The following is a 57671-nucleotide window of genomic DNA, read 5'->3' on the forward strand; positions in this document are numbered from 1 at the left end:
AGTTAAGCACCTATTAAGACTTCAAAATTAAAAATATTTTTAAAACAAGTCAATCAACAAGTGCCCACACAGATTGTCTGATACATTGTTAAAGAGCAAAAAACAACGACGCACTTGGAAACTTAAATACTTCACAACAGTGCGTCGTTGTGTGCGGTGCATTATAGGCGTTTTAAAACCCTTTGCAACCCCTTTTTAAGAAATTTTATTTGAACGCGCAAATTTTACTCATCATCTAATTTTCTATAACCTTTTAAACCGTTAGCCCTCAAAACTTCATTCAATTTTTTTAATAAAGCTTCTTTTTCTGCTTTAGTGAACATTTGGCTATTTTTATTAAGTAATGCTCCAACTAATTTCCAGTAGAAATCTAAAGTAGCACCACTTCCTGCTTTTTTTAATCGAACCATAGCATTCTCTGCGCCAATTTCCCTCAGCATTTTAACATCTAAAATACCAGCTTTAATTAGCGCTCTCTCATGCCTAATAGTCAAGTTAGCCAAATCTTTCAAACGGTTTAGTTTATTTAATGTACGCTTCAACTTCTGCTTTTGAATTTGTTTAATAGATAGAATTACTAGTTTTCTACATAATGCATTATCACCTATAACCTGATTAGATAAAGCATAATACTGAGAAAGAACAAAGCGTTTATTTACTTCATTTGTTGTAAAAGGCTCACAACCAAGCCTAATAAGATAAGATGCTAACTCTCCCTCCCCTCTCAAGTAGAGTTTCTTATTTTGCCAAATTGCAAACATCGTTTCTCCTTTATGAAATAACCCATATCCTGTAAAAAGGTTCCTGGAGGTAACATTTCCTACCAACTGATCTAACAGAGAGCAAACTACATCAATATGTTCGTCTTTTATATTCATATATATCTCCAAAATGAATAATTTGTTGAAAAAATCGGTAGAAGTACTTCTGCTTTTTTTATATCACGAACTTTTTTCATTACCTAAAAATAAATTTCAATTTTGTGAACCTGATCGCAAAATAAAATTTATTTTTAAAGAAACACTTAAATTACTATGAATAATCAATATAGTAAAAATCCTTCTTACAACATAAAATAGAGATAAAAGAAGCAAATTTATTTCTAACTATTTTTATTTATTTTATCTATAAATATTCAAAACTAATTCTGAACTGTTGTTCACATTTCTCATAAAATATAGAAATTTTTCTTGACCTGTACATCAATACAGATATAATCACAAAAAACTTGAACATTCAAACAGGAATTCACTTATGGCGACTCAAGAAGAAAAACAAAAAGCACTAGCTGCAGCATTAGGACAAATCGAAAAACAATTTGGTAAAGGCTCAATTATGAAGTTAGGCGATACCAAAACGTTAGATGTAGAATCTATTTCTACTGGATCACTTGGCTTAGATGTTGCACTGGGAATTGGTGGTCTACCTATGGGACGAATTGTAGAAATTTTCGGACCTGAATCATCTGGTAAAACAACATTAACTCTTTCCGTCATTGCTCAAGCGCAAAAAGCGGGAAAAACCTGTGCATTTATTGATGCAGAACACGCCCTTGATCCTATTTATGCAGCAAAACTTGGGGTGGATGTAAAAGAACTTTTTGTTTCTCAACCAGATAATGGTGAACAAGCACTTGAAATCTGCGATGCATTAGTTCGCTCTGGCGCAATTGATGTAATCATTGTTGACTCCGTTGCCGCACTGACACCCAAAGCTGAAATTGAAGGGGATATGGGTGATTCCCATATGGGGCTACAAGCTCGTTTAATGTCACAAGCTTTACGTAAACTTACTGGCCAAATTAAAAATGCAAACTGTTTAGTTGTATTTATTAACCAAATCCGAATGAAAATAGGTGTGATGTTTGGTAACCCTGAAACTACCACAGGCGGCAATGCATTAAAATTCTATTCTTCTGTTCGCTTAGATATTCGTCGCACAGGTTCTGTAAAAGATGGCGAAAATATCATTGGAAATGAAACCCGCGTAAAAGTAGTGAAAAACAAACTAGCAGCACCATTCCGTCAAGTAGATTTCCAAATTCTTTATGGTGAAGGTATTTCAAAAGCAGGGGAATTATTAGAACTTGGTGTAAAACACAAGCTTGTAGAGAAATCAGGTGCGTGGTATGCCTATAATGGAGAAAAAATTGGCCAAGGTAAAACTAACTCAATGAAATGGCTCAATGAAAATCCAGAAAAAGCAGATGAGTTAGAAGCTCGTTTACGCGCAGAATTAGTGGCTAATCCAGAACAAGCTTTAATGGCTGATATTGAACAATCTGAAAATAGTTCCGGATCAGAAAGTGATTTTGAATAAATCAAATCATTAACGCCAAAAGTGCGGTCATTTTTAACCGCACTTTATATCAACTCAATAAAAATAAAGGAATCATTCCTTGTCATCCCTTGCTTTTAATTACATAGTTAATCTTCTTTCTCGCAGAGAATATAGTGAATTCGAGCTCCGCAATAAAATGCAGGAAAAGAACTTTTCGGAAGAAGAAATTGATGATGCATTATCTTTATGCCAGGCAAAAAATTGGCAAAGTGATCGTCGTTTTTCAGAAAATTATCTAAATTCACGCGCACAAAAAGGTTATGGTGTAGGAAGAATTCGACAAGAATTACTCCAATTAAAAGGTGTGTCTTCTGATATTATTGATGAAGTTTTAATGGAATCAGAAATTAATTGGTATGAAATGGCTGAGAACTTGTTACGTAAAAAATTCCCAAATTACAACGAACAGCAAACGCCTAAAATGAAACAAAAAATTTGGCAATATATGCTATCACATGGATTTCGTAGCGATGAATTTGCTGATTTAATTGGGCAAAACCAAAGTGAATGGGATTAAGATAAAAGTTGAGAACAAATTTTATATATCCAAATGCCCAATACAGTCATAGCTAAACATCCGAATAAATGCATCATCAATACACAAAATCCATTTAACCACTTGTCATTAAAAAATAATTCCACAATTTCGGAAGAAAAAGAAGAAAATGTGGTTAGCGATCCTAAAAAACCGGTAATTAAAAATAACCGCCATTCAGAACTAATTTGTGGAAATTGCCAAAAAAGCCCAAGTAATACACCAATAATTAAACAACCAAGCAAATTAGCTATTAAAGTTCCAAAAGCAAATGAGGAAAATAAAGGATTAAATAACAATCCTATAGCCCAACGCAATGACGCACCTAATATTGCACCACAACTTATAAATAATAATGCCTGCATTAATAATCTAATCCAAATTGGGTTCGCAAATAACGAGCGACTGATTCTTCTTTATTTGAACCAATAACTTCTAACTCTGGACAAGCTTTTTTTAAACGAACATCTGCATCTTGCATGATGCAGCCCTTACCAGACCAAGAAAGCATTTCTACATCATTCATTCCATCACCAAAAGTAATACAGTCTTTTAACTCATACTCACGTGATTCGAGTAAATGTTTTAATGCATCCCCTTTTGAAACATTCTTATTCATTACTTCCAAACAAGCTAATGCTGAATAAACAATTGTCGTTACGTCACCAAACTTATCTCGTAAATAACTTTCTACTTCAACTAAATCCTCAGGAGTTTTACCAATAAAAAAGACTTTTTCTGTCCCACGTCCATGATGTTTGGAAAAATCGACAACGTTATAATCGAATCCAGATTCTTTATGGAACTGACGCATTGCAGGGATATCTTTGTTAGTAAACCAACCTTCATCTTGATAGCTATTCATGCATACTTTGGAAGTATCAAATGGCGTTTTGTAAAGCTCGAGAACTAAGTCTTCAGGCAAACTATTGCTATAAAGCAAATTACCCTGTAAATCCCGTACACGAGCACCATTTGATGTAATCATAACCGCACGTTCCGCACCAATTTTTCCAAGAATAGATGACACATCGGTATGGTTACGCCCCGTTGCCAAAATGATATCCACTCCGTTTTGCTCTAATGCTCTCAGCGTATCAATGGTAAGATCACCGACTAAATGTTCAGGAGTTAAAAGGGTGCCATCTAAATCAGACACCATTGCTCGAAAAGGTAAATTCATAAAAAACTCAAAAAATAATTTGCGGTTATCATATCACTAAATATACAAATTGCCCTTGTCTAAGATCAATGTATAAAAACCGTAATAAAAATAACCGCACTTTATTAAGGATTAAGGCATTAAATCAACTGATATATTTCCTTTCATTTGACAGCAACACGCTAAAACATAACCTTGTTTAATTTCATCTTCTGTCAGCGGTCCGTTTGAACTCACTTCATAATCCCCACTCACCACTAAAGTTTTACAAGAACCACAAATACCTTCTCTACAGGCGGCAATAATCGGTGCTTTATGTTCTTCCAAAGCAGCTAATAAGGTTTTTCCAACAGGTACAGAAAAAGTTTGAGGTACTGGATTAATAATAGAAAGCGTCACTTGTTTACTATTATCTAACATACAATTTTCTGCTGAAGAATGAAATTGCTCTAAAAAGAAACGCTCAGATGGAATACCAAGGGATTCTGTCATCGTACGTAAATCATTCATATAACTCTCTGGACCACAAGTCAGCACCGTATAATCAGCTATATTGGGTACAAGGTCAGATAACATTTGACTATTTAAACGTCCAGCTATAAAGCCATCATCCGCATCAACAGAAGCATTAATAAATAATTTTAACTGTGGAAATTGTTCTTTCAGCAATGTCCATTCTCGTTTAAAAATAACATCTTTAGGCGAATGGACACTATAGAATACAACCACATCTACACTCGGTTTATTTTTTAATAACCAGCGCGTCATAGACATGATTGGCGTAACGCCACATCCACCAGCCACAAGCAAATATCGATCACTTACAATACGGGTACAGGTAAATTTACCCATTGGATCGGATAGCCAAATTTGATCACCTTCTTTAATTTCGGATGTAATCCAATTAGAACCTACTCCATTTTTAATACGGCGAACGGTTAAAGTAACAAAACGGCTCATTCCTGGCGTAGATGATAGTGTATAAGCTCGCACAATATTTGGCGTATTACGAATACTTACTAAAGCGTACTGACCAGGCTCATAAGGGTAAAAATCTTGTGCTATTAATTCAATTGTATAGACATCATCAGTTTCCTGATGAATAGCATGTACCTGCATTTCGTTATAACACAACGGATTCTGATTATTTGACATAGAATTTTCTCTTTGAAGATAGAAAAAAGTGCGGTGGATTTTTAAAATGTTTATAAAACTAATACTACAAATTAAAAAATCGACCGCACTTTTCTATGAAATGTTATTTAGCTAAAGCTTCTGCCATATCTTGTTCAGGAGTGGTCAAACCGCGCAAACCGAATTTTTCATTTAATAATGCCATCACATTATCATTTAAAAATGCTGGAGCAGTCGGCCCTGTATAGATATTTTTTACACCTAACGCCAATAAGGTAAGCAAAATAACAATAGCTTTTTGCTCAAACCAAGAAAGCACTAGTGTTAATGGCAATTCATTAACGCCAATACCAAGTTTTTGTGAAAGATTTACAGCAAGCATTATCGCAGAATACGCATCATTACATTGCCCAACATCTAACAAGCGAGGTAACCCATCAATAGCACCAAAATCTAATTTATTAAAACGATATTTACCACAACCTAAAGTTAAAATCGCACAATCTTCCGGTACTTGACGAGCAAAATCAGTGTAATAGCTACGTTCACCTTTGCTACCATCACACCCGCCCACTAAGAAAACATGACGTAATTTTCCACCAGCAACAAGATTAATCACCGCATCTGAAGCATCTAATAAAGTTTGACGACCAAACCCAACGGTAATTTTGTGTTCTAATTCATCATAAGGGAATCCCGCCATTTCTTGTGCTTTCGCGATAACTTGACTGAAATCACGATCTTCAATGTGCGTTACACCAGGCCAGCCCACAATACTACGGGTATAAATACGATCTGCGTAATTACCAACATTAGGATCAATAATACAGTTAGAGGTCATAATTACAGGACCAGGGAATTTAGCAAATTCTTTCTGCTGATTTTGCCAACCACTTCCATAGTTACCAACTAAATGGTTGTATTTTTTCAATTCTGGGTAACCATGCGCAGGTAACATTTCACCATGAGTATAAATATTTATCCCTGTTCCTTCCGTTTGTTCTAAAAGTGCTTTTAAATCTTTTAAATCATGACCAGAAATTAAAATACATTTTCCTGCTACAGGCTTCACATTTACCGTTGCTGGAACAGGATGACCAAATGCTTCTGTTTCACCTGCATCTAATAAACTCATTACTTGAAAATTCATATTACCGATGCCAAGCGCCTTTTCTAACAATTCATTTAGATCGCTTGGATTTGTTCCTAGCCACGCCATAAACTCATGGAATTGACGATATACCTCATTATCAAATTTACCTAAAACATGGGCATGTTCCATATAAGCAGCCGCACCTTTTAAACCGTATAAACAAAGCATACGCACGCCATGTACTTCTTCCCCAATCAAAGTGCGGTCAGAATTTAGAGCAAAATTCGCTGCTTGTTTTGTTAAATCAGAAATCGTTGCACCTTCAAGCTGTAAATGAGCTAATGGATGGTTTATATCAATACTTGGATTTAGTGTACGGCAACGTTTCATTAAATTATCGCGATAAGCGATGGCTTGTTGCGCATATTCAACTATACGTTGAGAATCAAAGTTTACATTAGTCAAGGTAGAGAAAAATGCTTGTGCCGTAAAAGCATCAATTTCATTATCAATAATAGCTAAATCTCTCGCTTGAATAGCCCAAGCAGATAAGCTTTGCAGAGTTGCAATAAGAAGATCTTGTAAATCAGAAGTTTCCGCAGTTTTACCGCACATTCCTTGAGAGTAACTACAACCATTACCCATCGGAGTACGCATGGTTTGTTCACATTGTACACAGTACATAATTAAGTCCTTTTGTTAGAATAGAAAGTTTCGTTATAAACCCGATAAAATCACTCAGATTTATGAATAAAATGATAAAACCTTTTTTCTACTAGATACAAAAGGAAATTTTAATTAATTAGAACTTGTTTGATCTAGATTAAGCTAATACCAATCATAAATTGATTTTCTTGTTTAGAAAAACATAAATTCTAATAACACTAAAAACCTCGCAATAAAATTCAATATCTTTACATTACCAGATGAAATACGATAACAAATTTCATTTTATTTCTCTTATAATGCAACCGTTCGAACGACAAGCAGTATCTCGAATGATGTATGTTTATTCCCCAATGGATAGTCAAAACACAAGGAGATTATTATGGCTTTCAATATGAAAAATAGACATTTACTTAGTCTTGTTCATCACACAGAACGTGAAATTAAATATCTCTTAGATCTCTCCCGAGATTTGAAACGAGCCAAATATACAGGCACAGAACAACAAAAATTAAAAGGCAAAAATATAGCGCTCATCTTTGAAAAAACCTCCACTCGCACACGCTGTGCATTCGAAGTCGCCGCTCATGATCAAGGCGCACAAGTCACCTACATCGACCCGAACTCCTCTCAAATTGGCCACAAAGAAAGTATGAAAGATACCGCCCGCGTATTAGGCAGAATGTATGATGGCATTGAATATCGTGGCTTTAAACAAAGTATCGTTCAAGAACTTGCTGATTATGCTGGTGTGCCAGTATTCAATGGTTTAACCGATGAATTCCACCCAACACAAATGCTTGCCGACGTACTTACCATGATTGAACATTGCGACAAACCATTAAGCGAAATTAGATATGTATATATTGGGGATGCTCGCAATAACATGGGTAATTCACTTTTATTAATTGGTGCAAAATTAGGTATGGATGTTCGTATTTGTGGACCTAAAGCATTATTACCAGAAGCTAGTCTTGTGGAAATGTGCGAAAAATTTGCGAAAGAAAGTGGCGCTCGTATTACTGTAACTGAAGATATCGACAAAGCTGTGAAAGGTGTAGATTTTGTTCATACTGATGTGTGGGTTTCAATGGGTGAACCATTAGAAACTTGGGGCGAACGCATTAAATTATTACTTCCTTATCAAGTCACACCTGAATTAATGAAACGCACAGGTAATCCAAAAGTGAAATTTATGCACTGCTTACCTGCCTTCCATAACAGTGAAACCAAAGTTGGTCGTCAAATTGCTGAAAAATATCCTGAATTGGCTAATGGTATTGAAGTGACTGAAGATGTATTTGAATCTCCAATGAATATTGCATTTGAACAAGCTGAAAACCGTATGCACACAATTAAAGCAGTCATGGTGGCAAGTTTGGCATAAGGAGAGCGTATGAGAATAGTGATTGCATTAGGCGGTAATGCGTTATTACGACGCGGAGAGCCGCTGACAGCCGAAAATCAACGACAAAATGTTCGCATTGCTTGTGAGCAAATTGCTAAGGTTTGGCCAAATAATGAATTAGTAATTGCGCACGGTAATGGCCCACAAGTGGGTTTGCTCGCATTACAAGGTGCTGCCTATACTGATGTGCCAACCTATCCTTTAGATGTATTAGGTGCAGAATCAGTAGGAATGATTGGTTATATGATTCAACAAGAACTCGGTAATTTAGTTCCATTTGAAGTGCCATTTGCAACTTTATTATCTCAAGTAGAAGTTGATATCAACGACCCAGCTTTTAAAAATCCAACTAAACCAATTGGCCCTGTTTATACGAAAGAAGAAGCTGAACGTTTGGCAAAAGAAAAAAATTGGTCTATCGCACAAGATGGTGATAAATATCGTCGCGTTGTGCCAAGTCCATTACCAAAACGTATTTTTGAAATTCGTCCAGTCAAATGGTTACTTGAAAAAGGCAGTATCGTAATTTGCGCGGGTGGCGGTGGTATTCCGACCTATTATGATAAACACCATAATTTACAAGGTGTTGAAGCTGTTATCGACAAAGATTTATGTTCAGCTTTACTTGCAGAAAATCTTGACGCTGATTTATTTATCATCGCAACTGACGTTTCCGCAACTTTCGTAGATTGGGGTAAACCAACTCAAAAAGCAATTTCTGTCGCATCACCAGAAGCCATTTCAGAACTTGGTTTCGCTGCAGGTTCCATGGGGCCGAAAGTACAAGCCGCGATCAACTTTGCGAAACAAACAGGAAAAGATGCAGTAATAGGCTCTTTATCTGATATTGTGGATATTGTGAAAGGAAAAGCTGGTACTCGTATTACGAAAAAAGCTGAAGGTATATCCTATTATGCTTAAATAATAAAAGAACTTTGAGAAATCATTCTCAAAGTAAAAAGTGCGGTCGGTTTAACCGATGTTTTTACCAACCGCACTTTAAACGTTAAACATAAGGAGCTCGCTATGGATGCGTCCAAAAAGAAGAAAACGTTTAATTTCCCATCAGCGTTTACTATTTTATTTGCAATATTAATTCTCGCTGTTGGATTGACCTGGGTAATTCCATCCGGTTCATATTCAAAATTAACATATAACTCCACAGATAATGTTTTTGTCGTCAAAGCTTACGGCGTTGACGATAAAACTTATCCCGCCACAACAGACACTCTTGATAATCTCAATATCAAAATTAAACTCTCCAACTTCACCGAAGGCGTGATCAAAAAACCAATCGCAATTCCTGGTACCTATCAACGAGTAGAACAACACCACAAAGGCATTGAAGACATCACCAAAAGTATGGTGGAAGGAACTATCGAAGCCGTTGATGTCATGGTCTTTATTTTCGTGTTAGGTGGTATGATTGGTGTCATTAACCGTACTGGTTCTTTTAATGCTGGTTTGATGGCTCTGGCGAAGAAAACCAAAGGTAATGAGTTTTTTATTGTATTCAGCGTATCCGTCTTAATGGTGTTAGGCGGCACAACATGCGGTATTGAAGAAGAGGCCGTGGCATTCTATCCGATTCTGGTGCCTGTATTCCTGGCTCTAGGATATGATGCGATAGTCTGCGTAGGGGCTATATTCCTTGCTTCATCTATGGGGACCGCATTCTCTACAATTAACCCATTCTCCGTTGTTATCGCATCAAATGCAGCTGGTATTCAATTTACTGAAGGTATTGGTTTCCGTGCTCTAGGTTTAGCTTTAGGCGCAACTTGCGTAATCGCATATCTTTATTGGTACTGTAAAAAAATCAAAGCTGACCCAAGTTTTTCTTTCACTTACGACGATCGCGAAGAATTTCGCCAACGTTATATGAAGAACTTTGATCCAAATGCAACTATCGCATTCTCAGCTCGTCGCAAATTAATCTTAACGCTTTTCTGTATTGCATTCCCTATTATGATTTGGGGTGTAATGGTTGGCGGATGGTGGTTCCCTCAAATGGCTGCATCTTTCCTTGCCATTACTATCATCATTATGTTTATCAGTGGCTTGTCTGAAAAAGATATAGTGGAATCCTTCACTGAAGGTGCATCAGAATTAGTAGGCGTGTCCTTAATCATTGGTCTTGCTCGTGGCGTAAACTTAGTGCTCGAACAAGGTATGATTTCTGATACTATCCTTGATTATATGTCTAATGTGGTTAGCGGTATGCCGGGTAGCGTATTCATCTTAGGTCAATTAGTCGTATTTATTTTCCTAGGCTTAATCGTGCCGTCTTCTTCAGGCTTAGCCGTGCTTTCAATGCCAATAATGGCGCCACTTGCTGACTCAGTGGGTATTCCACGCGATATCGTGGTTTCCGCTTACAACTGGGGACAATATGCAATGCTATTCTTGGCACCAACAGGATTAGTATTAGTGACTCTCCAAATGTTGCATATTCCATTTGATAGATGGGTTAAATTCGTCATGCCAATGATTGGATGCTTATTATTAATCGGATCTATTTTACTGGTAGTACAAGTATCCTTATATAGCGTTTAATTAGCCAAATTGCCGCCTAGATCACAGTTTTTCTAGGCGGTTTCTTTTATAATAAGTTATCTTTTTTGTTAGCATAAAAAGGATTTACTATGCTTAAAAAATGTTTCGATAATATAGATACTCGTATTCTTAAAGCATTACAACGAAATGGTCGATTACAAAATAATGAACTTGCCAACGAAATAGGGCTTTCAAATTCAGCTTGCTTACGCCGAGTAAATCAACTGGAAGAAAGCGGCGTAATTGATAGTTATGTTGCCTTATTGAATCCCAAGAAAGTAAATTGTAATCTTATCGTTTATGCATTAGGTTCTTTCTTTGAAGAAGATCCAGAATTAAAAGAGCGGTTTATTTTTGAAGTAAAATTAATCCCACAGATCATCGAATGCCATTTTATGGCAGGAACTTTCGATTTTCTTCTGAAACTTTGTGTATCAGATTTAGAAGAATTTAACCACATTAAAACCACCTATCTTAATTCCAGGCTTGGCATTAAAACCTTAAAATCAGAAGTAACACTAAAAACGGTTAAATCAACAACTGAGTTGCCTTTATAAAAATCCAGCTTTTATGCTGGATTTTGTTTTTAGCTTCGACATAATAGCAATAACTTTTCATCCCTAAAAAGGATTATAAATATGAAAAACATGTTACTGCTCAGTAGCTCAAAATACAAGAATACAGGTTATCTTGAACACACTGTACCTTGGTTACAAAATTTCTTGGCTGATTATCGTGGTAAAACTATTGCTTTTGTGCCTTATGCTGGGGTACGTCGCACTTTTGATGAATATGAAAAAACTGTGCAAAATGCACTTTCTAATTTAGGGATGAATATTGTTTCCGTTCATCATGGTAAACAGCATCGAGATATCATTGAACAAGCAGATGTCATTGCTATTGGCGGCGGGAATACATTTTGTTTGTTAAAACAACTTTATGAGCACAATTTGATTGATATCATTCGTGAAAAAGTAAATAACGGTACGCCTTATTTTGGTTGGAGTGCTGGCGCCAATGTAGCGGGCGCATCTATTATGACAACTAATGATATGCCGATTACTTATCCTCCTTCATTTCAAGCATTACAACTTTTTCCTCATCAAATTAATCCACACTTTATTTCAGGTAAAATCCAAGGCCACAATGGCGAAAGCCGAGAAGAACGTTTGGCAGAATTTTTACTCGTTAATCCAACTGCATTTGTATATGCATTACCTGAAGGTTCTGCGCTTCATATACAAAATGAAATGGCAACTGTGTTGGGCGAAAATCCTATTTTGTGCTTCAGTGAAAATATGGAATGTGGCACATTTGATATCAATACAACTTTTTCTTATTAACTTAAAGGGAACATATAATGGAATTATTTAAATCCATCGTTGCAGTGATTGGCATTATTGCCACAATTTATTTTCTGATTAAAAAAGCCGAAACCCGAACCGTTTTGATTGGTGTCGGTTTAATAATGTCCATTCTAACGCTTAATCCAATGGGCGCATTAGATGCTTTTGCCAAAAGCATGACATCTGGCGGATTAATTATGGCCATCTGTTCTAGTATGGGTTTTGCTTATGTAATGAAATACACTCAATGTGATACTCATCTAGTGCATTTACTTACTAAACCATTAAGCGGATTAAAATTCTTCTTAATTCCGATTGCAACAGTCATCACCTTTTTCATCAATATTGCTATTCCTTCTGCTGCTGGTTGTGCAGCTGCAGTTGGCGCAACATTAATTCCCGTTTTAAAAAGTGCGGGTGTTCGACCAGCTACTGCTGGTGCAGCTATTTTAGCTGGGACTTTTGGATCAATGATGAGCCCAGGTTCTTCTCACTCAGCAATGATTAGTGAAATGTCAGGCTTAACTATCGCTCAAGTAAACCTTTCACATGCGCCATATAACATGATTGCAGGAGCAATAGGTGCGGTTGTTTTAACAATTCTTGCGCTTGTTTTTAAAGATTATGGTGAACAACATCGCCAAGCTTATCTTGCAGAACAAAAAGAAAGTGAAATTAAAGTTGTTGAAGGCGTCAATGTACTTTATGCCCTTGCACCATTAATACCATTAGTTATTTTAGTGATTGGTGGAACGTCATTACAACAAGTACCAGGTCTTGAATGGACTAAAATGGGCGTTCCTCAAGCGATGTTGATTGGTGCAATTTATGGCATTATCGTAACTCGTATTTCCCCAGTAAAAATCACTGAAGAATTTTTCAATGGCATGGGAAATTCTTATGCAAACGTACTTGGTATCATTATTGCCGCCAGTGTATTTGTAGCAGGATTAAAATCTACGGGCGCAGTTGATGCTGCAATTTCTTTCTTAAAAGAATCCAACGAATTTGTACGTTGGGGTGCAACAATTGGACCATTCTTAATGGGCTTAATTACAGGCTCTGGCGATGCAGCAGCGATTGCCTTTAACACAGCCGTCACGCCACATGCTGTAGAACTCGGCTACACTCACGTAAATCTTGGTATGGCAGCAGCGATTGCTGGTGCAATAGGCCGTACAGCTTCACCAATTGCAGGCGTAACTATTGTTTGTGCAGGCCTTGCGATGGTAAGCCCTGTAGAAATGGTAAAACGTACCGCGCCAGGCATGATACTTGCCGTTTTATTCTTAGCATTATTTATGTTGTAAAAATAGTAAAAAAATTGACCGCACTTTATTTAAGTGCGGTCTGTTTTTATAGACTTTTAAAGGAAGAAAAAAATGAACTTAGATTTAAATCAACTTGTTAAATGGCGTCGTGAATTTCATCGTTTTCCAGAAATTGGTTGGAGTGAATTTTGGACAACTTCTCGCATTGCGGATTACTTGGAAGACTTAGGTTGTTTTGAAATTTTTCTTGGCAAACAAATTATAAATCCAGACTTTGTTCGTGGACGAAAACAAGCTGTAGTAGATAAAGGTTTAGCTAATGCAAAAGCCTATGGAGCCAATGAAAAATGGCTCGAAAAAATGGAAGGATACACTGGTTGTGTGGCATTATTTGATTCAGGTAAACCAGGAAAAACCATCGCATTACGTTTTGATATCGACTGTGTGAATGTAACGGAAACTCGCTCACCCGAGCATATTCCAAATAAAGAAGGTTTTTCCTCAATTAACGATGGATTTATGCATGCTTGTGGACATGATTCACACATTACAATAGGTTTAGGCGTTGCATTATGGATCGCTCAGAACAAAGATAAACTCACTGGAAAAGTAAAAATTGTATTCCAACCAGCAGAAGAAGGTGTTCGAGGTGCAGCAGCCATTGCACAAAGTGGCATAATTGATGATGCAGATTATTTTGCTTCTTCACACATTAGTTTTTGCGCGAATACAGGCACAGTTATTGCTAATCCAAGAAATTTTCTTTCCACTACAAAAATTGATATTCGCTACAAAGGTAAACCAGCCCACGCAGGTGCTGCGCCTCATTTAGGTCGTAATGCCTTATTAGCTGCAGCGCATACAGTCACTCAACTTCATGGTATTGCACGCCATGGTGAAGGCATGACAAGAATTAATGTGGGTGTGCTAAAAGCGGGTGAAGGACGAAATGTCATCCCATCTTCTGCTGAATTGCAATTAGAAGTGCGGGGAGAAAATAAAGTAATTAATGAATACATGACCGAACAAGTCATGCAAATAGCCAAAGGTATCTCCATAAGTTTTGATGTCGCATATGAAACTGAAATTGTAGGTGAAGCAGTGGATATGAATAATGATGTTGAACTTATAAAACTTATCGAAGAAATATCTCTTGAACAACCACAAATAAATAACGTAAATTCAGATTATGCTTTCAATGCAAGTGAAGATGCGACTATTTTAGGTAGACGTGTACAAGAACACGGGGGTAAAGCCATTTACTTTATTCTTGGTGCAGATCGTACAGCAGGTCATCATGAAGCTGAATTTGATTTCGATGAAAATCAATTGCTTACTGGAGTTAATATTTATACTTCTTTAGTACAAAGATTATTAGCTTAATTAAATAAAAATATTTTTACTCCTTTCTTTTAAGAATCCGCTATTTTTCTTAGAATAAAGGCAATATCTACCCACCTTATAAGGAAAACTCAATGATTAATAGACGTCATTTTATTCAAATCGGTGCAAGCAGTATTCTTGCATTAAGTGCAAGCCGTTTTGCGACAGCAAAAGATAAACATGATGTAGATTTACGTATTGTTGCTACTACTGACGTTCATAGTTTCTTAACAGACTTTGATTATTACAAAGACGCACCAACCGAGAAATTCGGTTTTACTCGTGCAGCAAGCCTTATTCGTCAAGCACGTGCTGAAGTAAAAAATAGCGTATTGGTTGATAACGGGGATTTAATTCAAGGTAACCCTATTGCTGATTATCAAGCTGTACAAGGCTATAAAGAGGGCAAATCTAACCCTGCGGTTGATTGCTTAAATGCTATGCACTATGAAGTAGGAACTTTAGGTAACCACGAGTTTAACTATGGTTTAGATTATTTAGCTGACTGTATCAAACAAGCTAAATTCCCAATTGTGAATGCGAACGTAGTAAAAGCGGGGACAGAAGAGCCTTATTTCACACCTTATGTCATTCAAGAAAAATCTGTGGTGGATAATAATGGCAAAACACATAAATTAAAAATCGGTTATATCGGTTTTGTGCCACCGCAAATTATGGTTTGGGATAAAGCGAACCTTCAAGGCAAAGTCGAAACCCGTGATATTGTAAAAACAGCACAAAAATATGTCCCTGAAATGAAGAAAAAAGGGGCTGATATTGTCGTTGCATTAGCTCACACAGGCCCATCAGATGAACCTTATCAAGAAGGTGCTGAAAACTCAGCATTCTATCTAGCTGATGTACCACATATTGATGCCGTCATTTTTGGTCACTCACACCGTTTATTCCCAAATAAAGAATTTGCGAAATCACCAAATGCAGACATCGTAAATGGTACAGTAAAAGGTGTACCAGAAAGTATGGCTGGTTACTGGGCAAATAATATCAGCGTGGTAGATTTAGGCTTAACAGAACACAAAGGTAAATGGATTGTTACTTCAGGTAAAGCGGTTCTTCGTCCAATCTATGATGCAGAAAATAAAAAAGCGCTTGCAGAAAATGACCCAGAAATTACCGCACTTTTAAAACCAGTTCACGAAGCGACACGTAAATTTGTTTCTCAGCCTATTGGTAAAGCAACAGATAATATGTACAGCTATCTTGCATTAGTACAAGATGATCCAACCATCCAAATCGTGAACCAAGCACAAAAAGCCTATGTAGAAAAAGTTGCACCAAGTGTTGCAGCAATGGCTGGCTTACCTATTTTAAGTGCAGGTGCACCATTTAAAGCGGGTGGTCGTAAAAATGACCCAACAGGTTATACCGAAGTAAATAAAGGTAAATTAACTTTCCGTAATGCGGCAGACTTATATCTCTATCCAAATACATTAGTGGTTGTTAAAGCTACAGGCGAGCAATTAAAAGAATGGTTAGAATGTAGTGCAGGTATGTTTAAACAAATTGACCCTACAAGTGATAAACCACAATCATTAATCGACTGGGAAGGTTTCCGCACTTATAACTTTGATGTGATTGATGGTGTTAATTATGAATACGATCTAACCAAACCTGCTCGTTACGATGGCGAATGTAAATTAATTAACCCAGAATCGCATCGTGTAGTAAATTTAACCTATCAAGGAAAACCAGTTGATCCAAAAGCAGAATTCTTGATTGCAACGAATAACTATCGTGCTTACGGTAATAAATTCCCAGGCACTGGCGATCAACATATTGTTTACGCATCGCCAGATGAAAACCGTCAAATTTTAGCTGATTACATTAAAGTAACCAGTGAAAAAGAAGGTTCTGTAAACCCTAGCGCGGATAAAAACTGGCGTTTTGTGCCTATCACAGGTAACGATAAATTAGATGTCCGTTTTGAAACTTCACCAAGCGAACAAGCAGCCCAATTCATCAAAGAAAAAGCACAGTATCCAATGAAACAAGTGGGTACTGATGAAATCGGTTTTGCAGTGTATCAAATTGATTTGTCAAAATAATAATTAGAAAAATAAAATGCTGTCTAAAAATTAAAATTTAGGCGGCATTTTTTCTTCCTAAAGAGCGGTCAAATTTCTGAGTATTTTTAATCTACCTTCTTTCTTTTACAAATTGCATTCGCTTTTCAATCCTTCTATTGCTTTACATTCCTCTTCATTATGTTCACTTTCGGTAACAATAGATTGTAAAAAAGCTTTAATTTCTAATAATTGAAATATTTTATTTTCTACTTGAATAAGTTGATTAAGTACTAATTGATCTGCTTGATAATGATCTTTCGTACTAAACCTAATACGATTGAGTTCCCGAATATTCTCTAAAGAGAAGCCCAACATTCGACATTTTTTAATAAAGTTTAATTGCTCTATACTCTCTTCATCATAAAATCGATAACCATTAGCCAATCGCTTAGGTGGAGGTAATACTCCTTGTTTCTCATAGTAGCGAATAGTTTCAATATTAGTATGTGTAGATTTACTTAATTCATTAATTTTCATTATTTCCTCAAGCAATTTTTTACTTTAATGAGAATGATCATTCGGCAATGAATTGTCATCGCTACTATATAAGGATTTAATAGCTTGAAAAACTGTAGAAATACCGCTGTGTAATACAAAAATACTTAAGATACCACTAGCAACTACATCAACCCACTGCCAATTTAACCACCAAGCACTTATTCCTGCAATAATAGCAACAACCGAACCAAATAAATCTACTAAAACATGCAAATATGCTGCACGAATATTCAAATTATGGCGATTACTTTTTAGCATTATAAAAGCTACCAACAAATTAATCCCAAACCCTAGTAAAGCTACACCTAACATTGGCAAAGCGTCTATTTCTATCGGAGCCTGCCAACGTGTTACAGCCTCAATAAAAATCCAAATAGCGACCCAAACTAATGAAATTCCATTGATTAAAGCTAACCATTTTTGCCATTTTAGACTTAAAAATAACCCAATCCATACTAAAAAAATAGATAAACTATCATTTGCCATATGCCCAGCATCAGCCATCAAGGTAAGGCTGTTAAACCAATATCCCCCTAGAAATTCAACAACCATATAAAAAGTAATAATTGCAAAACTGATGCCTAATACCATTTTATTTTTAGAAATTTGACTATGAGGGCAAGATGCATACTGCTGATATTCTTTAGGAGTATAATTTTTTACTAGAGAAACTTCTTTCATTTTATTTCCTTAACTATTTGATTTGAAAGAAGCATAAAACCTGTAGTAACTACAAAGTCAAATCATAAAACTTACATTTAATAAAATTAATTATTTAAAAAAAGCTAAATTATAGAGATTTCAATAAAAATTCATTTTTATCTGTGGATAACTCATAAATAATCTGTCATAAAACTGTTTTTACTCACTTGATAACTTTGAGAAAAAATAAAGTTGTTAATAACTTTCCATTTTACACACAAGATTTTTAAAGAAAATGATCGCATTTTCACAAGATCTTTAGATTCTATAACACCTGTTTCCATAAGGATCGAGTAAGGTTACTCACAACCTCAAAGGATCTTAATAGTAACAATAATAAGATCTTTATATATAAAAAGAGATCTTATTTACTAATAAAAACGTGATCTTTCAAAGGATCAATAGATCTATTCTTTTTTTGTCAGGTGTTTTAAATTTCTGTAAAATAATGCCAATTTTTTGATCCGAATAATATAGAGATAGATATGTTTTACACTGAAACTTATGATGTGATTGTGATCGGTGGTGGTCATGCGGGTACAGAAGCCGCGCTTACACCAGCTCGAATGGGATTAAAAACCCTTTTATTAACGCATAATGTAGATACTTTAGGGCAAATGTCTTGTAACCCTGCAATTGGTGGGATTGGTAAAGGTCATTTAGTAAAAGAAGTAGATGCAATGGGCGGTTTAATGGCTCATGCTGCAGATAAAGCAGGGATCCAATTTCGTACTTTAAATAGCAGTAAAGGCCCAGCAGTACGTGCTACTCGAGCTCAAGCTGACAGAGTTCTATATCGTCAAGCTGTTCGTACAGCATTAGAAAATCAACCTAATTTAGATATTTTCCAACAAGAAGCCACTGATATTCTAATTGAGCAAGATCGAGTTACAGGCGTTAGCACAAAAATGGGATTAACTTTTCGTGCTAAATCAGTGATATTAACTGCAGGTACTTTCTTAGCTGGTAAAATTCATATTGGTTTGGAAAATTATGAAGGTGGTCGAGCAGGGGATCCTGCTTCTGTAAATCTTTCACATCGATTAAGAGATCTTGGATTACGTGTAGATCGCCTTAAAACAGGTACACCACCACGTATTGATGCACGTACGATCAATTTTGATGTTTTAGCTAAACAGCATGGTGATGCTGTTTTACCCGTGTTTTCTTTTATGGGATCAGTAGATGATCACCCACAACAAATTCCTTGTTATATAACCCATACTAATGAACAAACTCATGAAGTGATCCGTAATAATTTGGATCGCAGTCCAATGTATACTGGTGTGATTGAAGGGATCGGGCCACGTTATTGTCCATCCATTGAAGATAAAGTGATGCGTTTTGCGGATCGTAATTCACATCAAATCTATTTGGAACCTGAAGGCTTAACCAGTAACGAAGTGTATCCAAACGGGATTTCTACCAGTTTGCCGTTTGACGTGCAAATGGGCATTGTGAATTCCATGAAAGGTTTAGAAAAAGCTCGCATCATCAAACCAGGTTATGCCATTGAATATGATTATTTTGATCCACGTGACTTAAAACCAACGTTAGAAACTAAATCGATTTCAGGTTTATTCTTTGCAGGTCAAATTAACGGTACAACTGGTTATGAAGAAGCGGCAGCACAAGGCTTATTGGCGGGGATTAATGCTGGTCTTTATGTACAAGAGAAAGAGGCATGGTATCCACGTCGTGATCAATCTTATACTGGCGTACTGGTTGATGACCTTTGTACGCTTGGTACCAAAGAACCGTATCGCGTATTCACTTCTCGTGCCGAATACCGTTTGTTATTACGTGAAGATAATGCAGATATTCGTTTAACACCTATTGCCCATGAATTAGGTTTAATTGATGAGGCTCGTTGGGCACGCTTTAATCAAAAAATGGAAAATATTGAACAGGAACGCCAACGCTTACGCAGCATTTGGTTGCATCCGCGCTCTGAATATTTAGGAGAAGCGAATAAAGTGCTTGGTAGCCCACTTATGCGTGAAGCCAGCGGTGAAGATTTATTGCGCCGTCCAGAAATGACTTATGATATTTTGACTTCTTTAACGCCATACAAACCATCAATGGAAGATAGAGAAGCTGTAGAACAAGTGGAAATTGCCATTAAGTATCAAGGCTATATTGAGCATCAACAAGAAGAAATTGAAAAACAAAAACGCCACGAAAATACGGCAATTCCAGCTAACTTTGATTACAGCAAGGTTTCTGGTTTATCTAATGAAGTACGTGCGAAGTTGGAACAGCATCATCCAGTTTCCATTGGCCAAGCCAGCCGAATTTCAGGTGTTACCCCTGCGGCAATTTCAATTATTCTGGTGAATTTGAAAAAACAAGGTATGCTGAAGCGTGGGGAATAAAGTTTTTTTAATTTAAATGTAAAAGAGCGGTGAATTTGATCTGCACCCCAAAAGTTGGACTCAACAACCAACAATTGAGGTGCAGATTTTTTATGGGTAAACGCTATACAACAGAATTTAAATTACAGGCTCTCCAACCTATCTTGAATGGAGAAATGAGTATCAGAGAAGCCGCGCTTTTTTACAATATTCCTTCCAACACCTTAGTCGGGACATGGTTGAAAAGGTTTGAAAAAACAGGCATAAAAGGACTTATTTCCCGCAAACCATCAGGACGACCGCCAATGAAACCCAAGTATGCAAAAATGCCACCGCCACCCAAAACTGAAGAAGACCGTTTACGTTTGAGAATTTTACAGCTTGAAGAGGAGGTAGCCTACCTAAAGGAGTTGAGAAGGCTTAGACTTCAGGACGAAGCCGAGCAACGGAAATTATTCAAAGGTTAAGAACACTCTATCCGTTAAAATGGCTTTTAGGCTTTGCACAGTTAGCGCGTAGTACGTTTTTTGCTAAACTTCAGATTAAACTGGATAAGGATGAGCAGCTGAAAAAGACTATTAAACGCATCAAAGCTAATCATCCTGATTATGGCTATTGACGCGTTCATGCCTGTTTGCCAGGCGTAAATCATAAAAAAGTCCAACGTTTAATGCAGGCCTTGGATTTCAAGTGCGGTCAAGAAAAAGTAAGAAATTTACGACCTATTGAGGCACGATAGGGGTGATTGCACTGAATCATCTTGAACGCGATTTTAGCGCAACGGCCCCGAAACAAAAATGGGTGACTGATATCACCGAGTTTAAGGCTAAAGATGGAGGAAAAGTCTATTTATCTCCAATTTTAGACTTATTTAACAATGAGATAGTCTCCTATAATCTCAGCTATTCCCCAAACTGGGCACAAGTAGAGAACATGTTAATGCAAGCAGCAAAGGATTAAATAAAGCTTGTGGTGTCATTTTACATTCAGACCAAGGCTGGCAGTATAAAATGATGGCTTATAGTCGGATCTTGGCTGAACATGGCATCATTCAAAGTATGTCGAGAAAAGGGAATGGCTTGGGCAATGCCGCGATGGAAAGTTTCTTTGGGATATTAAAAACGGAATGTTTTTATGGTCGGGAATTTAACAGTAGAGAGGAGATAGTTGATGCCGTCAGGGATTATTTGGATTACTATAACCACCGACGGATTCAACTAAAACTAAAAGGACTGAGTCCGATACAATATCGAAAATAATCCTTTAAATAACAGTCTAACTTTTTAGGGTCAGATCACAATAGCCAAAATTGGAACTTATTTAAGATATTTGCTGATATAGTATCAGGTTGGGGATAAGTAGCGACTACATCGATTCTAAAGATGGAAAAATGTCATCATTTAGACATCGAGAAGCTAAAAAACGAATAATAACTGGGTTTGGAATGGTATTAAAAAATTACTCTAAAATTTAGGAAATAATAATAAATAAAACAGTTGTGCTAATGTTACTGGCTATTTCAAGTTCTATCTATGATAATTACAATAATTATTATAAACAGTAATACTTTATAATCAACATCAATACGGAAATACAAATAAAAGTTCCATCTGTACAAAATCATTTATTCAGTTATAGTGTAGATAAGAAGACCGGTGCATTAGCAATGGATGCTATACGTAAAGGTGTAGAGTGGGATGGTACATTACAGCCGATACAGTAAGCGGAAATGATGTAAAAAAGCTGAATAGTTATATTCAGCTTTTTATTATGCATATTCTATTGTATTAAAATGTTTAATGTACTAAGTGTGTTGTAATACAATTTGTTGTTGTACCTGAATTGGTTGGAGTGTTTGATATTTTTGTCTTATTAAGTTATACAGATTAGGCATTTCCTCTGCGGATAATGTAACAACTAAAACGTAAGGTAAATCTTCCAGTTCGTTTATATGAACAGGCATACCACAATCTCTTCCATAATAAATTATATCAAAACATGGGGTTGTTAGTTGGTTAGCTTTAAACTTGTGTTCACTTCTTATTGTGTTTTCCCACTTATGGGCATCGCGTTGTTCACTTTCATCCATATAAATACGTTTCTGATTAAAAAATGGGAATGTAAGTCCCGGGGCATCATCAGTACTTTTTCGCATAGTGACCTCAAGTCCGCTTCTTGTATAATTGAGGGAATGTTCGGGATCTACCGAAGTTGAGAAACAGAGCGTTGCCCTTAAATTTACATTTCCCCGCATAGGTATGTTTGGAATTGGAATTAAGGCTCGCATATATTGTGATGGTTTGAGAATTCCTTGATAAATAACTTTTACTTCATCATCACTACAATAGATAATATCATTAATATCATTAGGGAAACGTCCCCATCCAATTTCATGACGCGGAAAATCCTTAGGTTCTGCATGATGTACGAGGAGAGCTTTAGCTGTTAATGGCGTGATGTTATATTGTAGGGATGTGCTTAAAGCTATTGCCTGCCGTAATACTAATGGGGCAGCAAAACTTGTACCGGCAGTGCTTACAATTCCGTTATTCATCGGACTATATGTTTGAAATGGTTCTTCGGCGTGCCCTCCAAAAGCAACACCATCCGGTTTTATATATCCAGGGCTTCTACCAGGGCCAATGCAGCTATATAAACATCTTTCCCAGTCATCAGATAGAGAAGTTGCCGCACCAACGGATAATCCATTGACTAAATCTGAAGGTGGTTGAATTCGATTCAGTGATTCAGGTAAATGTCCATCATTGCCAACGGCGATAGTACAAAGTGTTCCGCTTTTAGCAAAAATTTCTTCAAGAGTAGAAGTCCATACGTGAACATCGTCGTCGTCAATTGGTAGTCTTGGACCTAAACTTAGGTTTATATAATCATATTTTGTTTGCTCTAATATCGTTTTTATACGGATAAGAACATCAAATAAATCTGTATCAGTATTATTAATATCCGAGTCTAAAACTCTATAATGATCTATATTACAATAAGGCACACTAAGCTTTTTAGTATTACTATTCACAACACCAAAAAGAATAGTGGATGTGACATCTTGCCCATGAGAAAGTAATTGGGCACTAGTATTACCATTACCCCAAATATATTCTTTAACCCAAGGATCAAAATTATTAATTCCTAGTCCTCCATCGAATATTGCAACTTTTAAATCAGGATTTATAGCTCTCTCCGAAGGAGGGCTAAAAGTGGTTTCATTGGTAGATGAACGTAATATCACAGGATCATTAACCCGTAATTCGGGTAATTGTCTTAAGGTCCGTAGAAAAGAAAATTCCGCGAGTTTCAATGCCATATCTTTACTGGCTTTAGCTGGTATGAATGTTAATCCTTTTACGTTTATACTTCTTTTTTTATCTATGAAAACACCATTTTGTTTTGCGAATGTTTCAAAAGCATCAACAATTCCTGAAGGGGTATTGGGTGTATGTAAAGCTATTTCAACAGCTACAACCTCATCATTATTAAAACTTTTTACTTTATCTGAAATAGTTAATATAGATATACTTTCTAACGTAATAAAATCATCTTTTAGGCTTTGATTTAGTTTGTCTTCATTTAATGTATCAAGAAAGTTCTGAAAATTCTCTTTTTTACCAGATACATAAATACAGGCGGTTGTATATTCTTCTCTCCACCCTTTCTTTTTGATATTTTTTCTAGGCTTAATACTAACGGCCTTGCTGCCTATATTTTGAAGAGAAAATTTATTTAATAACTTAACTGGAAAATAACTTTTAGCTAAAAAAGCCGGATGAAGAACGAATTTTACTACTGCTTTCCCCTCTGGCATTGCAAGCGGTAGTGTATTGTTAATTTCAGAAATGACCTCATTTAGCTGCGCTACAATAACAGGTTTGTTTTCTTCATATGTATACGGCTTATTTTTCGGTCCTCCGCCTGTATTTAATATCACTGGGCTAGTAAGGGTTTCTCCATAACCAAGAAGCATATTTTTATTATTCATTTTTATAATCCTTGTTCTTTCACAAATTTTTGTATTTGAGATCTTGAAATCCCTAAGTCTTGTGCAATTTTTCGTTGAGAAATATTTGTTGATAACATCGTTTCAATAACATTTTCCAGTAAGACATTATCACCTAATAATTCATTAATTAATGTTGCACTGAAAGGTTTTTTTTCTATGATAGAATTTTTTTTAGCTTGATTGATGGATCTTTCTATTATGGCATAAGAAATATCATGTAATTTAGTTGATATATAATCTGCCAGATTATTACTAATATCTTTAGATATCAGATATTTTTTAATTAGTTCTTGATTCGGAAGCTCAAAATCAATAATACTGTCAAACCGTCGCCAAACAGCAGGATCTAGAAGCTCTGAATGATTAGTTGCTGCTATCAGGACAGATTGCTTAGGCCATTCGTCAATAGCTTGGAGAATAACGGTTACTAATCTTTTTAATTCACCGACATCAGTTGTATCGTCTCTCTTTTTAGCTATTGAATCAAACTCATCAAGTAATAATACACATGGAAAAGATGAAGCATAATTGAGTACGGCTTTAATATTATTGCCGGTTTTACCCAGATAACTGCTCATTACACTGGCGAGATCTAAAGTTAGGAGGGGTATGTCAAGTTTATGAGCAATCCATTTGGCAGATAATGTCTTACCTACTCCTGGCGGACCACTTATAAGCAAGGATGTAGATGGATGTAGCCCGCCTTTATGTAAGGATTCTTTCATTTCCCACTCAGCTATAAAGCGATTTAACTGAGTATTTACTTTTTCTGACCATATAGGAACTGTATCCATAATTACCGGATATACTTCAATTAGTAATTTTTGTCTGGTATCGGCGTCAACAGGGGAAAATTGAGGTGTTAATGATTGCCCTCTTGTGACAGCATTAGTGTTTGAAGTAGAAATTAAAGATTCCAATTCCTTTGCTAAGTCAGGTAGTTCTTTCTTTAGCTTTTTGGCTATTACTTTCAACCGCATCAAAAGGCTATCTTTTTTCCCGGTAAGAGCATCATTTACTACATCAATAAACATTTTATTTATTACATTGGCCATAAATTTACAAAAATCCTTATAAATAGATAAAATTTTTGAAATTATAACCCAAAAAAAACAAAGTTAAAGCCATTTTTATTTATTTTTAGTTTGTTTTTAACCATTTTTTATTAAAACTGAGCCAATCTTGTTTTTTTACTAAGATTATACCAAAAATCGTTGATAGATTGTTTTTGTTAAAATTAGTGGTAGCCCTTGATTGTAATAATGTAGCAAACAAAATTATAATACATAACGTAATCTCTCACATTAGCCACTGTGTAACTTAACATCAACTAACCATCCTTTTGTATAATAAATCTCTATTTATGTGCTGATAATAGGCTGGCGTTTATTGTTAGTTTTATCTATGCCTAGATTTAAGAAATAGTTTTGCGATGTAAATTGCAAAAATGATATTTTCCAAACCTAAAATACTAAACAACACACTTATAAATCTCCTCTGGTAATAAATAATTCCTATTTTCGTAACAATCAATAATAAGTAACTTTATCAATCTTGATGATGTTCTCCTGCGTTGGCATTTTTATTGTAGCGCCGTATAAGCTGTATAACACAACAGAAACTAGCTCCATTAGCTCTCTTTGGGGTAAATAGGCTTGCTTATAGAGTTCTACTAAGCGCTGAGAACAATGTTTTTTAAGCTGTTTAGTCTTAATTTGCTGAATCCGCTTATAATTGATTTCAAGCTCTCGATGGTATTCCGCAAGTGATTGATAAAGCTTGTTATTGCCGCCGTTTGCCCTGATTTTTCCACTAAATATTGATTTAGCTGATCTTGTGTTGGGTAATCCGTAATATTGTTAACACTGATTAAATCTATCGCAGGTTGCAAAGCTAATCGCACTGATTTAATTGAAGTTTTACCTTCATCACACCGACGTTGCAATTTCTGATAGTAACTTTCGATACGAGGCTCGGGCTCTTTGAGTTTATTAAAAAGAGCTTGTATGCGTTCTAATTCAGCTAAATTATCTTTTAACACTTCATCAACAATAATCTGATTGGTATCAAGCAACCAGCGTAATACAGTTAAATTGGCACGCAATCCATTTGGTTTAAAGTGCGTAACTAGCTCCGCATTTTTGCCAAATTTCATCACAATTAATGAAGAACCGCATAAAAATTGATCCTTTATCCAAGGCGACACTAATACCACATTTTCGCATATACCAGAAAATGAACTTCTTGTAGGTGGTTTTAACTGCTTTATTACACAAGATATGTCCATTTAGGCGAATCATATTGAACAATAAACTTCGTCTTGAACAATCATGGCAAACATTACCGTAACCAGATGGCATTTCACCGTTGAATTTCAGGCAAATTGAAAGTAACTGTTCGTCACATTTCTTGCACAACAGTATCTCTTGGTTATGAACCTTACGATAACTACAGCAATTCTTACAAGTTGCAAAAGTATATCGACGATAGCACTGCAAACAGACCAATTCATTCGTCATGGGCGAACGGTATCTATCGTGTGTCATTTTACCGCATTCTGAGCATTCTATTTTCTCTCGAAAATAATGAGTGCAAGAACTACACACCGCACCGACTTATTATACTGATTTCAAATGTACCAGCTTATTTACCATAGCGTACACAATCCTTTAATTTTTCGCATTCAAGACAAAGTTTACCATCAAGGTGAATACGTTTGAGTTGTTCGCATCGCTTACAAGATGTTTTTTTAAACCACTGGACGTAGCAATTTTCACAATAATATTCTTCTTGGAACTTGCGTGTAACTTGAGCTTTGCCACAAATAGAGCAACTATTTCTCTTTTGAGAGCAAATTTTAGTGATTTTCATGCTGCGATTTTTAACTGCCGTTTTAAGCGTTCCCATTGACGGTTTAGACTTAAAACAGAATCAGTCTTAGATTTATTAGTTACTGTCTTACGGCTTACAGTTTTGCCTTCTGGTGTGTATTTAAAGAGTGTATCAAGTTTCGTAGGATACTTTTCAAAGTCAAACACCTTTTGTGTTATACCACTTTGTTGAATAGCTTGAATAAAATCCTTACTTGGTAATTTTTGAATTTTAATCGCGTTTACCAATAGATTCTTGCGCTCTTCAACAGGAAGCTGTTCAAATGCAAGAGCTGTTTTGGTTTGGTATATTTCTACTTGAGAAATACCGCATTATTCCACAAACCTTGTGAAAGCATGAGTGGATTTGGAAACCGCAGCACGTCAAATAAAATTGATGAAGTAATGCAATGTAGCAAAGTACACTTGCACATCCACACGTTTTCTGAAACATTCACCTGAATTAGTCGTAAACGCATTATTAATCGTTTCCATCGTTACGATTTCTACTTCATTAAGAGGTGTCATCACAACCTATAATTTCTCACCGCATTGATGGTAATAATTCAATTGTTGTTTCTCTGTAGAAAGTAAATGCGGTTGATACAGTTCACTACAACAAGGACGTTTGGACTCAAGTAGAACCTGATGTTCTAAACAACCAAAGTGCTACGCAAAACGCCATTCATTACGCAAATAAGGAGTTTCCTCTAAGCAACAAGGACAATAAGATTGACCGACACGAAAAGTGCTATTATACGAACCTCTTGAAATCACCTACTTCGCTTGACCTTTAATCAGGGTGCTTTCGCCATTAATCAGTTTCAATACGAAATACATCGAATGGTTAGCTAAGTTTACCTGCTGATTAAGTGATAATGCTTTAATATCTTCATGAATCTGCGGTACTATCGGTTCAACCCTCTATCTAAATCACACATCCATAGTCGCCATTTATCCCAATAAAATCCAGTAAATATAATCGACTCCGTACCGTAATCTAAAGCAGCACGAATAAGCCACGAACTGATGCTTTCATTCGGATAAAGTGGAGTTCAGATACCCCCTGATTTTACTCGATAATTTTACGTAAGCCCTGCGTTGGTTGTACCCATGAATTATGCTCAATAATGTCTGATGTAATTTACTCAGTCCCACTTGTAATCGCTTCAACAGTACATACGTTTAATAAACAATATACATTGCCTAAGTTGCCACCTGAGATTGTATTAATCTTTGTTGCTAACTCTGGTGATTGTAGATTAGAACATTTCTTTAATGGCAAAATACCTTGAAATTGGAAGAGTAGTTTTTGAAAATCCTTATTCAATTTCCATATTGGCAACTCCGCTACATCAAAACGACTGGTATGCTGTGGATAGGTGTGTAAAACACGGATTGCATCTTTTGTACCTACGCTTACAATCGGAATTTGCAATTCATTGCACAACATTTTAATAGCATTCATTATTTGGCGTTGCAAACGCGGTGTTCCCATAAGCAACGAATGAAATTCGTTAATAATCAGCATTTTTACCTTGTATTCACGGAATAAGTGAATAGTCTGATAACGCAATTTAGCGACACTGTCCGTTGTGTCGATACGGAATATAAAAACGTTCCAATAACGAGATATAAAGCTCTTTTTTATTTGCACTCGGCGGTGCTTCTGCCAAAATAATGGGGTGCACGCCGTCTGATTGACTGTCCACAAAAGGTATGCCGTACAAATCATAAAAGTGTCGAATAAGCGTCGTTTTACTATTGTTAGAATCACCGACTGCCAACAAATTGAACATACTCATATTGCTTTTCCATTACTCAATCTCCCCAAATGTGAAATCATTGTCTAAAAGCAAGTTAGAAGCAGGTGTTTTGACTGTTTCTGTTGGTTTGCTTTCGGGTAAACTTGTTGGGATTACCACCTTGCTTTTCGCATGGACTTTCTGCCGTTGAGCCTGTCTGCAAGCTTTCTTAGTCCTATGTGCAGATTGTTCAACCAGTTTGCGCATCAATACTACAGGATCTCGACGAAATAAAAATTCCTTACTTTTTTTCGTCTGAATCATTGGTGTACATATTGAGTGCTACATCGTAGTAACGTAAACCATCAATTGTCACTCCATTATGCTGAATAGTCCGTTTTTTACTTGGTAGGAAATGGTAGAGTGAATCTGTAAAAAGGTGAGAAAGTAGAAAATCTATCATAGTACTGCCATGTAACTTAACTTGAGTAAGTACCGCCTCAATATCTTCAAGATTACATTGCTGTTGCTTGTAACTTTGAACAGAGTTAATGTTAAATAACGCAAGGTGACGAATTCTATCTTCATTATAAACGTGGAAAATACACTTATTCTTTTTACAAAATGCCATTGTTGCTTTCCATTTTTCTTTCCAATTACGCCAATGTTCTTGCCATTTTGATTTCGGTTTTACTTCAATCAAAAGCGATGGTCGTCCATCATTGAAACAAATGAAGAAATCAGGAGTGTAAGGATAAGTCATTCCATTTTTCACAAACAGAATGCTAACAGGTTGAGAAACGATTTCCTCTACTGCAGGAATATAAGTAAAATAGAGTAAGAGATCACGCTCAAGTGTAGATTCGTAAGGAATGCTTACTCCATCTTTAAAAGGAAATAAGCCTGATACGCTAAGGCGTGTAGGTTTAATCTTACGAACCTGTTGAAAGGTAGGTTCTGTTTTCATAAATAATTTGACCTTTATTGGTATCTTTTAATATATTTTGACTGCTATTTGTGGTTTTATCGCCATTAAACAGTATCTTCTAAGAGTAAAAATAGGCTAAAGTCTTATTCTATCATTCTAGGTTTTGCCCATTATGATACTTATTTGTAGCTTTAACAAAATTGTAACTGCTTTCTAATACATCCGCTTGATTTTGTAACATTGGAACAATGTTAAAATAGCTATGAATTGTGGCTTGGCTGTCATTAAATTCCACTTCTTCAATGTAAAATGATAAAGAATCAACTTTTGAGTATTTTGCAAATTTGAAGCTACTGAGCGAAATTAAATGTGGACGATAATGGAGAGCTGAGTAGAAAATCAAAGATAAAAGAATAAAGATAATAAAAAGCATTGTTTCTCCTTATTTTTATTACTCCCCGAATAAACAAACGCTATTTAAAAAGGTGCGATAATAACCGCACCTTGTTTTAGTCAAATGTTATTAGTGGGATAAAGCTTGTTTCACTGCTACATCCAATCCAGCTGTTGGACGGCCAAGTAATTTCTCAAGGGTTTTGTCTTCTGAGAATAACGCACCGTTTGACGCATCTACATCCCATTGTGCAATTAAGCCTGCAAAGCTTTCATCTAATCCTGCTTGTACAAGTGCTGCGGCATAATCTGCTACAGGAATATCCACGTAAGGGATATCTTTACCTGTTTGTTTGCTGATTTCTGCTGCAAGGTCAGCTAATGTCCAGCTGCTTGATCCGGCAAGCTCGTAAGTTTGGTTTTCATGACCTTCACCTAGCGCCACATTTACTGCAGCTTCAGCAAGTTCTGCACGAAGTACAGACGAAATTTTGCCGTTTTTTGCTGAACCGTAGAAAGCATTGTTTGCTAATGCTGCCGGAATTGAAGCTGTGTAGTTTTCGGTGTACCAACCATTGCGTAAAATAGTGTAAGTAATACCCGAAGCTTTTAATGCAGCTTCAGTTTCAACGTGCTCACCGGCAAGGGATTTTACAGTATTATTGTTGGTCGCGCCGAGTAAACTGGTATAGATAATATGTTTCACACCCGCTTTTTTCGCCGATTCAATTACGTTGTTGTGTTGTACAAAACGCTGACCGATTTCATTACTTGATACTAAAATTAATGTATCTACGCCTTGTAATGCTTCTACTTGTCCTTCTGTTTTTGAATAATCAAATTTGCGAGCTTCTACACCTAAAATTTTTTCTGGAGAGCGTACAAGCGCAAGAACGTTTGCTTGTTTTGCTTTTAATAAGTCTAATGCGATTGCGCCAAATTGACCTGTTGCACCAGTAATTGCGATAGTTTTAGTTGTCATGATGTTTTCCTTCTCGTTAAGTTGAAATGATGTTTGAACATTTGATTGTTCGCTTGATGTGGCGTATTATATTTTAATACTTACTTTTGAGAAGTACTTACATAAACGTAAGTTTTGGAATTTTTTAAAAAATTTTTCAAATTGTTGATTTTTAAGGAATTAAAAATGGAAAAAAATTTAAATCGTGGGAACGTACTGGCTTCAGCTTGCCCTTCTCGCCAAATTTTGCAACATTTAACCAGTCGTTGGGGCGCATTAGTGTTAGTGAGTTTACATTCTGGCACCAAGCGTTTTAGTGAACTTCGCCGTGCTATTGATGGCGTAAGCGAGCGTATGTTGACTAAAACCCTGCAGGAATTGGAGGCTGATGGTATGTTAATCCGTAAATCCTATAATACCGTGCCACCGCAAGTGGATTACACATTAACAGAATTTGGGACAGAGGCATCTAATAAGATGTTTGATTTGGTGGATTGGTTAGAAACAAATTTACCTGAAATTTTAGATACAGTGAAAAAACATTAAGAATTATTACTGAACTTGTTTATGGAAATTCCTAAGGTAAAAAAATCGCACCTTTAACAGTGCGATTTTTTCTTATATTAATTTAGGACATTCTGCCGTTTTCTATGCCAATCACCTGATCACAAATTGCCATGGTGGATTGGCGATGGCTGACGAGAATAATCAATTTCTCAGCTTTTACATCGAGTAATGATTTCAAAATCATTGCTTCGTTTAAGCTATCCAAATTACTGGTTGGCTCATCAAGCAAGATAATCGGTGCATTATGTAAAAATGCTCGGGCAATACCGATACGTTGTTTTTCACCATCAGACAGGTTACCGCCTAATTCCGTCATTTTTGTTTGATAACCTTGTGGCAAGCTTAAAATGAAATCATGAATTGAAGCTTTCTTCGCGGCTTCCATAATTTCATCTAACGTTGCATCACGGCGCGCAAGACGGATATTTTCCTCAATGGTTTCGTTGAAAATATAGGTTTGCTGAGTAATGTATGCCATATTGTCACGCAAGCTACGAGTGTTGATATTCGGTAAAGTTTCGCTGTTAATTTTAATGCTACCTGATTTTGGATCGTAAAAACGCATCAGCAATTTCAACAAGGTACTTTTACCGCTTCCGCTTCTGCCGTGAATCCCTAAGATTTCACCTTTTTTCACAGATAAGCTGACATCCGATAAAATTTGTTCTTCACCGTAAGCGAAGTTTACATTCTCTACATCAATGCGAGAAACCTCCTTCAAATCTACCGCACTTTCTACATCTTTTAACTCTGGTTCTTCTGCTAATAAACCTAATACTCGCTCACCTGAAGCCAAAGTTTGTAATAAGTTGCTTGAAAGGTTACTTAAGGCAATAACTGGCCCGTAGCTCGACATCAATAAAATCACACCAATTAAAAAGGCTGAGAAATCAATTTTATCTAAGCTAAATAAAATTAAGCCTGTGAATAATATAATTATGTTAAACGCCGATACCGCCACTTCAGTATAAACACGCACTTTTGCTTCTTGGTCTTTAATACGTTCAAAAGCTGTATCGATTTTTTGGCTGCGTTGTTGGATTTCATCTAACCGTTGTTTCGCATAACCGAAGAGCTGAATTTCTTTCATACCTCGCACACTGTCGAGGAAGAAATCATTCATTTCGCCCACTAATTCACGATAACGTCTGCCATCTTCACGCGCTAATTTAGTGGTGATAATCGGTAAAATAACACCCACTGTCAAATACGCAGCCAACGCCACAAGCACAAACCAACCTGAAAGATGCGCAAAGACCAACAATAAAATCACAGAGGTAAAGAACGCGATCATAATTGGCGCAATGGTATGCGCATAGAACACTTCGAGCAATTCAATATCATTAGTCACTAAAGACACTAATTGCCCTGCTTGTTTATCTTGCAACTTCACAAAAGCCAAACGGCGCAAAGAAGAAAACACTTTGTCACGCAATAATGCGAGTAATTTAAAAGCGATGTAGTGCCCAGACATTTGCTCTAAATAACGCAGTGCGCCACGAGCCACCGCCAATACTATAAGTGCGGTCAAAATTCCGGAGAAACTTAAATGAGTGTCAAAGTTAAGAAGATTTACTAACCCCATCGCACCCAGCACCATAATAAAGATGGCAGCCAGGAAACCAAGCGTACCCATAGTAATGGTAAACGCCATAATATGTGCGAGTGGAGTCACTAATTTCAACAAATGCCCCATAACAACAAAACCATTTTTACGCATTTGCCACCTCTCTAATTTGTTCTAAATCTTTTTGTTGTTGGAACATTTCAGCATACGCACCTTGTTTTGTCATTAAGGTTTGGTGAGTGCCTTGCTCAATCAATTTACCTTGGTCAAGTACGTTAATACAGTCCGCATTTACCGCATTTGCTAAGCGGTGAGAAATCATCACAATGGTTTTTTGTTGTTTAAATTGCTGAATGAACTGCAAAATAATTTCTTCGCTTTCCACATCAATGTTACTGGTCGCTTCATCAAAAATGTAAAGCTCGGCATTGTGTAATAAAGCACGCGCTAAGGCTAAACGTTGAATCTGACCGCCCGATAAATTCGCACCACGGCTTAATAATTGCATATCTAAGCCACCATTTTCGCGTACAAAATGGGCAAGATTCACTTGTTCTAAACACGCATAAATTTGCTCGTCTGTGGCATCAATTTTCGCCATCGTCATATTTTCACGCAGCGAGCCTTTAAACACGTAGCTACTATGGCTCACCAACGATACTTTTTGATAGAAAGAAGTGCGGTCTATTTCTGAGGCGTTTTGTCCATTAAACAAAATCTCACCTTGTTGCGCTTTATTAAAGCCCATCAACAAAGAAACTAAAGTTGATTTACCGCAACCACTTTTACCCACAAACACTGAAAGTTGATTTGGTTGAATCGTTAAAGTTAAACCCTGAATTGCTGGTTTTTCTGCAGAATACGCAAAATGTAAATCTTTAATTTCCACTTGAACGTTATTTTTGGCTTCAAAATTTACCGCACTTTGTTGGGTTTCCACAGGCGTATCAAGTAATGTGAAGATCTTATCTGAAGCCGCTTTACCATTCATCGCCACATGGAAGAAAGAACCAAGCAAACGAAGCGGAATAAAGAACTCAGAGGAAAGGAGAATAAATAAAATCACGCCTAACACGCTGAGTTGTGCATCTTGGAATTGCAATAGTGCGGTTAAAATCCCGATTGCCGCACCGCCGTAAGCAAGTAAATCCATAAGAGAAACCGAGTTAAGCTGCATGGTAAGCACTTTCATGGTAATTTTGCGGAAATGCTCAGCCTCTTTATCCATCTCTTTCGCTTTGTAAGCGTCGTCTTGATAGATTTTCAAAGTAATTAAACCCTGTAGGTTATCTAAAAAGCTGCTGCCTAATCCCACATAGATGGACCAATATTTTGCTAAGAGTTTTTTCGCAATTTTATTCACCGCAATGATCGACATAGGGATAAGCGGCACGCAAATTAATAAAATAATGGCTGTTTTAAAGCTGAAAAAAATCAAGAAAACAAAGAGGGTAAGCGGTGCAAGCAAGCTATAAAAAAGCTGCGGCAAATAACGCCCAAAGTAGATTTCAAGCTGTTCTACACCTTCTGATGCCACTTGGATAATGCTTGAAGTAGATTGTTGATTCACTTGGTTAAGTGGCATAGAAGCCAATTTACGATAAATGAGGCTACGCAATTCATGCTTCACTTTTGTGCTGGCAAAATAAGACGCCTGCACCGATTTTTTACCCGCAAAAGCACGTAATGCTAATGCCGCAATTAAAATCACACCTAAACCCACCGCACTTGACATCGTCAACTCTTTAAAATAAGCGGCTTGTAAAATATAAGAAAACACGACGGCACTAATAATCCCGCCAACTAACGCCACCCAATTCCACAACACCGTGACACCAATCCATTTTTTACTATCGGCCACAGTGTTAATTAGGCGTTTATCTATCATCATAATGATTGCTCCTAAAATAAAAAGAAGTACGCATAGAATTATGCGTACTTTATATGTAGGGAATGGAAGTTAGCACAATCCATGCACTCAGATTATTTATGTGTGTGAATGGAAAACGATTCACACACCCTACAAATTAATTAGAATCGAATTTCTACAGAAGCTGAGAAGTTACGACCTGGTTGATAGAAACGTTCAAGACCATAGCCTGTATCCCAGTTTAATCCATTTGTTGTTGAACGACGATTTATACCACGTAAGCTATCCCACGTATGGTATTTACGGTCAAGTAAGTTATACACACCAGCACGTAATGTTACATTTTCTACTGGTTTATAATAACCAAATAGATCTACAACAAAAGCAGAACCATTTAACCAGCGATAAGGTTTAATAAGATTATAGCTTATGTCAGCTCCTTGTTCACATCCTCCATCCAGATCACCATACCAATCTCTAGTTGGGCGTAAACATTCATGTTTTACTTCTTGGATTTTAGCATCTTTGTCTTTTTTAGCACCTAAATACGTAAATCTTGAAAAGATACCCCATACTTTATTAGGAGATTCATAATCTAAACCAAAAATTGTTTTTATTGGTTGAATTGATTGTAAACTTTCTCCATTAGACAAAGAACCTTTACTGTAACCTAGAGCACCAAATAACTTAAAGCCATCAGGTATTTTTTGATACAGAGAATGTAAGTTTAACGATCCTTTAAACTCAATGCCTGAAATTTTTGCTCTGTCAAGATTAACCATTTGTTGATATAACTCAGGAATTGTCGGATTACAAAATTTAGGATCATTATAACAACTATACTCGTCATAATATTTATTCGGAACTTCTTTCTCTGTTTCTTGTTCATACAAGAAATTGCGATAACGAGTGTGATAAATCGTTACATCTAAATCCCCTTTCTCACCACGACCTTGTAACGTTAAACTTTGACTTAAGCTACGTTCTGTTTTTAAATCTGGATTAGCAGCCCAATTACCATAAATATTCTCATAGGTAAAAAACATTTCGGATGCACTTGGCAAACGATATCCAGTGCTCAACAAATAACTTAATTTCCAGGCTTCATTAATTTGACCATTTAATCCAATTAACCCTGTCCAATCGTTAAATTTAGCTTTTTCTGGTTTTTTAGGTTGGAATTGAGGATTTCTATATGGAACATTATAATCTAAAGGTTCCATCTTTGTATGATCATAACGAATACCAACATTAGCTGAAAATATATCATTAAATGTCACGTTATCTAGCAAAGAAACACCATATTGGGTAGTTTTCACTGGGTTTTGGATTGTATAAATATTAGTTTTTCTAGTGTTTCTAGTTAAATCAATATCAGTATCATAATTCACATTTTGGAAATTTTTCTCACTAACAAAAGATTGGAATGAGAATCTATGATCACCAAACAAATCAAAAGATTTCGTATCTAATCGTAAAGATACTCTTTTATATTTTGTTTTTGTTTGACGATCATCTACTTCTGTTGCTGGATTCTTAGATAAATCTTTTTCATTTCTCCAAGAAGAATAAACATAATCCCCTTTATGATTAACAGAACCTAAATTAGTTTGTTGATAATCAAAATCCGCTCTTATTAATGTAAATAATCCTGATTTAGGTAAATATTGATAATTAGTATTTATTGTATATATTTTTTGAGAATCATCAGACTCACGATAAGAATTCAATAGATTATATGAATACTCGTCGGTGTAACGACTTGACTTCTGTCCTGAAATAGAAAAATTAATTCTATTCTCATCATTTAATTGATAACCAATTTTAGCTAAATAACTATTATTCCAATGTTTTGAGGGATCTGGTGTTTGTCTATTTTGCCCTCTAACCAACTCTCCACTGCCAGCACTTTTCATTTCGTGTCCATTACGATAAGAGTAAAGCAACGTTAAATCTACTTTCTCTCCTATATAGCCCAATCCCATTGTATGGAACCATTCTCGATTTTTGCTTGCGTAGCCATTACGTAAAAGGACACCATAATTTTTATTTGGCAGTAAAAAATCCCCTGCTTCCAATGTCCGATAATTTACTCCACCACCAAGGTAACCACTACCTTGATTAAAAGAATCTGAGCCACGAACAATATCAATTTCACGAACTAATTCTGAATCAATAGATAATCTTGAGCTATTAAAATTACCATAACGAGCATAAAGTGAATTTTCTTCGCTATCTGGTAAATTAACACCATCAATACTAATTCCTACACGATTATTTTCTACCCCACGAATAGAGAAACCTTTTAAGAATCTACCATTATCACTGATACCAACATCAGTTGTATAACGAACCAAATCTCGAGTATCACGGATCATCTCTTTTTGAATTGTTTTTTCATTTTTATGAATCACAGCGGATTGTGTTTTACGTGGAGATGATATTTCATCCGTAACCTTAATTTCAGACAATTGCTCCTCAGCCAAAGCATAACTCGTAACAGACATGCCAGCAGTAATCAGCAACAGAGCATAAGGGGTTAATTTATGTTGTTTCATTTATGATTTCCTTAAGTTATATAAATGATAATTATTATAAATAATGAATTTTTTATTTTGTATATGTTTTTGATAATTATTTTTATTTTGTGATTGAGATCAAAAAATTAAGTTGAACTTTTATTTTGCTAATCATTATCACAGTACAATCAAAATGACTTTTTTTCCTAACAGTGATAGGATAATTGGTAATTTTATTATGTAAATTGAATCAATTATGACCCAATCTCGAATTGTAAAAATCGCAACGCGTCAAAGTCCTTTAGCTTTATGGCAAGCAAATTTTGTGAAAGAGCGCTTAGAGCAATTTCATTCCCATTTAACAGTTGAACTTGTGCCTATGGTGACAAAAGGTGATGTGATTTTAGATTCACCTTTAGCAAAAATTGGGGGAAAAGGTTTATTTGTGAAAGAACTAGAGCATGCATTATTGGAGAAGCGAGCAGATATTGCTGTACATTCAATGAAAGATGTACCAATGACTTTTCCTGAAGGTTTGGGCTTAAGTGTGATTTGTAAACGCGAAGATCCTCGAGATGCTTTTGTTTCAAATTCTTACTGTTCTTTATCTGAATTACCACAGGGCTCGATTGTAGGAACATCTAGCTTACGTCGTCAATGCCAGTTAAAACAGCTTCGACCAGATTTAGATATTCGTTCTTTACGTGGAAATGTGGGTACGCGTTTGAGTAAACTTGATGCTGGTGAATACGATGCCATTATTTTGGCTTCTGCAGGTTTAATTCGTTTAGGTTTAGCATCTAGAATTGCTTCTTTTATTGAAGTAGAACAGTCATTGCCGGCTGCAGGACAAGGTGCCGTAGGAATAGAATGCCGAACGGATGATATAGTCGTGAAAGATTTATTAGCACCGCTAGCTGATGAAGAAACAACAGCATGTGTTTTGGCTGAACGTGCGATGAATACTGCATTACAAGGTGGATGTCAGGTACCAATTGGAGGGTATGCTGTGTTACAGGGAGATGAAATTTATTTACGTGCATTAGTGGGTGATGTGGATGGTTCGTTGATTCTTCGAGCAGAAGGCAAAAGTACGGTAGAAAATGCAGAAGAATTAGGCCGTACTTTGGCTAAACAGTTATTAACGCAAGGTGCTGATAAAATTTTAGCAAGAATTTATGCATAATAGGGGGAAGTAATGGCTGTCTTAGTGACTCGCCCTGACGAACGTGGTAGACAATTGGTTGATATGTTAAGTCAATCAGGTATGACGGCACTGCATTTGCCTTTATTTACTCTAGAAGAAGGCTATGAGCTTGTTAATTTACCCACTAGGTTAAATCAACTTAATGCTGGTGATTATGTGTTTTTGGTTTCTAAAAGTGTGGTAGATTTTGCGGATAAAATATTAAAAAAAACAAATAATATTTGGAGAAAAGATTTACATTTCTTTACAGTTGGAGAACGAACCGCACAGTATTTTTCTTGTCAAAGCGAGCGCAATGTGCGTTACCCTATTCGTTCTGAAAGTAGTGAAGGCTTGTTAGAGTTACCCGAAATGCAATTTTTGCAAGGTAAACAGATTTTAATATTACGAGCTAATAGTGGTCGAGATTTTTTTCGCAAACAAGCAGAATTACGTGGAGCACTGGTAAGCTATGTTGAATGTTATCGTCGGGAGCCTCTTCTTTATGATGCAGAAGAAAAAATAAATATTTGTAAGCGTTTAGGTGTAAATACTATTGTGGCGACAAGTTTAGACATCATTCAATCCCTATTAACATTTGTGCCTGAAAATGATCAGGCATGGTTAAAACAATGCACACTGATTACTGTAAGCCAACGTATTGCTAATTTTACGAAAGAAGCTGGTTGGGCTAATGTCGTCATTTCTCCTAAAGCAGATAACACAAGTTTATTAAATACCTTACTTAAGACTCATTAAGGAATTGATATGGCAAAGAATCAATCAAATGATATCACTGAACAAGTCAGCGATACCCCTGAAATAGTAGTAGAAAAAACGGAAGCGGAACAATCTGCTGAACAGCCTGTTCTTCAACAAACGATAGTTAAAAAAAATGGTACAGCATTAAGTTTGTTAGCTATTTTAATTGCGCTTGGTGTTGGCGGTGCTGGTTATTATATTGGCCAACAACAAGTTACAGACTTTCAGAAAAAGTTAATTGTTCTTGAAAACCAAGTCGGAGAGTCAGCCTCTCGTGTTACTTCAAATGAGAAAAATGAGCAAGTAAGCCAATTGGAAAGTGGTTTAAAAGCCATGCAGGAAAAGGTAATTCAATTAGAAGAATTTAATAAAAGTAAAACGGAAGAAATTACTACTTTACAGGCTCAAATAAAACAAGTGAGTCAACTTGCAAGTGCACAACAACCAAATGATTGGTTATTCTCTGAAGTCGATTTTTTATTGAATAACGCACTACGTAAACTTATTTTAGATAATGACGTTGATACAGCTATTTCTTTATTGAAATTAGCTGATGAAACGCTAGTTAAAATTAATAATGCTCAAGCTAATTCTGTTCGTAATGCGATTAACCAAGATTTGAAGAAATTACTTTCTCTTTCTAGTGTAGATCAAAATTCAGTGATGCAAAAACTTTCACAGCTTGCCAACACAGTTGATGAGTTGCAAGTGCTTAATGTAAATTTTGATGACACCCCTGAAAATAATAATAAATTATCCGATAGTATCGAGGATTGGCAACAAAATGTTGAAAAAAGTGCTACTTCTTTCTTAAATCATTTTATTCGTATTTCGCCAAAACAAAGCGCAAATAAGAAAGAATTATTAGCACCGAATCAAGATATTTATCTTCGTGAAAATATTCGTTTACGTTTACAACTTGCTATTATGGCTGTACCTCGTCAACAGGATGAGCTTTATAAACAATCTTTAGATGCTGTGTCGTCTTGGGTTCGTAGCTATTTTGATACAAATTCTGAAACTACGCAGAATTTCTTAAAATCTGTGGATGAATTGTCAGAACTGTCTATTTATGTGGATGTTCCAGAACAATTGGCAAGTTTAACATTGCTTGATAAATATCTTAATCGCTTACCATTAGATGTACAAAAAGTAGAAATTGAGACAGATAAAGCGGTTGAAAGTATGCCGAAAGTAGAGGATACAATGCAAAAATCTGAAGATAAACCGGCAAAAGCCGAGCATCAACAATAAGGAGAGCCTATGTTTAGAGTGCTTTTTCTAATGATAGCGCTGCTTGCAGGACTTGTGGCTGGACCTTATCTTTCTGGTCAGCAAGGTTATGTCCGTATTGAAACGGCTAACAATATTATTGAAATGTCTATTACAACGCTAGTCATCTTTTTTGTTATCGCGTTAGCAATCATCTATGGATTGGAGTGGATTATTACCCGATTTTTACGTTTAAGTAGAGGATCTTACAACTGGTTTTCACGCCGTAAACGTGTTAGAGCACAAAAACAAACCCTTGAAGGTTTGGTTAAAATGAATGAGGGAGATTATGCAAAAGCAGAAAAATTGATTGGTAAAAATGCCAAACACTCTGCTGAGCCAGTATTAAATCTAATCAAAGCAGCTGAAGCTGCACAACAACGTGGTGATGAATTTAGTGCAAATCGTTATTTAATTGAGGCAACAGAGTTAGCGGGTTCTGATAATTTATTGGTTGAAATCGCTCGGACACGGATTTTATTACAACAAAATAAATTACCAGCAGCGCGTAGTTCAGTAGATAGCCTGCTTGAAATGTCTAACCGTAATAAAGAAGTATTAAAACTTGCTGTGGATATTTATTTGCGCTCTAAAGCTTATCAAGCGCTTGATGAGATTTTAGACAGTGTAGAAAATAGTGGTTTATTTAGCACAGAAGAGTTTCAAGAACTTCGTACGCAAACAGAAAATGGCCTACTTGATGAAAAGATGAATGAGGAAGGCGTTGATGGATTACTTGCATGGTGGGATGAGCTACCTCGTCGTCGCCGTAATAATGTTGATTTAAAAGTAGGCTTAATTCAACGTTTAATTGATTGTAATGATCATGAGTCTGCAGCAGAATTTACCCTTGAAATCTTGAAAAAAATTGGTGACAACACACCAATTGGTAAAGCGCTTTGCACTCAAATTACACGTTTACAGCCGGAAGATAACAGCAAGTTAATTAAACTTGTAGCAAAACGAGCTAAACATGCTGGTGATGTAGAAAAATGTTGTATTAATCGAGCGTTGGGCTATTTATATGTTCGTAATAACGAATTTTCCCAAGCTGCTGAAGTTTTTAAAAAGGTGATTGCTTGTCCTAATCAATTAGAATCAAATGATTTGATGATGGCTTCTTACGTTTTTGAACAGTCTGGTGATAAAGTCCTAGCAGAACAAGTACGACAAGATAGTTTAAAATCCGTAATGGCTATAGACAATATTCCTCTTGAAAAAAATGAGGAAAATATGCTAAAAAAAGGAAATTAGCTTTCAAAAGCAAATTATAATAGATAAAACGCACTTCAATGAAGTGCGTTTTATTATGTTTTATATCTTTATAGATTTTTAAGTCTGTTAGAATATAAAACAAGGCAAAGCGCAATAACCATAACAAGAATTGAACCAGCAAATAATAAGGTATCAACTGAGCTTTCATGATTTACAATAATGAGTCTTAACATTGCTGTAATCCCTGCGTATATAAAATAGCGCAATGGAAAATGATAGCCACTTTTAAAATATTGAACTATTAATCCTATAAACCCGAAATATAAGAAAAACATTACAGCTTGTTCAGCTACATCATAGGGTACAAAGCTTGATGTATTTAAAACCATCATTGCTAAGGTATAAGTTATTTTACCCAAAGCAATAATTAGTACAATTGCTAATGCAATTAATGCAGAACTTAACACTATTTTTAGGACTCCAGTTATCATTTTCGGGAGCTTTTCTAATTCCAAAGATTCTTCCATTTTTCTTCCTTAAGGATAAAATTTAAAAAGGCGTATATTTTAATCTAATATAGAAAAGTTGGTCAAAGCTATTTAGGAAAATAATATAGTATAGAGTGGCTATAATAAGTGAATAGAGTAGTCAACAGTTGATATAGAAAGGTATGTTTAAAGGATATATTATTAGATATAAAAAGTGCGGTGAAAATTCACCGCACTTTTTTATTACCGTCTTGTTTTCAAGAGTTTTTCAGTCAATTCATAAGCTCGAAGTTTTGCTAACTCTTTAGAAAGTTTCGCAACCAGTAAATCATGATCTACATCTGATGCATGAGATACAATGTTCTCTTCAGCTTTACGTTTTGCTTCGCGAATACGCTCAGCATCTAATTCACTACCACGGATAGCAACATCTGCTAGTACCGTAACAATATTTGGTTGAACCTCTAAAAAACCACCGGAAACATAGATAACTTCTTCATTTCCATCTTGAAGGGTAAATTTAACAATCCCTGGTTTAATTGCCGTTAGCAATGGTGTGTGTCCAGGGAGAATTCCTAATTCTCCCTCAACACCTGTTGCTTGGATCTGTTTCACTTCACCTTCAAAGATTTTTCGCTCTGCGCTTACTATTGTTAAATTAAATGTCGCCATTTTTGTTCTCCTTCAAATGACTTGAAGTGATTACATATTTTTGGCTTTTTCTAGCGCTTCGTCGATTGAACCTACCATATAGAACGCTTGTTCTGGGATATGGTCGTAATCACCGCTTAAAATACCTTTAAAGCCGCGAATGGTTTCTTTTAATGGAACATATTTACCCGGAGTACCGTTAAATACTTCAGCAACGAAGAACGGCTGTGATAAGAAACGTTCAATTTTACGTGCACGTGCCACCACTAATTTATCTTCTTCAGATAATTCGTCCATACCAAGAATTGCGATAATATCTTTCAATTCTTTATAACGTTGTAAAATACCTTGTACACCACGAGCAATATCATAATGTTCTTGACCAACAACAAGTGGGTCTAACTGACGTGAAGTTGAATCTAATGGATCAACAGCTGGGTAGATACCTAAAGACGCAATTTGACGACTTAATACAACGGTTGAGTCTAAGTGTGCGAAAGTTGTTGCTGGAGATGGGTCAGTTAAGTCATCCGCAGGTACGTATACCGCTTGTACAGAGGTAATAGAACCTGTTTTAGTTGAAGTAATACGTTCTTGTAATACACCCATTTCTTCAGCTAAGGTTGGTTGATAACCTACCGCTGATGGCATACGACCTAATAACGCAGATACTTCCGTACCAGCAAGGGTATAACGATAGATATTATCCACGAAGAATAATACATCACGACCTTCATCACGGAATTTTTCTGCCATGGTTAAACCAGTTAACGCAACACGTAAACGGTTACCTGGTGGCTCATTCATCTGACCATAAACCAAAGATACTTTATCTAATACGTTAGAATCTTTCATTTCATGATAGAAGTCATTACCTTCACGAGTACGTTCACCTACACCCGCAAATACAGAGTAACCAGAGTGCTCGATCGCGATGTTACGGATTAATTCCATCATGTTAACGGTTTTACCTACACCCGCACCACCGAATAGACCAACTTTACCACCTTTAGCAAATGGACAAATTAAGTCGATAACTTTGATACCAGTTTCTAATAATTCCGTACTGTTTGATTGTTCTTCATAGCTTGGCGCAGAACGGTGGATAGCCCAACGCTCTTCTTCACCGATTGGACCTTGTTCGTCAATTGGTTCACCCAATACATTCATAATACGACCAAGGGTTTTTGTGCCTACCGGTACTTGAATCGGCTCATTCGTGTTTTCTACTTTTAAACCACGTTTTAAACCATCAGAAGCACCTAATGCGATACAACGTACCACACCGCCACCTAATTGTTGTTGCACCTCAAGTGTTAAACCTGATTCAACTTTTAATGCATCGTAAACTTTTGGCACTGCATCTTGTGGAAATTCAACGTCAATCACCGCACCGATGATTTGTACAATTTTTCCTGCTGACATTACCGTTCCTCTTTTCTTAAATCGCTGCCGCACCGGCTACGATTTCATTCAATTCATTTGTGATACTTGCTTGACGAGCTTTGTTATACACCAACCGCAGATCATTAATTAAATTACCTGCATTATCAGTTGCTGCTTTCATTGCTACCATTCGAGCCGCTTGTTCTGAAGCTAAATTATCTACAACCGCTTGATAAATTTGGGATTCTAAATAACGAACTAAAAGACTATCTAATAGTACTTTTGGTTCTGGTTCATAAAGATAATCCCAAGTCTGTTGTCTTTCATTTAAATGATCGTCTTTAGATTCTGGTAAAGGAACTAATTGTTGTACAACAGGTTTTTGAGACATCGTATTAACAAATTTATTGTATGCAATATAAACTGCATCAATTTCACCATTACGATAAGCATCAAACATTGTATTTGCGACACCAATTAATTCTTCTAGAGCGGGTGTATCGCCTAAACCAGAAAGTTGACCTTTGATATTAATAAATCCAAAGGAACGGAAAAAACTAATCCCTTTTGAACCTATCAGGCCCAAATCTGTAGAGATATTTTGTTCTTTCCAATTTTTGATTTGGTTAAGTGTGGTTTTGAATAAATTAACATTTAATCCACCACACATACCACGATCTGTTGAAATAACCAAGATACCGATTTTCTTCACTTCACGCTCAACTAAGAACGGATGTTTATAACCGACACTTGCTTTAGACACATGACTAATAACGTTACGGATAGTTTCAGAATACGGACGAGATGCAGCCATACGATCCTGCGTTTTACGCATTTTCGAGGTCGCCACCATTTCCATTGCCTTAGTAATTTTTTGTGTACTTTGTACACTGGCAATTTTGGTTTTTATCTCTTTTGCACCTGCCATCTTATCTCTCCGTTACTACCAAGCACTATTCGCTTTAAAACTATCTAAAATACCTTTTAATGTATCTTTGATTTCGTCATTATAGTTACCGGTTTTAGTAAGCTCTTGCATAAACTCAGCGTGATTACGGTTAGAATAATCTAAAAGTGCGGTCTCAAAACTTGCAATTTTTGATAATTCCACGTCATCCAAATAACCAAATTCAACAGCAAACAATACAACCGCTTGTTCTGCAACAGATAATGGAGCAAATTGTTTTTGTTTTAATAATTCAGTTACTTTTTCACCGTGAGAAAGTTGCTTACGAGTCGCATCATCAAGATCTGATGCAAATTGTGCAAACGCTGCTAATTCACGATATTGAGCTAGCGCGGTACGAATACCACCCGCTAATTTCTTAATAACTTTAGTTTGCGCTGAACCACCCACACGAGATACCGAAATACCAGGGTTTACCGCAGGACGAATACCTGAGTTAAACAAGTTAGATTCTAAGAAAATCTGACCATCAGTAATAGAAATTACGTTGGTTGGAACAAACGCAGATACGTCACCAGCTTGGGTTTCAATAATAGGAAGTGCGGTTAAAGAACCTGTTTTTCCTTTCACTTCACCTTTAGTGAATTTTTCTACGTAATCTTCGTTTACACGAGAAGCACGTTCTAGTAAACGAGAATGTAAATAGAACACATCACCTGGATAGGCTTCACGACCTGGTGGACGACGTAATAATAATGATATTTGACGATAAGCTACGGCTTGTTTTGATAAATCATCATAAACAATTAACGCATCTTCACCACGATCACGGAAATATTCACCCATCGCACAACCAGCATAAGGTGCTAAATATTGTAACGCAGCTGATTCAGATGCGGATGCTGCTACCACGATAGTATTTGCAAGCGCACCATGTTCTTCTAATTTACGCACGACGTTTGCAATAGTAGAGGCTTTTTGACCAATCGCAACATAGATACATTTAATACCTGAATTACGTTGGTTAATAATAGCGTCAATTGCTAACGCAGTTTTACCCGTTTGGCGGTCACCGATGATTAATTCACGTTGACCACGGCCGATTGGTACCATTGAGTCAACAGCTTTATAACCGGTTTGAACTGGTTGATCAACAGAACGACGATCGATAACACCTGGCGCAATCACTTCTACTGGTGAAAAACCATCATTTTCAATTTCACCTTTACCATCGATTGGTTGACCAAGCGTATTAACTACACGACCTAATAAACCACGACCAACTGGTACTTCAAGAATACGACCTGTACATTGAACTTCCATACCTTCCGCTAAATCTGCGTAAGGTCCCATAACTACAGCACCAACAGAATCGCGTTCAAGGTTAAGTGCCATCGCATAACGATTACCTGGTAAGGCGATCATTTCACCTTGCATCACATCGCTTAAACCGTGGATGCGAATAATACCATCGCTTACAGAAACAATTGTCCCTGTATTACGCGCTTCACTGACCACGTCGAATTGAGCGATGCGTTTTTTAATCAATTCACTAATTTCAGTTGAATTTAGTTGCATCTTGTATTCCTCTTATAATTGCAACTCGTTTGCGAGACGAGTAAGTTGCCCACGGCTACTTCCGTCAATCACAAAGTCTTCAGTACGAATAATAACACCAGCAATAAGTGCGTTATCCACGTTGCAATTTAATTTCACTTTGCGAGCTAATCTTTTTTCCATTGCAGCTGCAATTTTTTCGATTTGTGTTGCATTCAATGGTTGCGCAGACGTTATTTCAACTTCTGCAATAGCTTGGTGCTCTTCTACGTGATGTTTAAATTCTTCAAACACCGCAGGAATAGCACTCAAACGCTTATTTTCAGCCATTAACCGAATAAGATTTTGCCCATATTGATCCAATTGTTCGCCACAAATAGAAATTACTGTATCAGCTAATTTCTGTGCAGAAAGAGAACTACTTAAGTAAGCTTTTACCGTTTCATCTTCAGCTACGGCTGCAGTAAAACCTAACATTTCAGTCCATTTTTCGACCGCACTTTGTTCAATGGCAAAGTCGAATGCAGCTTTTGCATAAGGGCGAGCTATTGTAGTTAATTCTGACATAAGCTAAGCCTCTTATAACTCTGCAACTAATTTATCAATAATGTCATTGTTTGCCGCTTCATCAATAGAACGACCCACAATTTTCTCAGCACCAGCCACTGCCAATGAAGCCACTTTAAGACGTAATTCTTCTTGAACTCGTTTACGTTCTGCTTCTACTTCTGCATAACCTTGAGCAATAATTTTTGCTTTTAGTTCTTCGGCTTCTGCCTTCACTTCGTCTAATACTTCATTGCGACGTTTATTCGCAGCATCTAAAATTTCTTGAGCTTGTACTTTTGCAGCTGAAAGTTCTTGTTCAACAAGATTTTTCGTATCTGCTTGCTCTTTTTTAGCTGCTTCAGCTGACGCTAAAGCGTTCGCAATTTGGCTTTGACGTGTTTCAATCGCATTAATAATTGGTGGCCAAACAAACTTCACACAGAACCATACAAAAATAATAAAGGCGATGGTTTGACCAATTAATGTTGCATTAATATTCACAACATACCTCCTTCGTTAATTAGGAAATTTGTTGTTTATTAACCTAATAATGCAGCAAATGGATTTGCGAATGCGAAATATAAACCGATACCTACAGCGATCATCGCAATCGCATCAAGAAGACCTGCAACAATAAACATCTTAGTAAGTAGTGAATTAGCTAATTCAGGCTGACGAGCGGCAGACTCAAGGTATTTACCGCCAAGAAGACCAAAGCCAATCGCAGTACCTAACGCAGCAAAAGCAAGCATAATCGCAGAAGCAATGATTGTTGCACTAATTACAGTTTCCATAAATTTTCTCCGTTGTTGAGAGTTGAGTTGTTAAATAAAAAATAAAAATTAATGTTCCGCTTTATTATATGCAATACTCAGGTAAACCACAGTAAGCATCATAAAGACGAAGGCTTGTAATGCGATAACCAAAATATGGAAAATCGCCCACACCAACTGCAATGGCACACCCAGTGCAGCCACAAACGCATTGGCTGAATACATCACGGCAATCAAAATAAAGATCAGCTCACCAGCATACATATTTCCGAATAAACGAAGTGCTAATGAAACAGGCTTTGAGATCAACGTCACGGATTCAAGAAGAAGATTAACAGGGATAAATGCCCAATGATTAAAAGGGTGTAAAGTGTATTCTTTTGCGAGACCTTTAATACCCTTAGATTTAATCGTATAAAAAAGGATTAATACAAATACTGAAATCGACATTGCAAATGTCATATTCATATCCGTAGTCGGCACGGCTCGTACAGGAATATGATGATCGCCTGTAATAATAGCAAACAACTGGGGAATATAATCCACAGGTACCAAATCAATAGTATTCATAATCATCACCCATACGAAAATAGTTAAAGCCAACGGCGCTATCACATCTCGTTTACCGTGATAATTTTCTTTTACCACACCATCAATCCATTCTACAGCCATTTCAACAGCACATTGTAGTTTACTCGGCACACCTGTTGTTGCTTTTTTAGCCACCTTGCGAAAAATAGCTAAGAAAAGGAAACCGCACAACACAGAGAAGAAAAACGTATCAAGATTAAACGTCCAAAAACCTTCACCTGTTGTAAGATAAGTTAAATGGTGTTGGATATATTCAATTGAAGTTTGTCCAGACATAATCGATCCTTTGTTCTGAAGAAGAATAACCCAAAGTTAAATTTTATTGAGAATAAGTGGAATAACATTATTCAGCACTAACGCCAATAAAAAACCAACAAAAAACGCAATAAAATTGATAACTAATAACCATTTGATGGCAATAATGATAAAAACCATCGTTAAAATAAACTTTATTGCTTCAGCACGATAAAGTGCGGTCAGTTTTGTTGAAAAATTTTGTTTTCTGTAAAAAATGATAAATATGAATGTACAAAAAGGCAAAAAGGCACTTAAAAAACCGTAGCCAAAATCTACCGCACTTTGGCGTTGCCATCCATAAATAAGCAAATAAAAAACTACAAGCAAAAGACTCTCAATAACAATAGCTTTTCTGTAGTTTTTTTTAGCGTGAGATAAAATGCGCGACATCACTTTTACAAAATAATTTTAGCTCGCCGATTATACCTTTGCTGGATTTAGATTCAACTTAAAAACACATAAAAAGTGTTATATAAATCACACTTTTAGAAAATAATTTATCTATTTGTTACTTTTTAACGCAAAACGATTAAATGTCGTTCACCTATAAGTTCTGGAACATGTAATTCAATCACTTCTTGAATAGTGTATTTTTCATTCAATTCATTAATTTCATCTTCCTGATAAGTACCTTTTAATGCATAAAAATGACCGTTTTCTTTGGGTAAATGATGGCACCAGTCAGTCATATCTTTTAACGAAGCAAAAGCGCGACTTAATACGCCATCAAATTTATCTTCAGGTTGATATTCTTCTACTCGACTCAAAACAGGAGTTACATTAGTGAGCCCAAGCTCACGTACTGCATTTCGAATAAAACTAATACGTTTGCCTAAACTATCAAGGAGAACAAATTTTTTGGAAGGATTAATAATTGCTAAAGGTAAACCTGGCAAGCCGGGGCCTGTGCCGACATCGATGAAACGATCGCCTTGTAAATAAGGGCTTACAACAAGACTATCTAAGATATGTTTGACTAACATTTCTTGTGGATCACGAACTGACGTCAAATTATAAGCTTTATTCCATTTATTGAGTAAATTGACCAGATCAATCAGCTGCTGAATTTGTTGATCACTTATTTTTATATTTGCTTGCGTAAGTAAACTAGCTAATTTGGCTTTCATATTTATTATCTCTTTAGAAAATTGCGCTATTTTAAAGTGCGGTAAAAATCTTTAGTGTTTTTTTACTTATAATAAGATTCCGTCTTAATTTATTTCTAACCACTCTATTAACGCCAATATTATTGTTTAATAAAGAAAAAAGGACAGACACAATGTCTGCCCTTATAGGTAATATTTATTTACCATTCAAAGTTTACACCAGCGTTATAAGTTACACCGCCACCTTGAGTAAATGCAACCCCTGCTTTAGTCGCAATGTTTTGGTTATAACGATAACCAGTACCAATCGCTACTGCAGTTTGAGATTTATAACCACCTACAGCTGCTGTAAAGTTTGCTTTACCCACAGTATATGGTTGGAATAAACCTGTTAAAGCAGCTTGAGCAGCAAGACCACGTTTAAGATCTTTATCAAGTTTATTTACTCTATTATCTAAATGATCAAGACGTTTTGTATGAGCATTAACATCGGTACGTAAGTTCTCAATAAGTCCAGCCTGAGTAGTAACAACTGAATTATCCGCTTTTAATGCAAATTTTCCATCGGTTTCAGATTTTGAGTAAACGTTATCCTTGTCAGCTTTATTTGCTAACTCAGCTTTATCTGCTTTCTTAGCAATCTCTGCTTTATTTGCATTCACATCAGTTTGATTTGCTTTTTTAGCAATTTCTGCTTTATTTGCATTTACATCTGTTTGATTTGCTTTTTTAGCAATTTCTGCTTTATTTGCATCTACATCTGTTTGATTTGCTTTTTTAGCAATTTCTGCTTTATTTGCATTTACATCTGTTTGATTTGCTTTTTTAGCAATCTCTGCTTTATTTGCATCAATGCCAGCTTTATGCTCATCTAGAGTCGCATTAGCGGCTAATAATTGATTGTTAAAATCTTCATTAATAGTATCTTGAGCACTATTTAACTCTTTTACATTTTCACTTAACGTATCTACCGCGGTAGCAGCTTTTTCCATATCTGATTGTAAAGCTTCAACATCTGCTTTATCTGCTTTATTGCTAACAATGTTTTCTACTTCAGTTAAAGAGTCGTAACCTTTAAGATTTTTAATCTTTTCAATTTCAGCTTTGTGCTCATCTAGAGTCGCATTAGCGGCTAATAATTGATTGTTAAAATCTTCATTAATAGTATCTTGAGCACTATTTAACTCTTTTACATTTTCACTTAACGTATCTACCGCGGTAGCGGCTTTTTCCATATCTGATTGTAAAGCTTCAACATCTGCTTTATCTGCTTTAGTTTCTAATGCAGCTTTATTGGCATCAATGTCTGCTTTGTGCTCATCTAGAGTCGCATTAGCGGCTAATAATTGATTGTTAAAATCTTCATTAATAGTATCTTGAGCACTATTTAACTCTTTTACATTTTCACTTAACGTATCTACCGCGGTAGCGGCTTTTTCCATATCTGATTGTAAAGCTTCAACATCTGCTTTATCTGCTTTAGTTTCTAATGCAGCTTTATTGGCATCAATGTCTGCTTTGTGCTCATCTAGAGTCGCATTAGCGGCTAATAATTGATTGTTAAAATCTTCATTAATAGTATCTTGAGCACTATTTAACTCTTTTACATTTTCACTTAACGTATCTACCGCGGTAGCGGCTTTTTCCATATCTGATTGTAAAGCTTCAACATCTGCTTTATCTGCTTTTTTAGCTAAAGCTTCCTTATTTTCATTAATCCCTTTGTTGGCTTCTTCTAAGGCACCTAACAAACCAGGATTTTCACTATCACCTTGTAAGCTTTTAGCTAAATCTGAAACATCCTTTTTAATTTTATTAACATCTTCTTTATTTGCTTTTAAAGCTAACGCTTCTTTATTTTCATTAATCCCTTTATTGGCTTCTTCTAAGGCACCTAACAAACCAGGATTTTCACTATCACCTTGTAAGCTTTTAGCTAAATCTGAAACATCCTTTTTAATTTTATTAACATCTTCTTTATTTGCTTTTAAAGCTAACGCTTCTTTATTTTCATTAATCCCTTTGTTAGCTTCTTCTAAGGCACCTAACAAACCAGGATTTTCACTATCACCTTGTAAGCTTTTAGCTAAAGCTGAAACATCTGTTTTAATTTTACTAATATTTTCATCATTTTTATTAATAGCATTTGCAATATCGTCAAATGAGGTTTTTCCAGATATTTTGCCACCCTCAGCTACAGAATAAGTAGAAATAACACTACCCACAAATAATGCTATTGCAGTGCGTTTTAAAAGTTCATATTTCATAAAAACAGTCCTTTTTCATTAAATTATTTAGAATAAATTTGTAGAAATAACAACAAATAATATGTAAAAACATATTGATTCATTATTGAGAATATAGAAAAGGAGGTTTAAGGAAGTGCTAAATAAAGACGACTACTGATGGCTCAACGATACGACGAAACCTCCCCCTCATCACCAGCAGAGTTATACACCCACGTAAAATAAAATACAATTGAAAAACATGAAAAATGTGATCTCTATCACATATTTATTTATCGGGTTGATAATAAAAAGTGCGGTGAATATTCACCGCACTTTGTAACATGATAATATTTAGTTATCTTCAACTTTAGCCACCGTGCCTTTTACAGTGAGGCAAATTTCGGTTGAAATTAAATGTGCAAGAATAGAGGATAATGCCTCTAATTTTTCAAGGTTACCTTGGCCGTTATCATCAAAATAACCTTGCTCTTTCAAATTCGCAATGAACATGGAAAAGACAGCTTTATCAAAAAACTCTGGGGCATTAATACCGTGAAGTACAGATAATCGTTGTGCGACAAGTTGACTTTCTTTTTCAAGTTCTGCACGTGAAATATCTGGTTGTTTTTGCAAAATTGTCACTGTGATGTAATAACGTTGCAAGATTTCACGCATTCCTGCAGACCAAAGTTGTAAAATACGTACTTTCGATTTATTGATAGATAAGAAATTATCATTAGAGTTAATCACCTGTTGGCGCGCAAATTCATCAATAATTTGGTGAATTTGAGTTTTTAACTCTTCTTCACTAAAGTGCAAGAATAACTCGCCTTTTAAGAACGGATAAATCTTGCCGACAGCTTCGACTAATAAATCTTTTTGAATCGCCTCATAATGCAAAATGATGCTTGCAACTAAAGATGGTAATACAAATAAGTGTTGTATGTTATTGCGGTAGTAAGTCATCAACACAGCTGATGCGCGTTCCAAACGCACAATTTCCCCAAAGTTATCTTTTTCGACTAACACGCCAACACGATCAAGCGTCAATACATGATTTAACATCATTTCAGGTGTAGCCGTTGGCAATACAACATCTGCAGAATAAGGCACGTTTTGTAGTAATTGTTGGTAACTCGCCAGTTGTTCTAAAAGTTGCTCACGAGAAAGTGCACGCTGACGAGAAGACAGTAATGCCGTCCCAACTAAATTCATTGCATTCACTGCGGCAGCTTTATTAATGTTCACCATCACTTGTTTTGATACAGAATCAACAGCTGGAGCAAACCATTGTGGTTTTTCTTCGTGGTTTTGCTCTTTCCAATCAGGGAAATGTTGACTCAAATAGTTTGAAAGTGTAATTGGCTCACCAAAATTCACAAAACCTTGACCGAGATTGCGTAATTTTTTAATTACTCGAAGAACCAAACCTGCATTTTCTTTTTCTTTCGCCGCACCACGCAATTCTTTTGCGTAAGTATCCACTTCCAATACATGTTCATATCCAACATACACTGGAACAACAGAAATTGGACGAGTTTGATTATGTTGCAACGCTTGAAGTGTCATCGACATCATGCCTGTTTTTGGCGCAAGTAAACGACCAGTACGCGAACGACCACCCTCAATAAAATATTCTACCGAATAACCACGGTGGAATAACTCTGATAGATATTCGCGGAAAATGGCGGAATATAATCTGTTTCCTTTAAAAGTGCGGCGAATAAAAAATGCCCCCCAACTGCGGAACATTCTACCCACAGGCCAGAAGTTTAAATTAATTCCTGCTGCAATATGCGGTGGAACAAGTCCTTGATGATAAAGCACATAAGAAAGCAATAAATAGTCGATATGACTACGGTGGCAAGGCACATAAACAATCTCATGACCTTCGAGTGCTAATTTACGTACGCGATCTGCATTTTGCACATCAATACCAGAATAAAGTTTATTCCAAAGCCAACGTAAAAAACGATCAGCGGCTCGCAAACTTGAATGACTTACATCAGCAGCAATTTCATCCAAAATCTTATGTGCTTCTTTTTGCGCTTTTTCAATACTGATATTTTTCGATTTTGCTTCATCTTCAATCACACGTTGAATCGCTTCTGATTGCAATAATTTATTAAACATAGCTTGGCGATTCGGTAAACGCGGACCCGTAGCAGAAATACGCTGTTTGGCAAAATGCATTTTTGCAACTCGAGCCAGCTTTTGCGCAATTTTTTCATCAGAGCCATGCTCATTCACCATATAACGTAATGAAACGGCTTGAGAAAAACGCACAAAAGTATCACGTCCAAACCAAATAGCAGCAAAAGTTTTTTGCATGCCATTTAACAAACGCAAGTTAGGTAAACCTGATTTATCTTCATGCCCAGGAGAACGCCCCCAAAGGACAGAAACCGGAATAAGTTGCACATCTAAACTCTCAGAAGTGCGGTGTAATTCGAGGTATTTATTGAAAATCGTGGTGGTTTCATCTTTCGCACCTTTCGATTTAAAAATGCGTCGTCCCTCATCTAAATACACATAACGAGGCAACTTCACACCATCAATTTCATTTTTCTCATCAGGATCAGGCAAACCTAGTGCCAAACAATTTCGACGGAAAATAACGAAATCGGTTTGAGAGGTATAAGGCAAAACATAAACAACAGGTTGGTGAATATTGAGGGAAAGCTCTTCTATCGGATTGGCTGGAATTGGATTATTTTTCACTAATACTGACAGAGGCAAGCTCAATAATTGACGATACATATTTACAAAATTTGCCATGATAAATTTTCTCTTTGTTGTAAATTTGAAATATTTTAACACATCCGATCTCAACCGCTTTAAAAAATTTAGTAGCAGAATGTGACCTAATACACAGATTTAAAAAATAACTATTGCAACTTCACTCAATCTGTATACAATACCAGTTATCTGTATTTAAAAACAGGAGTGTATATGAGACCATTAACAGCACGCCAACAAGAAGTGTTGGATTTATTAAAACGTCATTTAGAAACAACAGGCATGCCACCAACACGAGCCGAAATCTCTCGAGAATTGGGCTTTAAATCCCCCAATGCTGCAGAAGAACATTTAAAAGCACTTTCACGCAAAGGTGCCATTGAAATTATTCCAGGCGCATCTCGCGGTATCCGAATTTTAGACAATAGCGCAAATGAAGAATTTGATGGTTTACCACTCGTAGGGCGCGTAGCGGCTGGAGAGCCTATTCTTGCAGAACAGCATATCGAAGCAACTTATCGCGTAGATGCCGATATGTTTAAACCACAAGCCGATTTCTTACTAAAAGTTTATGGCCAATCCATGAAAGACATTGGTATCTTAGATGGTGATTTATTAGCTGTACATAGCACCAAGGATGTACGTAATGGACAAATTGTCGTTGCCCGTATTGAAGATGAAGTGACGGTAAAACGCCTTGAGAAAAAAGGTTCTATCATTTATCTACACGCAGAAAATGAAGAATTTGATCCAATCGTAGTAAATCTTGAAGAACAAGAAAACTTTGAGATTGAAGGCATTGCAGTAGGGATCATTCGCAATAATGCTTGGATGTAATCTGAGTAAATTAGCGAATCAAGTGCGGTAAAAATTTCCTGTGTTTTACCGCACTTTTCTTAGTTTAAAATTCTGAATTTGCCATTCTTTTTACCGCTCTCTATAATGCAATCAATCTTGAATTTAAATAAAGGATGGAAAAATGCAGTTTTCCAAAATGCACGGATTAGGCAACGATTTTGTTGTGGTTGATGGTGTTACTCAAAATGTTTTTTTTACGTCAGAAACCATTCAACGCTTAGCTGATCGCCACCGTGGAATTGGTTTTGATCAGCTTTTGCTTGTTGAGCCACCTTATGATCCTGAACTCGATTTTCATTATCGTATTTTCAATGCCGATGGAAGTGAAGTTTCGCAATGCGGAAATGGTGCCCGCTGTTTTGCTCGTTTTGTGACATTAAAAGGATTGACTAACAAAAAAGACATCGCGGTTAGCACGCAAAAAGGTAATATGGTTCTAACGGTAAAAGACGATAACCAAATTCGTGTGAATATGGGCGAACCTATTTGGGAGCCAGCAAAAATTCCATTTACCGCAAATAAATTCGAGAAAAATTATATCCTACGTACAGACGTTCAAACCGTCTTATGTGGTGCCGTTTCAATGGGCAATCCTCATTGTGTTGTACAAGTAGATGATATTCAAACTGCAAATGTTGAACAACTTGGTCCTTTGCTAGAAAGTCACGAGCGTTTTCCTGAGCGTGTCAATGCTGGTTTTATGCAAATCATCAATAAAGAGCATATTAAACTTAGAGTTTATGAACGTGGTGCTGGAGAAACGCAAGCCTGTGGAAGTGGAGCTTGTGCAGCTGTTGCAGTTGGAATTATGCAAGGTTTATTGAACAATCGAGTTCAAGTCGATTTGCCAGGCGGTTCATTAATTATTGAATGGGATGGCGTTGGTCATCCACTTTATATGACTGGCGAAGCGACCCATGTATATGATGGTTTTATAACCCTATAATCTTCTTATCCCCATCTAATTCTTAAGATGGGGATTTTATTTTCAGCTAGCGCAAACGTTTTCGTTTCTAAAAATATCCTTTATAATACCCCTCGATTTTCATTTCTATCCTCATAAAGGACCCCCTTATGTTTCAAACTTTTCGTGGCTCCCCCGCCCTTTCTGAATTCCGTATTCAAGGCTTAATACA

At 36.3% G+C, this 57671-nt stretch carries 51 protein-coding genes and 3 pseudogenes (1 of these 54 running past the window's edge); 22 read left to right on the forward strand and 32 right to left on the reverse strand.

Going from position 1 to position 57671, the window contains the following annotated elements; genetic code table 11:
* Window positions 1-224: 224 nt before the first annotated feature.
* Window positions 225-878, reverse strand: a complete 654-nt coding sequence (gene tfoX, locus LIX50_RS08030; RefSeq protein ID WP_080351540.1) for a DNA transformation protein TfoX — start codon at window positions 876-878, stop codon at window positions 225-227.
* A gap of 376 nt (window positions 879-1254) precedes the next feature.
* On the opposite strand from tfoX, the gene recA reads away from it, so the two are divergent.
* On the forward strand, window positions 1255-2319 hold the full coding sequence (recA, locus tag LIX50_RS08035; RefSeq protein ID WP_048953163.1) for a recombinase RecA: 1065 nt from the start codon (window positions 1255-1257) through the stop codon (window positions 2317-2319).
* Window positions 2320-2398: 79 nt separating this feature from the next.
* A complete protein-coding gene (gene recX / locus LIX50_RS08040) occupies window positions 2399-2857 on the forward strand; it encodes a recombination regulator RecX (protein ID WP_048953162.1) in 459 nt (152 codons plus the stop codon).
* Here recX and crcB read toward each other — a convergent pair.
* The 4 genes from crcB to hcp all read right to left on the reverse strand — a co-directional run bounded on the left by crcB (window position 2854) and on the right by hcp (window position 6948).
* Complete coding sequence (crcB, locus tag LIX50_RS08045) at window positions 2854-3240, reverse strand: fluoride efflux transporter CrcB (protein ID WP_048953161.1); 387 nt, start codon at window positions 3238-3240, stop codon at window positions 2854-2856. The two genes, recX and crcB, sit on opposite strands and share 4 nt — an antisense overlap.
* The gene (locus tag LIX50_RS08050) at window positions 3240-4058 is read right to left on the reverse strand and encodes a Cof-type HAD-IIB family hydrolase (protein WP_048953160.1); all 819 of its coding nucleotides are present in this window, start codon (window positions 4056-4058) and stop codon (window positions 3240-3242) included. Before LIX50_RS08050 ends, crcB begins: the two co-directional genes overlap by 1 nt.
* A 111-nt stretch (window positions 4059-4169) precedes the next feature.
* The gene (hcr, locus tag LIX50_RS08055; protein ID WP_048953159.1) at window positions 4170-5192 is read right to left on the reverse strand and encodes an NADH oxidoreductase; all 1023 of its coding nucleotides are present in this window, start codon (window positions 5190-5192) and stop codon (window positions 4170-4172) included.
* Window positions 5193-5295: 103 nt separating this feature from the next.
* The gene (gene hcp / locus LIX50_RS08060; protein ID WP_048953158.1) at window positions 5296-6948 is read right to left on the reverse strand and encodes a hydroxylamine reductase; all 1653 of its coding nucleotides are present in this window, start codon (window positions 6946-6948) and stop codon (window positions 5296-5298) included.
* A 364-nt stretch (window positions 6949-7312) separates the two neighbouring features.
* Between hcp and LIX50_RS08065 the strand changes: the two genes are divergently transcribed.
* The 8 genes from LIX50_RS08065 (at window position 7313) to cpdB (ending at window position 16960) form a co-directional block, all read left to right on the forward strand.
* Entirely contained in the window at window positions 7313-8317 is a 1005-nt protein-coding gene (locus LIX50_RS08065; RefSeq protein WP_048953157.1) for an ornithine carbamoyltransferase, read from the forward strand.
* A 9-nt stretch (window positions 8318-8326) separates the two neighbouring features.
* Window positions 8327-9259, forward strand: a complete 933-nt coding sequence (gene arcC, locus LIX50_RS08070; protein ID WP_048953156.1) for a carbamate kinase — start codon at window positions 8327-8329, stop codon at window positions 9257-9259.
* A 105-nt stretch (window positions 9260-9364) separates the two neighbouring features.
* Window positions 9365-10894, forward strand: coding sequence for a YfcC family protein (locus LIX50_RS08075; protein WP_005632201.1), 1530 nt, complete (start codon window positions 9365-9367; stop codon window positions 10892-10894).
* 89 nt (window positions 10895-10983) lie between these two features.
* Window positions 10984-11451, forward strand: coding sequence for an Lrp/AsnC family transcriptional regulator (locus LIX50_RS08080; RefSeq protein WP_048953155.1), 468 nt, complete (start codon window positions 10984-10986; stop codon window positions 11449-11451).
* Between the two features lie 81 nt (window positions 11452-11532).
* A complete protein-coding gene (pepE, locus tag LIX50_RS08085) occupies window positions 11533-12237 on the forward strand; it encodes a dipeptidase PepE (RefSeq protein WP_048953154.1) in 705 nt (234 codons plus the stop codon).
* Window positions 12238-12254: 17 nt separating this feature from the next.
* Window positions 12255-13550 carry a C4-dicarboxylate transporter DcuC gene (dcuC, locus tag LIX50_RS08090; RefSeq protein ID WP_048953153.1) on the forward strand — a complete coding sequence of 432 codons (1296 nt, stop codon included), beginning with the start codon at window positions 12255-12257 and terminating at the stop codon, window positions 13548-13550.
* A gap of 72 nt (window positions 13551-13622) precedes the next feature.
* Window positions 13623-14894, forward strand: coding sequence for a M20 family metallo-hydrolase (locus tag LIX50_RS08095; RefSeq protein ID WP_048953152.1), 1272 nt, complete (start codon window positions 13623-13625; stop codon window positions 14892-14894).
* 92 nt (window positions 14895-14986) lie between these two features.
* Window positions 14987-16960, forward strand: a complete 1974-nt coding sequence (cpdB, locus tag LIX50_RS08100; protein ID WP_048953151.1) for a 2',3'-cyclic-nucleotide 2'-phosphodiesterase — start codon at window positions 14987-14989, stop codon at window positions 16958-16960.
* Between the two features lie 105 nt (window positions 16961-17065).
* On the opposite strand, the gene LIX50_RS08105 is transcribed toward cpdB, so the two are convergent.
* Together LIX50_RS08105 and LIX50_RS08110 are read right to left on the reverse strand one after the other, a co-directional pair.
* On the reverse strand, window positions 17066-17458 hold the full coding sequence (locus tag LIX50_RS08105; RefSeq protein WP_046953379.1) for a MerR family transcriptional regulator: 393 nt from the start codon (window positions 17456-17458) through the stop codon (window positions 17066-17068).
* Between the two features lie 24 nt (window positions 17459-17482).
* A complete protein-coding gene (locus LIX50_RS08110; RefSeq protein ID WP_048953150.1) occupies window positions 17483-18160 on the reverse strand; it encodes a cation diffusion facilitator family transporter in 678 nt (225 codons plus the stop codon).
* A gap of 506 nt (window positions 18161-18666) precedes the next feature.
* Here LIX50_RS08110 and mnmG point away from each other — a divergent pair.
* The 4 genes from mnmG (at window position 18667) to LIX50_RS09595 (ending at window position 21794) form a co-directional block, all read left to right on the forward strand.
* Window positions 18667-20556 (forward strand): tRNA uridine-5-carboxymethylaminomethyl(34) synthesis enzyme MnmG, encoded by a 1890-nt coding sequence (gene mnmG, locus LIX50_RS08115; protein ID WP_048953149.1) that lies wholly within the window; start codon window positions 18667-18669, stop codon window positions 20554-20556.
* 92 nt (window positions 20557-20648) lie between these two features.
* Window positions 20649-21002, forward strand: coding sequence for a helix-turn-helix domain-containing protein (locus LIX50_RS08120; RefSeq protein WP_048953148.1), 354 nt, complete (start codon window positions 20649-20651; stop codon window positions 21000-21002).
* Between the two features lie 274 nt (window positions 21003-21276).
* Window positions 21277-21495, forward strand: coding sequence for a DDE-type integrase/transposase/recombinase (locus LIX50_RS08125; protein WP_140524126.1), 219 nt, complete (start codon window positions 21277-21279; stop codon window positions 21493-21495).
* 134 nt (window positions 21496-21629) lie between these two features.
* Window positions 21630-21794, forward strand: a complete 165-nt coding sequence (locus LIX50_RS09595; RefSeq protein ID WP_413465848.1) for an IS3 family transposase — start codon at window positions 21630-21632, stop codon at window positions 21792-21794.
* A 545-nt stretch (window positions 21795-22339) separates the two neighbouring features.
* Here the strand turns inward: LIX50_RS09595 and LIX50_RS08135 are convergent.
* From LIX50_RS08135 to LIX50_RS08175, 9 genes and pseudogenes are all read right to left on the reverse strand, one after another.
* Window positions 22340-24529, reverse strand: a complete 2190-nt coding sequence (locus tag LIX50_RS08135; RefSeq protein WP_048953147.1) for a S8 family peptidase — start codon at window positions 24527-24529, stop codon at window positions 22340-22342.
* Between the two features lie 2 nt (window positions 24530-24531).
* On the reverse strand, window positions 24532-25605 hold the full coding sequence (locus LIX50_RS08140; RefSeq protein WP_048953146.1) for an AAA family ATPase: 1074 nt from the start codon (window positions 25603-25605) through the stop codon (window positions 24532-24534).
* Between the two features lie 416 nt (window positions 25606-26021).
* Window positions 26022-27457 (reverse strand): annotated as a pseudogene (locus LIX50_RS08145) (hypothetical protein).
* Window positions 27418-28481, reverse strand: a pseudogene (locus LIX50_RS08150) (TniQ family protein). The pseudogenes LIX50_RS08145 and LIX50_RS08150 overlap by 40 nt, the downstream one beginning before the upstream one ends.
* A gap of 11 nt (window positions 28482-28492) precedes the next feature.
* Window positions 28493-29219: pseudogene (locus tag LIX50_RS08155) on the reverse strand (TniB family NTP-binding protein); the annotation flags it as partial.
* 18 nt (window positions 29220-29237) lie between these two features.
* Window positions 29238-29489: a hypothetical protein gene (locus tag LIX50_RS08160; protein WP_226385932.1), complete on the reverse strand. Its 252-nt coding sequence runs from the start codon at window positions 29487-29489 to the stop codon at window positions 29238-29240.
* Window positions 29467-30132 (reverse strand): TnsA endonuclease N-terminal domain-containing protein, encoded by a 666-nt coding sequence (locus tag LIX50_RS08165; RefSeq protein ID WP_226385933.1) that lies wholly within the window; start codon window positions 30130-30132, stop codon window positions 29467-29469. The genes LIX50_RS08160 and LIX50_RS08165 overlap by 23 nt, the downstream gene beginning before the upstream one ends.
* A 112-nt stretch (window positions 30133-30244) precedes the next feature.
* Window positions 30245-30526 (reverse strand): hypothetical protein, encoded by a 282-nt coding sequence (locus LIX50_RS08170; protein ID WP_048953144.1) that lies wholly within the window; start codon window positions 30524-30526, stop codon window positions 30245-30247.
* Window positions 30527-30616: 90 nt separating this feature from the next.
* Window positions 30617-31468 carry an SDR family oxidoreductase gene (locus LIX50_RS08175; RefSeq protein WP_048953143.1) on the reverse strand — a complete coding sequence of 284 codons (852 nt, stop codon included), beginning with the start codon at window positions 31466-31468 and terminating at the stop codon, window positions 30617-30619.
* Window positions 31469-31633: 165 nt separating this feature from the next.
* On the opposite strand from LIX50_RS08175, the gene LIX50_RS08180 reads away from it, so the two are divergent.
* Complete coding sequence (locus LIX50_RS08180; RefSeq protein WP_048953142.1) at window positions 31634-31993, forward strand: winged helix-turn-helix transcriptional regulator; 360 nt, start codon at window positions 31634-31636, stop codon at window positions 31991-31993.
* An 82-nt stretch (window positions 31994-32075) separates the two neighbouring features.
* Here the strand turns inward: LIX50_RS08180 and LIX50_RS08185 are convergent, their stop codons facing one another.
* From LIX50_RS08185 to LIX50_RS08195, 3 genes are all read right to left on the reverse strand, one after another.
* Window positions 32076-33734, reverse strand: coding sequence for an ABC transporter ATP-binding protein (locus LIX50_RS08185; RefSeq protein ID WP_048953141.1), 1659 nt, complete (start codon window positions 33732-33734; stop codon window positions 32076-32078).
* Entirely contained in the window at window positions 33727-35472 is a 1746-nt protein-coding gene (locus LIX50_RS08190; protein WP_048953140.1) for an ABC transporter ATP-binding protein/permease, read from the reverse strand. The genes LIX50_RS08185 and LIX50_RS08190 overlap by 8 nt, the downstream gene beginning before the upstream one ends.
* Window positions 35473-35612: 140 nt before the next feature.
* Window positions 35613-38009: a TonB-dependent hemoglobin/transferrin/lactoferrin family receptor gene (locus tag LIX50_RS08195; protein ID WP_048953139.1), complete on the reverse strand. Its 2397-nt coding sequence runs from the start codon at window positions 38007-38009 to the stop codon at window positions 35613-35615.
* Between the two features lie 217 nt (window positions 38010-38226).
* Here LIX50_RS08195 and hemC point away from each other — a divergent pair, with 217 nt between their 5' ends.
* The 4 genes from hemC to LIX50_RS08215 are packed head-to-tail and all read left to right on the forward strand — an operon-like array spanning window position 38227 to window position 42444.
* Window positions 38227-39156, forward strand: a complete 930-nt coding sequence (gene hemC / locus LIX50_RS08200; protein WP_048953138.1) for a hydroxymethylbilane synthase — start codon at window positions 38227-38229, stop codon at window positions 39154-39156.
* Window positions 39157-39168: 12 nt separating this feature from the next.
* Window positions 39169-39915: a uroporphyrinogen-III synthase gene (locus LIX50_RS08205; RefSeq protein WP_048953137.1), complete on the forward strand. Its 747-nt coding sequence runs from the start codon at window positions 39169-39171 to the stop codon at window positions 39913-39915.
* A 9-nt stretch (window positions 39916-39924) separates the two neighbouring features.
* On the forward strand, window positions 39925-41172 hold the full coding sequence (locus LIX50_RS08210) for a uroporphyrinogen-III C-methyltransferase (RefSeq protein ID WP_048953136.1): 1248 nt from the start codon (window positions 39925-39927) through the stop codon (window positions 41170-41172).
* 9 nt (window positions 41173-41181) lie between these two features.
* Entirely contained in the window at window positions 41182-42444 is a 1263-nt protein-coding gene (locus LIX50_RS08215; RefSeq protein WP_048953135.1) for a heme biosynthesis protein HemY, read from the forward strand.
* A 68-nt stretch (window positions 42445-42512) separates the two neighbouring features.
* On the opposite strand, the gene psiE is transcribed toward LIX50_RS08215, so the two are convergent.
* The 13 genes from psiE to plsB all read right to left on the reverse strand — a co-directional run bounded on the left by psiE (window position 42513) and on the right by plsB (window position 55716).
* Window positions 42513-42932 (reverse strand): phosphate-starvation-inducible protein PsiE, encoded by a 420-nt coding sequence (gene psiE, locus LIX50_RS08220; RefSeq protein WP_048953134.1) that lies wholly within the window; start codon window positions 42930-42932, stop codon window positions 42513-42515.
* A gap of 204 nt (window positions 42933-43136) precedes the next feature.
* Window positions 43137-43565 carry a F0F1 ATP synthase subunit epsilon gene (locus tag LIX50_RS08225; protein WP_048953133.1) on the reverse strand — a complete coding sequence of 143 codons (429 nt, stop codon included), beginning with the start codon at window positions 43563-43565 and terminating at the stop codon, window positions 43137-43139.
* Between the two features lie 30 nt (window positions 43566-43595).
* Window positions 43596-44969, reverse strand: coding sequence for a F0F1 ATP synthase subunit beta (atpD, locus tag LIX50_RS08230; protein WP_048953132.1), 1374 nt, complete (start codon window positions 44967-44969; stop codon window positions 43596-43598).
* Between the two features lie 16 nt (window positions 44970-44985).
* A complete protein-coding gene (atpG, locus tag LIX50_RS08235; RefSeq protein ID WP_048953131.1) occupies window positions 44986-45858 on the reverse strand; it encodes a F0F1 ATP synthase subunit gamma in 873 nt (290 codons plus the stop codon).
* A gap of 15 nt (window positions 45859-45873) precedes the next feature.
* Window positions 45874-47415 carry a F0F1 ATP synthase subunit alpha gene (gene atpA, locus LIX50_RS08240; RefSeq protein WP_005629241.1) on the reverse strand — a complete coding sequence of 514 codons (1542 nt, stop codon included), beginning with the start codon at window positions 47413-47415 and terminating at the stop codon, window positions 45874-45876.
* Window positions 47416-47427: 12 nt separating this feature from the next.
* A complete protein-coding gene (gene atpH / locus LIX50_RS08245) occupies window positions 47428-47961 on the reverse strand; it encodes a F0F1 ATP synthase subunit delta (RefSeq protein WP_048953130.1) in 534 nt (177 codons plus the stop codon).
* A 12-nt stretch (window positions 47962-47973) separates the two neighbouring features.
* Entirely contained in the window at window positions 47974-48444 is a 471-nt protein-coding gene (gene atpF / locus LIX50_RS08250) for a F0F1 ATP synthase subunit B (RefSeq protein WP_046949257.1), read from the reverse strand.
* Between the two features lie 38 nt (window positions 48445-48482).
* The gene (gene atpE, locus LIX50_RS08255) at window positions 48483-48737 is read right to left on the reverse strand and encodes a F0F1 ATP synthase subunit C (protein ID WP_005632219.1); all 255 of its coding nucleotides are present in this window, start codon (window positions 48735-48737) and stop codon (window positions 48483-48485) included.
* Window positions 48738-48785: 48 nt separating this feature from the next.
* Window positions 48786-49583, reverse strand: coding sequence for a F0F1 ATP synthase subunit A (atpB, locus tag LIX50_RS08260; protein ID WP_046943039.1), 798 nt, complete (start codon window positions 49581-49583; stop codon window positions 48786-48788).
* Between the two features lie 36 nt (window positions 49584-49619).
* Window positions 49620-49994: an ATP synthase subunit I gene (locus tag LIX50_RS08265; RefSeq protein WP_048953129.1), complete on the reverse strand. Its 375-nt coding sequence runs from the start codon at window positions 49992-49994 to the stop codon at window positions 49620-49622.
* A 125-nt stretch (window positions 49995-50119) separates the two neighbouring features.
* Window positions 50120-50731, reverse strand: a complete 612-nt coding sequence (rsmG, locus tag LIX50_RS08270) for a 16S rRNA (guanine(527)-N(7))-methyltransferase RsmG (protein WP_048953128.1) — start codon at window positions 50729-50731, stop codon at window positions 50120-50122.
* Between the two features lie 179 nt (window positions 50732-50910).
* Window positions 50911-52977, reverse strand: a complete 2067-nt coding sequence (locus tag LIX50_RS08275; RefSeq protein WP_226385934.1) for a YadA-like family protein — start codon at window positions 52975-52977, stop codon at window positions 50911-50913.
* A gap of 312 nt (window positions 52978-53289) precedes the next feature.
* On the reverse strand, window positions 53290-55716 hold the full coding sequence (gene plsB, locus LIX50_RS08280; RefSeq protein WP_048953379.1) for a glycerol-3-phosphate 1-O-acyltransferase PlsB: 2427 nt from the start codon (window positions 55714-55716) through the stop codon (window positions 53290-53292).
* 174 nt (window positions 55717-55890) lie between these two features.
* Here plsB and lexA point away from each other — a divergent pair, with 174 nt between their 5' ends.
* The 3 genes from lexA to purL form a co-directional block, all read left to right on the forward strand.
* The gene (lexA, locus tag LIX50_RS08285; RefSeq protein ID WP_005632942.1) at window positions 55891-56514 is read left to right on the forward strand and encodes a transcriptional repressor LexA; all 624 of its coding nucleotides are present in this window, start codon (window positions 55891-55893) and stop codon (window positions 56512-56514) included.
* Between the two features lie 142 nt (window positions 56515-56656).
* Window positions 56657-57481 (forward strand): diaminopimelate epimerase, encoded by an 825-nt coding sequence (gene dapF / locus LIX50_RS08290; protein ID WP_048953376.1) that lies wholly within the window; start codon window positions 56657-56659, stop codon window positions 57479-57481.
* 128 nt (window positions 57482-57609) lie between these two features.
* A protein-coding gene (gene purL / locus LIX50_RS08295) for a phosphoribosylformylglycinamidine synthase (RefSeq protein ID WP_048953374.1) crosses the window boundary here: on the forward strand, window positions 57610-57671 show its beginning. The gene runs 3832 nt beyond the window's last position; 62 of the gene's 3894 nt are visible here — the first part of the coding sequence; it begins with the start codon at window positions 57610-57612; its stop codon lies off the right edge, out of view.

The organism is Haemophilus sp. Marseille-P9675, from assembly GCF_916862695.1.
In the GTDB taxonomy this organism is placed as follows: domain Bacteria; phylum Pseudomonadota; class Gammaproteobacteria; order Enterobacterales; family Pasteurellaceae; genus Haemophilus; species Haemophilus haemolyticus_K.

Bases quoted from the DNA above. Each gene is read 5' to 3' on its own strand.
- LIX50_RS08160 (WP_226385932.1), bottom strand. From the start codon at position 29,489: ATGATTCAGACGAAAAAAAGTAAGGAATTTTTATTTCGTCGAGATCCT.
- rsmG (WP_048953128.1), bottom strand. From the start codon at position 50,731: ATGAAAGCCAAATTAGCTAGTTTACTTACGCAAGCAAATATAAAAATA.
- arcC (WP_048953156.1), top strand. From the start codon at position 8,327: ATGAGAATAGTGATTGCATTAGGCGGTAATGCGTTATTACGACGCGGA.
- LIX50_RS08140 (WP_048953146.1), bottom strand. From the start codon at position 25,605: ATGGCCAATGTAATAAATAAAATGTTTATTGATGTAGTAAATGATGCT.
- LIX50_RS08225 (WP_048953133.1), bottom strand. From the start codon at position 43,565: ATGGCGACATTTAATTTAACAATAGTAAGCGCAGAGCGAAAAATCTTT.
- LIX50_RS08190 (WP_048953140.1), bottom strand. From the start codon at position 35,472: ATGATGATAGATAAACGCCTAATTAACACTGTGGCCGATAGTAAAAAA.
- hemC (WP_048953138.1), top strand. From the start codon at position 38,227: ATGACCCAATCTCGAATTGTAAAAATCGCAACGCGTCAAAGTCCTTTA.
- LIX50_RS08170 (WP_048953144.1), bottom strand. From the start codon at position 30,526: ATGCTTTTTATTATCTTTATTCTTTTATCTTTGATTTTCTACTCAGCT.
- dcuC (WP_048953153.1), top strand. From the start codon at position 12,255: ATGGAATTATTTAAATCCATCGTTGCAGTGATTGGCATTATTGCCACA.
- hcp (WP_048953158.1), bottom strand. From the start codon at position 6,948: ATGTACTGTGTACAATGTGAACAAACCATGCGTACTCCGATGGGTAAT.
- hcr (WP_048953159.1), bottom strand. From the start codon at position 5,192: ATGTCAAATAATCAGAATCCGTTGTGTTATAACGAAATGCAGGTACAT.
- recA (WP_048953163.1), top strand. From the start codon at position 1,255: ATGGCGACTCAAGAAGAAAAACAAAAAGCACTAGCTGCAGCATTAGGA.
- LIX50_RS08180 (WP_048953142.1), top strand. From the start codon at position 31,634: ATGGAAAAAAATTTAAATCGTGGGAACGTACTGGCTTCAGCTTGCCCT.
- LIX50_RS08205 (WP_048953137.1), top strand. From the start codon at position 39,169: ATGGCTGTCTTAGTGACTCGCCCTGACGAACGTGGTAGACAATTGGTT.
- LIX50_RS08120 (WP_048953148.1), top strand. From the start codon at position 20,649: ATGGGTAAACGCTATACAACAGAATTTAAATTACAGGCTCTCCAACCT.
- LIX50_RS09595 (WP_413465848.1), top strand. From the start codon at position 21,630: ATGGAAAGTTTCTTTGGGATATTAAAAACGGAATGTTTTTATGGTCGG.
- atpH (WP_048953130.1), bottom strand. From the start codon at position 47,961: ATGTCAGAATTAACTACAATAGCTCGCCCTTATGCAAAAGCTGCATTC.
- LIX50_RS08135 (WP_048953147.1), bottom strand. From the start codon at position 24,529: ATGAATAATAAAAATATGCTTCTTGGTTATGGAGAAACCCTTACTAGC.
- LIX50_RS08095 (WP_048953152.1), top strand. From the start codon at position 13,623: ATGAACTTAGATTTAAATCAACTTGTTAAATGGCGTCGTGAATTTCAT.
- atpE (WP_005632219.1), bottom strand. From the start codon at position 48,737: ATGGAAACTGTAATTAGTGCAACAATCATTGCTTCTGCGATTATGCTT.
- LIX50_RS08075 (WP_005632201.1), top strand. From the start codon at position 9,365: ATGGATGCGTCCAAAAAGAAGAAAACGTTTAATTTCCCATCAGCGTTT.
- psiE (WP_048953134.1), bottom strand. From the start codon at position 42,932: ATGGAAGAATCTTTGGAATTAGAAAAGCTCCCGAAAATGATAACTGGA.
- LIX50_RS08185 (WP_048953141.1), bottom strand. From the start codon at position 33,734: ATGCGTAAAAATGGTTTTGTTGTTATGGGGCATTTGTTGAAATTAGTG.
- LIX50_RS08110 (WP_048953150.1), bottom strand. From the start codon at position 18,160: ATGAAAGAAGTTTCTCTAGTAAAAAATTATACTCCTAAAGAATATCAG.
- atpA (WP_005629241.1), bottom strand. From the start codon at position 47,415: ATGCAACTAAATTCAACTGAAATTAGTGAATTGATTAAAAAACGCATC.
- LIX50_RS08165 (WP_226385933.1), bottom strand. From the start codon at position 30,132: ATGAAAACAGAACCTACCTTTCAACAGGTTCGTAAGATTAAACCTACA.
- LIX50_RS08275 (WP_226385934.1), bottom strand. From the start codon at position 52,977: ATGAAATATGAACTTTTAAAACGCACTGCAATAGCATTATTTGTGGGT.
- lexA (WP_005632942.1), top strand. From the start codon at position 55,891: ATGAGACCATTAACAGCACGCCAACAAGAAGTGTTGGATTTATTAAAA.
- mnmG (WP_048953149.1), top strand. From the start codon at position 18,667: ATGTTTTACACTGAAACTTATGATGTGATTGTGATCGGTGGTGGTCAT.
- LIX50_RS08065 (WP_048953157.1), top strand. From the start codon at position 7,313: ATGGCTTTCAATATGAAAAATAGACATTTACTTAGTCTTGTTCATCAC.
- LIX50_RS08210 (WP_048953136.1), top strand. From the start codon at position 39,925: ATGGCAAAGAATCAATCAAATGATATCACTGAACAAGTCAGCGATACC.
- atpG (WP_048953131.1), bottom strand. From the start codon at position 45,858: ATGGCAGGTGCAAAAGAGATAAAAACCAAAATTGCCAGTGTACAAAGT.
- dapF (WP_048953376.1), top strand. From the start codon at position 56,657: ATGCAGTTTTCCAAAATGCACGGATTAGGCAACGATTTTGTTGTGGTT.
- atpD (WP_048953132.1), bottom strand. From the start codon at position 44,969: ATGTCAGCAGGAAAAATTGTACAAATCATCGGTGCGGTGATTGACGTT.
- tfoX (WP_080351540.1), bottom strand. From the start codon at position 878: ATGAATATAAAAGACGAACATATTGATGTAGTTTGCTCTCTGTTAGAT.
- LIX50_RS08175 (WP_048953143.1), bottom strand. From the start codon at position 31,468: ATGACAACTAAAACTATCGCAATTACTGGTGCAACAGGTCAATTTGGC.
- pepE (WP_048953154.1), top strand. From the start codon at position 11,533: ATGAAAAACATGTTACTGCTCAGTAGCTCAAAATACAAGAATACAGGT.
- cpdB (WP_048953151.1), top strand. From the start codon at position 14,987: ATGATTAATAGACGTCATTTTATTCAAATCGGTGCAAGCAGTATTCTT.
- LIX50_RS08050 (WP_048953160.1), bottom strand. From the start codon at position 4,058: ATGAATTTACCTTTTCGAGCAATGGTGTCTGATTTAGATGGCACCCTT.
- crcB (WP_048953161.1), bottom strand. From the start codon at position 3,240: ATGCAGGCATTATTATTTATAAGTTGTGGTGCAATATTAGGTGCGTCA.
- LIX50_RS08105 (WP_046953379.1), bottom strand. From the start codon at position 17,458: ATGAAAATTAATGAATTAAGTAAATCTACACATACTAATATTGAAACT.
- LIX50_RS08080 (WP_048953155.1), top strand. From the start codon at position 10,984: ATGCTTAAAAAATGTTTCGATAATATAGATACTCGTATTCTTAAAGCA.
- LIX50_RS08195 (WP_048953139.1), bottom strand. From the start codon at position 38,009: ATGAAACAACATAAATTAACCCCTTATGCTCTGTTGCTGATTACTGCT.
- LIX50_RS08215 (WP_048953135.1), top strand. From the start codon at position 41,182: ATGTTTAGAGTGCTTTTTCTAATGATAGCGCTGCTTGCAGGACTTGTG.
- LIX50_RS08265 (WP_048953129.1), bottom strand. From the start codon at position 49,994: ATGTCGCGCATTTTATCTCACGCTAAAAAAAACTACAGAAAAGCTATT.
- plsB (WP_048953379.1), bottom strand. From the start codon at position 55,716: ATGGCAAATTTTGTAAATATGTATCGTCAATTATTGAGCTTGCCTCTG.
- atpB (WP_046943039.1), bottom strand. From the start codon at position 49,583: ATGTCTGGACAAACTTCAATTGAATATATCCAACACCATTTAACTTAT.